Source organism: Flavobacterium cerinum (genome assembly GCF_004028155.1).
Taxonomy (GTDB): Bacteria; Bacteroidota; Bacteroidia; order Flavobacteriales; family Flavobacteriaceae; genus Flavobacterium; species Flavobacterium cerinum.
The window spans coordinates 172,089-229,568 of the sequence record NZ_SBII01000005.1; the positions used below are offsets into that span (position 1 = coordinate 172,089).

Below are 57,480 nucleotides of genomic sequence, written 5' to 3' on the forward strand. Positions count from 1 at the left end.
AGGGAGGGAATTATTGTTAAAATCAAAAAATCCATTATTTCTTATAATTAGAAACAATGGATTTTTATTTTTTCAGCTGTTAAAGCTTATTTTACTTCTTTTACACCTTTTGTAAAAAGCCATTTCATGTATATTTTTTCTTCTCCATGAAGTTTAACGGCTTGAAATTTAGGGGCTAATAAAGTTGTAGAAACTGCAGCAATAAGCGGTATCCAAACACCTGTAACGCCTGTAAATTCTTTCACAAGGAAATAAGTTAGTACATAAAAAGGTAAAAAACCTAATAAGTTGTACAAAAATGATTTAGTTTTCTTGTTCATCTCTTTAAATATCAGTTGTCTGTTCGTTATTTTCTATATCGCCTTCTGTTTCTTCATTACGTTGAAACTTGGTTCTTTTGCTGCCTTCATACATTTCGTATTTCACAAAACGTGTTTCCAGCTTACCGTTAAAAAGTTTGATCTTACGGGAAGGTTTAAGTCCCACATATTTAAGAGCTTCAAGATTTGCCGTAATAAACCAGGCGTGTGTACCCGGGTATGATTGCTTAAGCGTGTCGCCAATATCCTGATAGAAATTCTCCATATCAATATCAAGCCTTTCTCCGTAAGGTGGGTTGAATACCATATGTAACGGACCTCTTGTTTCTTTTTCGGTAGTAAAGAAATCTTCCTGCCTTATGGTAACATACTCATCAAGGTTGGCATTTTTGATATTGTCTTTAGCCTTCATAACTGCCGAAGGTGCTTTGTCATATCCTTTTATGGTATAATGAAACTCACGCGTTCTCTTCATCAGCGAATCTACGATCATATCAAAAAGGTCGTTGTCCCAGTCACTCCATTTTTCGAAAGCAAATTCCTTACGGTTAATGTTTGCAGGGATATTACAAGCGATCATAGCTGCTTCAGCCAGTATTGTTCCACTTCCACACATCGGATCAAGGAAATCACCCTGACCATCCCATCCTGAAAGTAATAGCATACCTGCTGCTAATACTTCGTTTATAGGTGCAATGTTTGTAGCTGTTTTATATCCCCTTTGGTGGAGTGAATTACCCGAAGTGTCTAGTGCTACAGAGCATTGGTCATCGTGTATATGTATGTTTATGCGTAGATCCGGATAATCTTTATCGATGCTTGGTCTTTTACCGTAACGATCCCTGAATTGGTCTACAATTGCATCTTTAACTTTTAATCCAACAAACTGTGAGTGATTAAAACTATCTGAATGCAGGGTTACATCTACAACAAAAGACTGGTTTGCGTTTAGATATTTTGACCAATCAATACCCTGGATACCTTTATAAAGGCTCTGCTCGTTGAATGCCCTGAAGTAATAAATTGGCTTAAGTACCTTAAGGGCAGTACGTAACGAAAGATTGGCTTTATACATAAAGCCTTTATCTCCCTTAAAACTAACCATCCTTACGCCCTGCTCTACTTCCTGCGCACCTAAAACCTGCAGTTCTCTGGCAAGTATCTCTTCAAAACCAAAAAAGGTTTTGGCAATCATTTTAAAATTATTTTCCATGTGTGGGTCTCAAATTCTTGGCAAAAATAAACTAATTTTGCGGGTACATTCAATGAATATGCAAAAAGAAACAAACAACTGGTTTGCCTCTTGGTTTGATACACCTTATTACCACATACTATACAAGGACCGGGACTATGAAGAAGCGCAGCTTTTCATGGACAATATTACCCAATATTTAAACCTGCCTGATGATGCCAAAATTTTGGATCTGGCTTGTGGTAAAGGCAGGCACTCTATATATCTTAACCAATTAGGTTATGATGTTACCGGTGCCGATCTATCTGAGAACAGTATAACCGAAGCTGCTAAGAACAGCAATGAAAAACTGCACTTTGAAGTGCACGACATGCGCGAACCTTTCGATCAGAAGTTTGACGCTATTTTTAACCTCTTTACGAGCTTTGGATACTTTGAAGATGATAATGATAACATCAAGACGCTAAAAGCGATTACAGAGAGCCTTGTTGAATATGGTTTTGCTGTTATCGATTTTATGAATGTGCCACAGGTTCTTAAAAATCTGGTGCCCGAAGAAGTAAAAACCGTAGATGGGATCGATTTTCATATAAAACGTTATCTAAAAGACAATCACATCTATAAAGAAATTGATTTTGAAGATAAAGGTGAAAAATATCATTTCACCGAAAAAGTACAGGCACTGACACTTGAAGATTTTGAGAGAATGATGGAAGAAGCCGGTATTTATTTACTTGATACCTTTGGTGATTATAAATTAAAGAAATTTTTCAAAAACGAGTCTGAGCGTTTAATCATGATCTTTAAATAGTATGATATATATTCTCCCTTTATTATCGGTTATTCTTGGTTATGGTATAGCACTTATATTAAAGCCAACGAATAAAAAAAATCTTAAACTATTACTTGCATTTAGTGGAGCTTTCCTTCTGTCTCTTACGGTAATGCATCTTTTGCCTGAAGTGTATGAGAATAGCCTTCATGCGCATGAAGGGCATGATCACGGCCACAATAATTCCATTGGGATTTTTATTATGGCGGGTATCGTGTTCCAGATAATATTAGAGTATTTTTCTAAAGGTGCTGAGCACGGACATGTTCATGCTCATGGAAACGAACACCTTACTAAGATGCCATGGTTACTTTTTTTAAGCCTTTGTATTCATGCATTATTAGAAGGTATGCCGGTAAGCCATCATCATGATATGGCGTGGGGAATTGCAATTCACCACTTCCCTATTGCGATAATATTAACCGCATTCTTTGTTAATTCAGGACTTAAGAAACCCGTAATAATGTTGTTTATGCTGGCTTTTGCCATCATGACACCCTTAGGTACACTTATATCGGATCAGTTGGAATTTATAAGCCATTATTATACAGAGATATCTGCTATTGTAATTGGTATACTATTCCATATATCATCTACAATAATTTTTGAAAGCAATGAAGGTCATAAATTTAATCTTGCAAAGCTTATTGTTATTATCTTAGGGGTTATTCTCGCCTATTTTCTTTGAATATATTTAAAAGTTTATTAGAATGTCTTTTACAAGAATCACCGAACAAAGTTCTAAATATGAGCATCTTGAAAAGATGTCGATAACAGATTTGCTTCAGAATATAAATAACGAAGATAAAACTGTACCCTTAGCTATTGAGAAAGCGCTTCCGCAGATTGAAAGCCTTGTAAAAAGAGTTGTTGACCGTTTAAAAGATGGTGGACGCTTATTTTATATTGGAGCAGGAACCAGCGGACGCCTTGGCATTGTGGATGCTTCGGAATGCCCTCCTACTTTTGGAGTACCTTTTGACCTTGTTATCGGACTTATTGCCGGTGGTGACACTGCTATAAGAAGAGCTGTAGAATTTGCTGAAGATGATAGCGAACAAGCCTGGAAGGATTTATCGGAGTATAATGTGAACAGTAAAGATGTTGTTGTAGGCATTGCAGCATCAGGTACAACTCCTTATGTTATTGGCGGACTCGAAAAATGTAATCAAAACAGTATTCTTACCGGGTGCATTACATGTAATGAGGGTAGTCCATTAGCTGCTGTTGCGCAATTCCCGATTGAGGTTGTTGTGGGGCCGGAATTTGTTACCGGAAGTTCGAGAATGAAAGCCGGTACTGCTCAAAAACTGGTATTGAACATGATCTCTACCGCGACGATGATACAGTTAGGTCGTGTAAAGGGTAATAAAATGGTTGATATGCAGCTAAGTAACCACAAACTGGTTGACCGTGGCGTAAGAATGATAATGGATGAAATAAATGTTTCCCAAGAAGTAGCATCTGCCCTTTTAGAGGAACATAAAAACGTTAGGAAAGCAATAGAAGCATATGGCAACAGATAAAAAAATACTGGCAAAAGGTATACGTTACCTTAGCGGAGCATTGCCTTTGTTCTTTATAGGTCCTGTTGTAATACACAGTTCTTTTAAAAATGAAAAACACTTTTTGTTTATACCTGTACTAGGAATTGGTATTGTATTGTGCATACTTGCTATGTTATTAATGTTTAAAGGCCTGAAAACCATTATGAACAGCCTTTTTGATAAAGAAAAATAAAGTTATGAGTGTTAGCGAAAATTATCTTGCAAGTATAAAAAAGCAATTTCTTTACTACAAGGGTATTGCAGAAAAAGCAATGGACCAGCTTAATGAAGAACAATTTTTCATCTCTACAAATGAAGATACGAATAGTATTGCGAATATTGTAAAACACCTACATGGTAATATGCTATCCCGATTTACCGACTTTTTAACTACCGACGGGGAAAAAGAATCGCGTAACCGTGATGGTGAATTTGCAAATCCCGAGGCTTATACAGATAAAGACACTTTACTAAGTGAATGGAAAAAAGGTTGGGATTGTCTTTTCAATACGTTAGACAGTCTTACTGTTGAAAACCTTAGCGATACAATTTATATTAGAGGTGAAGGTCAGACGGTAATTGAAGCAATAAACAGGCAGCTGGCACATTACCCTTATCATATTGGTCAGATCGTTTTTTATGCCAAACAATTAAAGCAATCGCCTTGGCAAAGCCTTTCTGTACCTAAAAACCAGTCGGAAGAGTATAATAAAATTAAGTTTGCCGAAGAAAAAGCAAAACGTGATCCTAGTGATCTGCATAAATAAAACCAAATGATGAAAAAGTTACTACTTATACCTGTTGTGCTTTTATTAGCTTCCTGTTATCAACAGGAACGCAATTGTAAAGATTTTAAAACCGGAAAATTCAGTTTTGAATTTGAAATTGATGGTGTGAAGAAAACCACCGTTTTTGAGCGTACAAAAGATCTTGAAATTGAAACATTTGAAGGTAAAACAGATACTTCAACAATACGTTGGGTTAATGACTGTGAATATATTTTAGAGAAGATCCATCCTAAAAATATGCAGGAAAAAAAGGCTGTACAAATGAAAATTTTGACTACTAAAGAAAATTCATATACCTTTGAGTTCTCCATTGTAGGAGATACACATAAACAAAAAGGAACTGTAACCAAACTCAACTAAAAAATAAACTCAATGTTTGACGTTTTTTTAAATCCCGATGCCTGGGTTGCCCTTGTAACCCTAACGTTTCTTGAAATAGTATTAGGTATAGATAATATTATCTTTATCTCTATTGTAACAGGTAAATTACCTCCCGAAGAACGCAAAAAAGCGACAAGAATAGGTTTATTCCTTGCCATGTTTATGCGTATTGGCCTTTTATTTGGTATCACATTGCTGATTGCAATGAAAGAACCTTTGTTCAGCTTTGATTTTGGCTGGTTCAGTGGGCATTTTACAGGTCAGGCATTGATATTATTACTTGGAGGATTGTTTCTTATTTATAAGAGTACAAAAGAAATTCACGAAAAAGTTGATCATAAAGGTGAAGAAGAACATACGCTTGGCAGTGTTGCTAAAAAATCATTTTCAAGTGTTATCATTCAGATATTGTTAATTGACATTATTTTCTCTGTAGATTCTATTCTAACGGCTGTAGGTATGACAAATGGTATTGAAGGTGCTTTGATAATTATGATTACTGCGGTAGTGATCTCTGTGGGGGTTATGATGTTGTTTGCCGTACCGGTAGGTAACTTTGTTAATGCTAACCCATCAATACAAATCTTAGGACTTGCTTTCCTTATTCTGATAGGCTTTATGCTTATTACAGAAAGCATGCACCTTTCAGAAGCTCAGCTTGCGGGTCAGCATGTAGGCGCAGTACCTAAAGGGTATCTTTATTTTGCTATTGCATTCTCATTGGCAGTAGAGTTTATTAACATGAAAATGAGAAAGAAGAAATAAAAAGAATTCTTATAGCCGTAAAACTTTTTTTGATGAATGAATCGGATAAAAATATAGCTACTGAATATCTTAAAAAATATACCAAATTATGGAAGCTATCCCCAGACGGGGATAGCTTTTTTACTTATTGCAGTTTGTTGCAGCCGGTAATTTATAAAGATACACCTGCCATGATAAAAATACCAATGGAAGCCGAAGAACGAAAAAGTTCGCTTTTGATGGTTTGGTGGGATGGAAATGGTGCTGCAAAAGTGTTGGAGTACGATGATAATGCATTATTATTAGAAAGAATATCAGGTGATCATATCTCTTTAGTAGATATGGTTAAGCAAAACAGGGATAACGAAGCAACATGTATTATATGTTCTGTAGCAAAAAAGCTGTATACCATTAAAAAAGAACATCCATTAGGAATTACAACACTTGAAACGTGGTTTAAGGATTTATGGCCAGCTGCTGTTAAATATAGAGGTATTATACAGGAATGTGCTGTTATTGCCAGGGACATTCTGGATAATCAAAATGATACTGCTGTTTTGCATGGTGACCTGCATCATCAAAATGTACTTTATTCTAATACTTCGGGATGGGTCGTAATAGATCCTAAGTGCCTTATTGGCGAGCGTGCGTTTGATTATGCAAATATCTTTTGCAACCCCGACAAAGAAACAGCTTTAGCTCCCGGTAGATTTATGGAACGTTTACAGATTGTAAGTAAAGAAGCTGATCTGGATACTAAACATCTTTTGAGATGGATAATAGCCTGGTGCGGACTTTCAGCTGCCTGGATATTAAATGAACCTCAAGAAGGTGAAACTCCGGATATTGATCTTGGTGTTGCGGAAATTGCATTAAGAATTTTAAATGAAAAGCAATAAAAAACTCCCGGTTTAACCGGGAGTTTTTTATTTTAATCTAAGGATAATGTTATTTGTCCATCATCATCCAGGGTCATGTTTTCATCAGAGACATCAGTATCGCCTGTTACTTCCATTTCTTCCGGAATTTCTTCTACTGGTGGTTCAAACGGCAATGACTCAAGAAGATTTATTTGTTTTATCTTATCAGCTGTAAGTTGGTTTCCTAAAGCCTTTATACCTTTTACAGCTATAAAGTTTTCAAGGTCTATTTCCTGGTTCTCTTTCTGAACTCCCTTTACTTTAGCATATACTACTTCAGCTACAGGGCGATAATCGGTAGATACTATTTCCAACTGTGATTTTGGGTGTTCCGTAATAAACGTTTCTTCTTTGTTCTCGCTTTCTACAAGGAATCGTTTTATAAAGTAACGTTCTTTTTCACCATCAAAGTAAATTGCTGAGATTGGCTTATTAGGTACCCATTTCTCCAATACGATCATACCTTCTTCAAAATGCGTAGTGAGTTCCGGAACTATAGTTTTTAGTTTCCCGGACTGGTTTATAATAAGTAGTCTGTCATTAGGGCGGAATTCACCTAACAGTTCTCCCCTGCCATCTACATTGAGGCGGTGAACGGTATCATCAAACCATACCCTTCTTGGTTTAAGTGTAGAGATTCCTTTTTCTTTAAGCTCAATTTTCTTGATCGGATATTTGGTTACCAGGTTTCCTTTTGATGCACGGCCTTTAATAGCCATAGCAGCAAAATCAAGGTCGAATTTCAGTTTTTTAACGCTGCCTACCTGACGCAGTAGTATTGTAATGACCTCGGCCTCTCCGTTAGGATTGTGTGAGAAATACAATACCATCGAGTCTTTCGTGCCCGCAGTAAGGTCATACGGTTTATCACGGGTAACCCCGGATACGTTAAACCTTTTAATATATGATGGTCCTGATTTACCGTCACGGTAGATCATGTTATAAATGGTGCGTTTGTCGTTTTTATCGAATACGGCAACATGAATGATATCTTTGCCCACAAAGGTTTTTACATCTACCTTAGTAATCATCATGGTACCATTACGCAGGAATACAATAACATCATCGATATCAGAACAATCGGCAACATATTCGTCCTTCTTTAAACCTGTACCAACGAAGCCTTCCTCACGGTTAACGTATAGTTTGGTATTACGTAATACTACTTTTGTTGCTTCAATATTATCAAAGCTTCTAAGTTCAGTTTTACGTTCGCGTCCTTTACCGTATTTGTCTTTTAGGTTCTGGAAATAAGCAATAGCAAATTCAATAATATTGTCTAAATGATGTTTTACCTGTGCAATTTCACCTTCTAAAGCTTCTATCTTTTCTTCGGCTTTGTCAATATCAAATTTAGAGATACGCTTAATTCGGATTTCCGTTAAACGGATAATATCTTCTTCAGTTACATCACGTCTAAGATGGGTTATAAAAGGTTTTAGGCCTTCATCAATTGCTTTTATAACACCTTCCCATGTTTCTTCTTCCTCAATAGCACGGTAAATCCTGTTTTCTATGAATATACGCTCTAACGACTGGAAATGCCATTGTTCTTCAAGCTCGTCAAGCTGTATTTCTAATTCTCTCTTTAAAAGATCTACAGTTCTTTGGGTAGATATTTTAAGCATATGGGTAACTCCCACAAATAAAGGTTTATTATCTTCAATAACACATCCTAGAGGTGCAACCGAGGTTTCGCATGCTGTAAAAGCAAACAAGGCATCAATTGTTTTATCAGGTGAAACACCTGCCGGAAGATGGATTAAAATCTCTACATCTGCTGCGGTATTGTCTTCGATCTTACGAATCTTAATTTTACCCTTTTCGTTGGCTTTCAGTATACTGTCAATCAACGTAGTTGTATTGGTGCTGAAAGGAATTTGTGTAATTACAAGTGTACTTTTGTCCAGTTGTCCAATTTTTGCACGGACACGAACACGCCCGCCCCTCATACCGTCATTATATGCCGAAACATCAGCAATACCTGCGGTAGGAAAATCAGGGTATATTGTAAAAGGTTTGTTCTTTAATATTTTAATAGACGCATCAATAAGCTCTATAAAGTTATGTGGCAGTACTTTAGTAGAAAGTCCAACAGCAATACCCTCTGCTCCCTGTGCTAATAGCAATGGGAATTTTACAGGAAGGTTAATAGGTTCATTACGCCTGCCGTCATAAGATGACTGCCAAGGTGTAATCTTTGGACTGTATAAAACTTCTAAAGCAAATTTAGACAGACGTGCCTCAATATAACGAGAAGCTGCAGCACCGTCTCCTGTAAGGATATTACCCCAGTTACCCTGAGTGTCGATAAGAAGTTCTTTCTGGCCAATTTGTACCATCGCATCACCAATACTCGCATCACCGTGCGGGTGGTACTGCATGGTGTGTCCTACAACGTTGGCTACCTTGTTGTAACGGCCATCGTCAAGTTCTTTAAGCGAGTGCATGATCCTTCGCTGAACGGGTTTAAAACCATCCTCAATGGCGGGAACAGCACGTTCCAGGATAACATAAGACGCGTAATCCAGAAACCAGTCTTTGTACATACCGGTTACCTTGGTAATCGTATCGCCTCCTTCTGAATTTTCGTTCTTATCGTAAAAATGTCCGCCTTCTATAGGCTCTAAGTTTTCTTCGTCCATGTATCTCCTTTCAAATTGTATTTGAAATTATTCTTTTTTAATATCTGTAATAGCCTGATAGTTAACTATTCTTCTTTGACAACATCAAGTTCTACTTTAAGGTTGTTGATAATGAATTCCTGTCTGTCCGGTGTGTTTTTACCCATATAGAATTCCAATAATGTTTCTACTGGTGTAGCCTTGTCCATCAATACAGGATCTAAACGAATGTCCTGACCGATAAAGTGTTTGAACTCGTCAGGTGATATCTCTCCTAATCCCTTGAATCGGGTTAGCTCAGGTTTACCTTTCAGTTTTTCTATGGCGTCACGGCGTTCCTGGTCAGAGTAGCAATATATTGTTTCCTTTTTATTACGTACCCTGAACAACGGTGTCTGTAAAATATACAGGTGGTTTTCTTTTATAAGTTCAGGGAAGAACTGAAGGAAGAACGTGATAAGCAGCAAACGGATGTGCATACCATCAACGTCGGCATCGGTAGCGATCACAATGTTATTGTAGCGCAGGTTCTCCATTTCATCTTCGATATCCAAGGCTGCCTGCAGCAGGTTGAATTCTTCATTTTCATAAACGATCTTTTTGCTCATACCGTACGAGTTTAAAGGCTTACCCCTAAGACTGAAAACGGCTTGGGTGTTAACATCTCTCGATTTGGTAATTGATCCTGAAGCCGAATCCCCCTCAGTAATAAAAAGGGTACTTTCTAAGCTTCTCGGATTTTTAGCATCGGTAAGGTGAACACGGCAGTCACGCAGTTTTTTGTTGTGAAGGCTGGATTTTTTTGCCCTGTCTCTTGCCAGTTTACGGATACCGGAAAGTTCTTTACGTTCACGTTCTGCCTGTAGTATTTTTCGAAGCAAAGCTTCAGCTACATCAGGATTACGGTGTAAAAAGTTATCAAGTTTATTCTTAACAAAGTCATTTACAAATGTTCTTACGCTTGGCCCTTCCGGTCCCATATCGGTAGAACCTAATTTGGTTTTGGTCTGTGACTCAAATACAGGTTCCTCTACTTTAACGCTAATTGCACTAACAATAGATTTACGGATATCTGAAGCTTCAAAGTTTTTATTGTAAAATTCTTTGATCGTTCTTACAATTGCCTCACGGAAAGCTCCTAAGTGTGTACCACCCTGTGTAGTGTTCTGCCCGTTCACGAAGGAGTAGTATTCCTCGCTGTATTGGGTTTTACTGTGTGTCATGGCAATCTCGATGTCCTCATCCTTTAAATGGATAATCGGATAGATCCTGTCGTCTTCAGTAATTGTTTCGCCAAGAAGATCTTTAAGTCCATCTTCGCTAAAATATTTTTCACCGTTAAAAATTATTGTCAGCCCTGTGTTCAGGTAACAATAGTTTTTAAGCATTTTAATTATATACTCAGTCCTGTACTTGTAGTTCTTAAAAATAGCTTCATCTGCAATAAAGGTTACCTTCGTTCCTTTACGCTTTGTGGTTTCTATCTGGTCTTCTTCAAGGGTAAGCTCACCGGCAGAAAATTCAGCTGCTTTAATCATATTATCCCTTACCGATTCTACACGGAAATAATTGGATAGGGCATTAACTGCCTTTGTACCCACACCATTCAAACCTACAGATTTCTTGAACGCTTTGGAGTCGTATTTACCACCGGTATTCATTTTAGAAACTACATCAACTACTTTACCCAGTGGAATACCACGGCCAAAGTCTCGAACGCTAACAGTTTTATCTTTTAGGGTAACTTCAATTGTTTTGCCGGTACCCATCACAAATTCGTCAATACAGTTGTCAATAACCTCTTTTATAAGGATATAGATACCGTCATCGGGAGACGATCCATCACCCAGCTTACCGATGTACATACCCGGACGCATACGGATGTGCTCCTTCCAGTCAAGTGAACGGATGTTGTCTTCAGTGTACTGATTCTGCTCCAGCATAAAATTTAAGGATTTTCTGCTAATGTACCATTTCTACTTAAAAAATGAAAGCCGGATTGCAGAAATTTATCAATACTCGATCAATAATCAGGCTCTTTTTTGAGGCCGTTAATTTATGTCGTATTTATCTTATAAGTTACTACTGATCTTTGATTGATGTAAATGGTAAGTGTCCCGTTCGATTTGCCATCTACCGGCACAATAAACTCAGTTGTATCTCCATTTTGTTTCAGTTCAGCTTCTTTAAATACCTTGTCTTTGCTAAAAGCGTAATGTACTTTATCACCTGGTTTAATATTCCTGACATTAAATGCTACACTAACTGGTTTTGAGACTTGTATTGTTCCTTTTTTCGGACTTAAAAACTCATAACCATCCATTAAATAAGTACCGTAATACAAAGGTAAATTTGCAAAATCCTGTTCTGTTTTTTGTGTTAACAGCCACTTTTTATCATCCGGAAAATGGTTGAGGAAAAATACATCCGGATCGGTGAAAAAGTACTTGTCGTTGAATTTAAAGACAAACTCAGGTTTGGCTCCGGTTACTGTTCCTGCACCCCATGTGGCATCAACAAGTTTCCACTCGTTGTTAATTTTTACTAGATTCCAGGCGTGATCGTTAGCTCCCGGACCTTTACCAATATGCATAGGGTGTGATTTAGATGTTCCCGGAACAATTTCGGACTCTAACCCTACCTTCTCTGCCACAACAGCAAATAAGGTTGCATAGCCCTGGCAAACCCCTTTTTTAGATTTCAGGGTTTTAGCGGCAAGGTCTTCTTTGAATTTTTTCTGTTTGGCTTCTTTTTCTTCCTGCGTCCTGAATGAAAAGGCAGCTGGCCTTTCATTTACACCATAAGCAGGAAGATCGTATTTTATATTAACAGCAATCCAGGTGAATATGGCGCGTGCTTTTTCATCATCGCGCTTAAAGTCTTTACCCACCTGTTCGGCAAACTTATCGGGTGACGAAAATGTTTTTGGATAATTTTTAACCATGGCATCTACTTTTGTATAATCCTGAGCATTTACCGAAATGGTAAATGACATGAATAAAAGTAATATACTGATTGTATGGGAGATATTTTTCATGCAGAAGAATATCCAATAATCTTGCCATTTTTTAATTTCTTAATGACTGAGTTACTTAGTCGTTTAGACGCTAAGTGGCTAAATCATCGGTAATGATAAAATATCCCCTTGTCATAAGGTGTCCATAACGAAGCTTTTTGGTTGGCTGCCTTGAGTGCGTTGTTAGCCCAGGTATTACAGGTATAAAACAAGCTGTATTTTCTATTGGCTTCATAGAAAGCATCATACTGTCCATAACTTTGGTTAGGTATCCATTGCAATTTGTTGTTAGTGTCAAGTGCAAAGCTGTCTTCTATGTATTTAACGAGGTTTTTATAATCTTTTTTACTGATCGTGACTTTTACGCATTCATTGTCTTCTTTTACTTTGTAGTAAAACCTTGTATGCATAGCCGATGTACCCAGATGAAAAGCTGCTTTTAAAGCCGTACTGGCTTTAAGATCGCTCCACTGTGGGGTTTCAAGATAAAAACCTTTATCGCCCCATCCAAAGGCTACAAACTTCATAATACTGTCTTTGGATTTTGTATGGCTGAATAATATGTCTCTGGTCCAGTCTTTTGTATCGTTTTTTATTGGAACTAAAATATCGGTATGTACCCCGTTAGAGTTTATGTAAATAGTTACATCATTGCTCTTTTCGGGATTGGAGTTTACAGGGATATGCGCCAGTATAAACGCTGCAAGCAGGTATAAAACGATAAATGCACCAATGCTAAGGATAAATCTTCCTGTAAATTTTAAAAACTGCTTAAGCTTTTTGTTCATAGTCGAAATTTCTTATAATTTCTCTTAACGCAGTATCGTATTCTATATTTGAAATTTTACTGTTTTCTTTATCAAAATTTTCTTCAAAACTTGGTAATGAGAAAGTTGCTTTAATATTTCCACCATACCATTGAAGGCTTATTTTTGCAGCTTCAAGTGAGCTTGCACCACCACGCTTACCTGGCGATGTGGAAAGTAATAGTAATGGTGTGTTGTTGAATACTAGTTTTTTCTGGCGTGAAGCCCAGTCGTATATGTTTTTAAAAGCAACCGTTAATCCGGCATTGTGTTCGGCTACAGAGATTACAAGTATGTTTGCGGCTTCTATTTTATCAAGAAATAAACGCGCTACAGGAGGTGCGCCAATAAGCTTTTCTTTGTCTACACTGAATAAAGGCAGCTCGTAGTCATTAAGGTCGATAATCTCTATTTCGACATCTTCAAATAATCCTGCGGCATAAGCAACCAGTTTTTTATTGATTGAATGTTTACTGCTGCTTCCTGCAAAGGCTAATAATTTCATGGTGTGTTTTTTGGTTACCAAGCTAAAATACAAATAAACTATTTTACTTTTTTATATTTCATATCATAACCTAAATCTTTCGTTTTAAGTATTTTTCGAAACTCTCTACGCGTTGGATTTATATTAACAATTGTGGTGTCTGAATTTATTTTGATATTCGTTACTAATGGTTTTAATTTAGTATAATCATTACGCGACATTAAAAATTTAATTTTCAGGCTGTCCTTTTCTAAAGAGAGAATTTTAATATACCATGAAATTGAATCTTTATAGCTTAGTACTATTTGTCCATTAATGTGTTTTGCTTTCTGTCTTGGTGAAAAAGAAAAAAGTGTATCTCTAAACATTTTTAAATAAACGGAATCTCCTTTTTGTTCAGCAGTGAATGTTTCACTATTATCATTAGTGGTAAACTTTCCATTTTTTAAAGTTCCAATCGAATCAATTCCGGATTTATGATATGCCATAGTTGACTCTTTAAAAATAATATAATCGGTTATGTAAAGAGTTGTTTGATTTTCCTGATTGTATTGTCCTCTATATTTAGTAGGTATGGTGGAAAGTTCTGAATCGTTTATGGGTTGAGGGTTATCAAAAAAAAAATCAGTTTCTCCTTTTGCAGTTTCTTTGCATGATGCAAAAAGGAATCCTGTAAGTATAAAAAGCAAACATTTTTTCATAAGATAATATTTACGCAAATATACCAGAAAAGCCTGCTGGATATTGTCCAGCAGGCTTTATTTTCTAATTTTTCAGTACTAAATATAAATACTGATTATACGTTAAATCTAAAGTGCATTACATCACCATCTTTAACGATATATTCTTTTCCTTCTACACGAAGTTTACCAGCTTCTTTTACTTTAGCTTCCGATCCGAAAGCTACATAATCATCATAAGCGATAACCTCTGCACGGATAAATCCTTTTTCAAAATCAGTGTGTATAACTCCTGCAGCTTGTGGTGCAGTATCTCCAACATTAATAGTCCATGCTCTAACTTCTTTAACACCTGCTGTAAAATACGTTTGCAGTTTAAGTAGTTTGTAAGCCGAACGGATCAATAAAGAAGCTCCCGGTTCTTTAAGACCAAGGTCTTCAAGAAACATTTGGCGCTCCTCGTAGGTTTCAAGTTCTGTGATATCCGCTTCAGTACCTACAGCAAGTACAATTACTTCTGCATTTTCATCTTTAACCAGTTCACGAACCTGTTCTACATAAGCATTACCTGTTGCAGCAGCACCTTCGTCTACGTTACAAACATAAAGTACAGGTTTTGTAGTGATCAATTGGAAACTTTCCATTAATTCTACTTCATCATTGTTTTTAGGTTCTACAGTTCTTGCAGATTTTGCCTGAAGCAATGTTTCTCTTATCCTGTCAAGCAAAGCTTCTTCAGTCTGTGCTTCTTTATTTCCTGTTTTTGCAGCTCTTCTAACTTTTTCAAGACGTTTTTCAACAGTCTCAAGGTCTTTTAGCTGAAGTTCTATATCAATAGTTTCTTTGTCACGGATAGGATTTACATTTCCGTCAACGTGAATGATATTATCATTATCAAAGCAGCGAAGTACATGGATGATAGCATTACACTCCCTGATGTTACCCAGGAACTGGTTGCCTAATCCTTCACCTTTACTTGCACCTTTTACAAGACCGGCGATATCAACGATATCTACAGTTGCAGGCATTACACGCTCAGGATTAACAAGTTCCTCCAGTTTTTCAAGCCTTGGATCAGGAACATTTACAACCCCGATATTGGGCTCAATAGTACAAAATGGAAAGTTTGCACTCTGCGCTTTGGCGTTGGACAAACAATTAAAAAGTGTTGATTTTCCCACATTGGGTAATCCTACTATACCTGCTTTCATTTAATTAACTGTTTTTTTAAGGGTGCAAATATAGGGTTTTCGATTGGAGTTACAAAGTCGCATTGCTGGAGAATGTTAAAGATAATGGAGAACTATAAAGAGTTTATATAATTATTGCTTTTAAAATTGCAAATCGATATTTATCAATACTTTATGTTTTCTTACAGATTCATTTAACATTATGCAAGTAACTTTATATGTTTAAACCTAAAACAACTAAATTATGAAAAAGGCCTTACTAACAACTGCACTACTGGTTTTTACATTTAGCCTTAGTGCGCAGATCAAAAACGTAACGAAAGAAACAAAGACAACTACTGTTACTGTAAATAATGGTCAGAAAGTAGATAAAATTGTAAAAACAACAAAAACCGATGCCGAGCAGCAATTAGAATTTAAAGATGCCGATTCAAAAAAACTGAATAAAGATGTAATGCCTACACCGGTTCAGGTAAACTCACAAACTACGATTACAGCAAATGGTACAACTGTTGCAGAAATTGACAGATCAAGTTTTTACATGATGAATGGACAGAATTACCAATTTGTAACCGACAGAGCCGGAGGATATAGAGTTGCTTCTCCTGATAATGTGAATTACGGGACAATGAGAAAAGCGTCAAACAATAATTATATATTTAAATATAATGGTAAGACGTCTTTAGCTCACTTTGATGCTGATGGAAATCTGGTTGTTGAAACGTATGATGATAACGGAAGCGGTTTGATTGTTGAAACTTATTCGTTAGTTAAAAAATAAAAATGGAATTGCCATGAAAAAGAAAAAGCCTGAAGATATCTTCAGGCTTTTTTCATTAATCGTCTCCGTGTAAGAAGGCTTGTCTGTTTAGCAGTGTTTCTTCACTTTCCACGTGGTTGTCGTCAGGAATACAGCAGTCTACCGGACAAACGGCAGCGCATTGCGGCTCATCGTGAAAACCTTTACATTCTGTACATTTATCGGGCACTATATAGTATATATCGTCAGATATTGGAGTATTTGGGTCATCGGAATCAACCTCTTCACCGTTTGGTAGTACAATTCTTCCACGAAGTTTTGTACCGTCTTTATACCTCCAGTCATCGGCCCCTTCATAGATAGCAGTATTAGGACACTCGGGCTCGCAAGCCCCGCAGTTAATACATTCGTCTGTTATAATGATCGCCATAGCTTATTTTAGTATTAATAACGTAAATTTGCAACAAAATTACACCCAAATCTATTCATAAGCAAATTCAGAATGACTTTAGCCGAAAGAAAATCAGCCTTCATAGCCCTTGGCAAATTTTTAAGCCAGTTTAAATTAGACAACAGCCAGCAACAGGAAAACGTTCCGCTCAACGATTCGTTTTATAATGATATGCTTGCTCTTATAGAGCTTTCCAGATCGCATAATGGCTGGTATACAGACGAACAGGTGTTTTTTGCTCTACAATCATGGGCAGATGCACTAACGCGTGAAAACCTTGACAAGTGGCTTGAGAATTACAACCTGAATGAAATTGAATCTAAAAAAGTAGGGTTAATCCTCGCGGGGAATATCCCGTTAGTTGGTTTTCATGATTTTCTGTCGGTACTTATTACAGGGCACAAAGCATTGGTTAAAACATCATCTAATGATCAGCACCTCCTACCCTTTTTAGCCAAATACTTAATTGCTGTTGAACCAAAATTCAATAACAACATTATTTTCACTGAAGGTAAATTGGAAGGTTTTGATGCTGTTATAGCTACAGGAAGTAATAATACAGCGCGTTATTTTGAATATTATTTTAAAGACAAGCCGTCTATTATTCGAAAAAACAGGAATTCTGTTGCTATACTTACCGGTAAAGAAACAAAAGAAGACCTTATAGCTCTGGGTGAAGATATCTTCCGATACTTTGGTTTGGGATGCCGTAATGTATCTAAACTTTTTGTACCAAAAGGTTATGATTTCAAAGTGTTTTTTGAAGCCATATTCGAATATAAAGATGTTATCTTTTATGAGAAATATGCTAACAATTATGACTACAACAAGGCTGTTTTCCTGATGAGCAATTTTAAGCTGCTGGACAACGAATTCCTGACTTTAAAAGAAGATACCAGCCATGCTTCTCCAATATCGAGCGTGTTTTATGAATTCTATGACGATCTGGAACAATTAAAGGAACGTTTAAGAACAGAACATGAACAAATTCAGTGTATTGTGAGTAATCAACTTACGGATGACAGTATCGCTTTTGGACAAACGCAAAAACCAGGACTGTTAGATTATGCAGATAATGTGGATACAATTGCATTTTTATCAAAAATATAGCAGAATTATTTATAATATTTTAGCTGTTTATCGGTACATAATTAGGAAATTTGCAGTACCAAAATTCATCTCATTCAATGAAAAAACACAATTTCAGCGCAGGCCCATCTATCCTGCCACAGGAAGTATTCGAGAAAGCAGCACAGGCTGTATTAGATTTTAATAATTCCGGCCTATCCATACTTGAAATATCCCACCGCAGTAAAGATTTTGTTGCTGTTATGGAAGAAGCAAGAGCTTTAGTATTAGAGCTTATGGGGCTTGAAGGTAAAGGCTACCAGGCATTGTTCCTATCGGGTGGAGCGAGCCTTGAATTTTTAAGAGTACCTTATAACCTTATGAAGATGCATGGTAAAGCCGCTTACCTGGATACAGGAACATGGGCCGCCGGAGCTATTAAAGAAGCAAGGCAATTTGGTGATACTAATGTAATAGGATCGTCTAAAGCTGATAATTACAGTTATATTCCTAAAGACTATACTGTTCCTGCAGATGCTGACTATTTTCACTGCACGAGCAACAACACGATCTTTGGCACCCAGATGCATTCGTTCCCGGAAACCACTATACCGGTAGTATGTGATATGAGCTCTGATATATTTTCCCGCAATTTAGATTTCTCAAAGTTTGATCTTATCTATGCAGGAGCACAAAAAAATATGGGTCCGGCAGGTACAACTCTTATTGTTGTAAAAGAAAGCATACTTGGCCATACAGGCAGAGTAATTCCATCTATACTGGATTACAAACAGCATATTGATAAAGAGAGTATGTACAATACACCTTCTGTATTTGCGGTGTATACCTCTTATCTTACTCTGCAATGGCTTAAGAACAATGGTGGTATCGATGCCATGGAGAAAAGAAATAATGATAAAGCAGCTTTGCTTTATGCTGAAATAGATCGTAATCCTTTATTTTCAGGTACGGCAAAAACTAAAGATCGTTCCCGCATGAACGTTACCTTCCTTCTTAAAGACGAAGCACACACTGAGCAGTTTGACAAACTTTGGAAAGCAGCAGGAATCAGTGGCCTTCCGGGACACCGTTCTGTAGGTGGTTACCGCGCTTCTATTTACAATGCTATGCCTATAGAAAGTGTACAGGTTTTAGTAGATGTAATGAAAGAACTTGAAAGAAGTAGTCAGTAAACAGTAGCAGTTGACATTAGCTTCACTCTTTTTTAAAAGGAGTATCTTAAATAATTACGATTGAATCTTTCAATCATTAAATTTTTAAATCAAAAAAATGAAAGTATTAGCAAATGATGGTATTTCTAAAAGTGGTATAAAAGCACTTGAAGAAGGCGGATTTGAAGTAATTACAACAAAAGTTGCCCAGGAACAGGTGGCTAATTATATAAATGCAAATCATATAAGTGTTTTATTAGTGCGCAGTGCTACTAAAGTGCGCGAAGATATTATTGACAGCTGCCCAAGCCTTAAGATTATTGGTCGTGGTGGTGTGGGTATGGATAACATTGATGTAGAGTATGCTCGTGAAAAAGGTATTCACGTAATCAATACACCGGCTTCATCATCAGATTCTGTGGCAGAATTGGTATTTGCGCACTTGTTTAGCGGTGTACGTTTTCTTTATGATTCGAACAGGAATATGCCTCTTGAAGGCGATACTAATTTTGAAGGACTTAAAAAGGCTTATGCTAACGGTATTGAACTTCGTGGTAAAACATTAGGTATCATCGGGTTTGGAAAGATAGGAAAATCAGTAGCACGAATAGCGCTTGGATTAGGTATGCGTGTTATTGCTTCAGATAAGTTTGTAGGTCACGGTGAAATAAGAGTTGATTTTTATAACGGACAGTTTATTAATGTTGAAATAGCTACTGAGCCTATGGAAGACATTTTTAAACATGCCGATTTTATCACGCTTCACGTACCTGCTCAGGATGGTGGTTATGTTATTGGTGCTGAAGAATTGGCAGCCATGAAAGACGGAGTAGGCATTATTAATGCATCACGTGGTGGTGTTATTGATGAAGTTGCTTTAGTAGATGCTTTAGATTCGAATAAAGTTGCCTTTGCAGGTCTTGATGTATTTGAAGAAGAACCTAAGCCGGCAATACAGGTATTAATGAATCCTAAAGTTTCACTTACCCCCCATATTGGTGCTGCTACATTAGAAGCACAGGATCGTATTGGTACTGAACTCGCAGAACAAATTATCAGTTTATTAAAGACTGAGAACGCATAGTTAGTTTATTCTAAATAAGAAAGGCTTCCAAAATTGGAAGCCTTTCTTACATATTATTTGTGGTTTCAATAAAAGTGTAACTTAATCGAATCTTAATCTTCTTAAGATTTCTCCTATTGTCGAAATGAGATGACGTTGCATCAAAAAACATCAGGGTCACCTTTACCTTCTCTGATCACTACAGGTTCCGGACCTGAAAGATCTATAATGGTAGAAGCATAATTATCACCATATCCTCCATCTATAACTACATCAACAAGGTTCTGCCATTTTTCAAATATAAGTTCCGGATCGGTAGAGTATTCCAATACCGCATCTTCATCGTATATTGAGGTAGACACAATTGGGTTGCCCAATTGTCTAACAATTTCTAAGGCGATATTGTTATCGGGTACACGGATACCTACAGTAGTTTTCTTCTTAAACTCTTTTGGAAGGTTGTTATTTCCCGGTAAGATAAAAGTATAAGGTCCCGGTAACGATCGTTTTAATATTTTAAAGGTACTGGTGTCTATCTGCTTCACATAATCGGATATGTTACTCAAATCACTACACACAAAAGAAAAATTAGCTTTTTCAAGTTTAATCCCCTTTATTTTGGCAATACGTTCCAGTGCTTTGGTATTGGTAATATCGCAGCCCAAACCATATACCGTATCGGTTGGGTAGATGATAATTCCGCCATCACGAAGGATCTTTACCACTTTGGCAATTTCCTTTTCGTTAGGGTTTTCAGGGTATATTTTTATGAATTGGGACATGATTGGGTAGTTTGCATTTGAATTGTTAAAGTTACAAATAGTGTATGAATAGTAATGTTAAAGCATACTTAAACATTAAGTGGTTTAAAATCAATTGAAATATACCTATTAATGGGTATATTTTGAGTTATACTACTCTATTACCTTTACTTAAATTCAAATACAGGACAATGAAAATTAAACAAGTACTCACAGTAATAGTATGTGCAGTTTCATTTCTAACAGCATCTGCTCAAAAAGTTGAACAATTTACAATTGACGGGAATACCTACTATGGTACCAAGGCATTTCCTGAAGAAATTTTAGGATACTATAAATACGAAAAAACCAAAGAGCCTGTCGTAGAGATAAATAAAGATGGTTCGGGTTTGTTTCAGGTACATGGAGTTAAGGCTTATCCTGTTGAGTATTGGATACAAACGGATGCAAAGGGCGTTATCCAAAAACGAACCAGTGAAACCAATAAAAACTATCAGGTAGTTCTCATCTTGAAATATGGCAGCAATGGCGAATCCGGATGGAAAGGCGATATGGTTGGTAAATATGATCGTATAGAAGTAACATTGGCTTTTGATCAGGGTTATGCTATTGCTCTTGGTGAACGCTTTAAGAAATTATAATTTAAAGTAATAAAGTAAATAACCCGCAATAAGTTTTATACTTGTTGCGGGTTATTTTTATATTGAAAAGTATAATTTATTCCAGTATATCCAGCTTTGCAAAGCGTAGCAAAAGCTTTTTAAGTCCGCCTACATCAAAGCGTATTTCGGCTTTTTTATCGGCTCCTACTCCTTCAAGGCTTACCACCTGCCCTTTACCAAAACGTTCATGCATAACCACATTACCTGGTACTAACTTACTTTCGGGCATGGATGAACTGCTTACAGGTGCTCTGCCTTCTATTGGTTTTAACCTGCGTACGCTTGACTCCGGTTTTGGATCGTTATCAGTTACCCATTTTGGCGGTGTAGTACTTACTGGTTTTGCCTGTCTTAGTTTAGATTTGTCTACATCACCAAAAACATCGGTATCAATCATCGGTTTATAACGATAATTGGTTTCAGTTGGTGTAAGGTATTCCAGATATTTATCGGTAATTTCTTCAATAAAACGGGAAGGTTCGCTATCTACGAGCTTGCCCCAGCGGTATCGGGATTGGGCATAAGTAAGATACGCCTGATGCTCAGCACGGGTTAGTGCTACATAGAATAATCTTCGCTCCTCTTCCAGTTCGCTGCGGGTGTTTAAACTCATGGCACTTGGGAACAGGTCTTCTTCCATACCTACGATAAATACATGTGGAAACTCCAATCCTTTTGCAAGGTGGATGGTCATCAATGCCACGCGATCGTCATCTCCTGTATCTTTATCAAGATCGGTAGCCAGGGCAACATCTTCCATAAATTCGGATAATGCGCCACGTGCTCCATCTACTTCCTTTTGCCCTTCGATAAAGTCCCTGATACCGTTTAGTAATTCTTCTATATTTTCGATACGTGCTATACCTTCGGGTGTAGCATCTTTCTTTAGTTCCTGTATAAGCCCTGTTTTCTTGGTAACATGTTCGGCAAGGTAAAATGCATCCTGGCTTTCATTGATCACCTGAAAACTTTTTATCATGCTTACAAAATCATGAAGCTTGTTTTTGGTTCCGGAATTTAGCTTCAGGTCAATCCTGTCAATGTTTTCCATTACCTCAAAGATTGAACGCTTATAGTGATTTGCTGCGACCGTAAGTTTTTCTACAGTACTGTCACCAATACCACGTGCAGGATAATTGATAACCCTTATCAGGGCTTCTTCATCTTTCGGGTTTATAATGAGCCTTAAATAGTATAGCACATCTTTGATCTCTTTTCTTTGGTAGAAAGAGAGTCCGCCATAAATACGGTACGGAATATCACGTTTACGAAGGGCATCCTCCATAGCACGTGATTGTGCATTCGTTCGGTATAAAATTGCAAACTGTCCGTTTGTTAGCTGGTTTTGCATTTTTTCTTCAAAAATGGTACTCGCTACAAAACGGCCTTCTTCACCATCAGTAAGACTTCTGTGTACTTTTATTTTGGCTCCATCATGATTGGCAGTCCAAACAACTTTATCAAGCTTTGTCTTGTTATTATCTATAATAGCATTTGCTGCCTCAACTATGTTTTTTGACGAACGGTAGTTTTGTTCAAGGCGATACATTTGTACATTGTCGTAATCTTTCTGGAAATTCAGGATGTTATTGATGTTTGCGCCCCTAAAAGCATAGATACTCTGAGCATCATCCCCTACCACGCAGATATTTTGGAACCTGTCTGATAATGCTCTAACGATAAGATACTGGGAGTGGTTAGTATCCTGGTACTCATCTACCAATATATAACGGAAACGATCCTGATACTTCATTAATACATCAGGGAAACGATTTAAAAGTTCGTTAGTTCGCAGTAAAAGATCATCAAAGTCCATTGCTCCGGCTTTAAAGCAACGGTCTACATATGCTTCATATATTTCACCCAGACGCGGTTTTTTAGACATTGCATCGGCTTCCTGAAGCTCAGCGTTATTGTAGTAGGCCTTTACTGTAATAAGGCTGTTTTTATAAGATGATATCCTACTTAATACCTGTTTGGGTTTATAAACGTCTTTATCGAGCTGTTTTTCTTTTATAATAGAGCCTATAAGGCGCGCACTATCCTGGCTATCGTAGATAGAAAAATTTGACGGATATCCAAGCTTATCGGCCTCAACACGCAGGATCTTAGCAAAAACCGAGTGAAATGTTCCCATCCATAGGTTTTTAGCCTCAGAATTACCCACAATATCGGAGATACGTTTTTTCATTTCCTTAGCAGCCTTATTGGTAAAGGTTAGCGAAAGAATGTTAAAAGCATCGACACCCTGGCTCATAAGGTAAGCAATACGTATGGTAAGTACCCTGGTTTTACCAGAGCCTGCACCTGCAATAACAATCATTGGGCCGTCTTTTTGCAGCGTTGGAGCCTGCTGTGCCTCGTTTAACTGGCTTATATATTTGTGGATATCCATTGTAGTAATTAAGTATGCAAAAGTAACGATTTTAAGCGAGATTTACTCTTAGATTTTATGTCTTGAAAACCATAAATTATCGACCAATACTACTGCCAGTATGCCTAAAAAACAGGCAAGTAGATCACTCCACAAAAAACCGGAACCTAATATAAGCTTCCCGGGGATAGTCTGCCTGATCTCATTTATCCAGCCTGCCTGATACAATTGGCTTATTTCGATACAATAACAAAATAATAGTGCTATCATACTTCGTAAGATCAGGTTTTTATTGATGGCGATACAACTAACAATGTAATATACCATAAAAGCGTAAAGCATATCACCCAGATACAAATTTACTATATTAGGAAACCATGCCTGTTTGATCCGTACAAAAAGACCAGTGGCTATAGTTATAACAATCACTACTGAATATAATACCCTTTTGAAATGCACTTTGTTTTCTTTGATGTATATCAAATATAATTGTAAAATTATTTTTAGATGCTGTGTGATAAAAAACTTATTTCCTTATTTTCGCTTTTTACAATTTGTGATGCCTCAACAACGTTACAGCTAACATCTATCAACTATTATATATGGATACTAATAAACTAATCGAACTTGCTTTTTATACCCTTCCTGCCCTTATAACCGGTGGAGTTGCCTATTATTTTTTTAACATGCATACTAAAAATGAGGAAGGACGCCGCCGTTACCTGATACATAAAGAAGCGCAGAAAAATGCATTACCATTGCGCCTTCAGGCTTATGAACGCCTTACTCTTTTCCTGGAAAGGATAAACCCTGCCAAATTACTTATACGTATTACTCCGCAATCATCCAATAAGTTTGATTATGAAGAGTATTTGGTTTCGCAGATCGAGGTAGAATATGAGCATAACCTTGCACAGCAAATCTATGTTTCATCGGAGAGCTGGGATATTATTACTACAGCTAAAAACGCAACGATACAAATGATCCGTAAAACGAATCTGGATCCGAAAGTTACTACAGCACAGGAACTTCGTGAAACAGTATTGAGTGGTCTTTTTGACAGGCAGACTCCAAGCAGCGTTGCTATTGCCCATCTAAAAAATGAAGTGTCAGGTCTTTGGAAAGAAGATTAATACAGGTTATAAAATATTGAAAAGCATCTCTTTTGAGGTGCTTTTTTGTATTATGATTAAAGTTTTTTTTGGTTTTATATAAACTTTAAAATAATATGAAGACATTTCTATATGTCTTTACGTATTATGCAAACTCCCTAGTTATATTTAATTATAACTAATGGTAAATATGTATGATTGCTTATGATGAAACTATTAGAGGTACCGGAGAACCTTTAAAGATAAAATTGGTTTACCGATAGTTTTATTGAAGTGTCTGTATTCAAATAAAAGCGGTATTTCCTTAAGTTTGCAATTCAATATTGATTACTGATGCAAACCCAACCCATAAAAGCGTATTTCAACTGGAGTACAGGTAAAGACAGTGCTTTAGCGCTATACTATCTTTTACAGAATACCAATTACAGTGTTGACTGCCTGTTTACTTCGGTAAATGCTCATTACAACAGGGTGAGTATGCACGGATTAAGAAAGGAACTGCTCGAACAACAGATAAATTTCATTGGAATTCCATCAAAAACCATTGAACTCCCAGAACAGCCTACAAATACGGAGTATGAGACGTTAATGACGGATAAAGTAAATGAGCTATTATCTGAAGGCTATAAATGTGCTGCTTTTGGAGATATTTTTCTCGAAGATCTTAAAGCGTATCGTGAAAAACAGCTTGCCCCTTTTGGGATTAAAACGGTATTTCCATTATGGAAAAAAGATACCAAAGAATTGCTGACAGAATTTATTAACCTTGGATTTAAAGCTATTACGGTTTGTGTAGACGGCAGTAAACTGGACAGCTCGTTTGTTGGACGTATAATTGATCATCAATTTATAGCTGATCTTCCCGGAAATGTTGACATTTGTGGTGAGAATGGAGAGTTCCATACCTTTTGCTATGATGGTCCCTATTTTAAACAGCCTGTTGTCTTTAGCAAAGGGGAAATAGTCCTTAGGGAATATGATACCAACGGATATAAATCTAAATTTTGGTTTTGTGACCTGATACCTGTTTAGTCAATATCTATTTTTCAGCGAGTAAGGCTTCCAGTTTTTTCTTTTCGGCTTCTGTTAATGTTGGCAATAAATTTTCAAACTGCTGGCGGTATCCCTCTTTCTTTAAAAGTTTCCTGATATTGTCTTTTCCGAATTTTACAAACTGCCATTTGTGGTGAAGGGTTGCGTTAACAAGATTTCGCAAAATCACAGGATCGGGTTTGCCTAAATATAACAGGTTTGCCAATGCATTTGTGCGTACACTGCTTTCATATTCAGGTGCTGCATAACCTTGCAGTTCTTCATAAAACTTCTCTTTATCAGCCGGACGGTAGTTTTTTGCAACATAGGCTAGCGTAAGCAAAAGTATCTTCAAGTTTTTATCGTTAAAGCCAACCCAGTCTTTACCAATATCGAGGAATTCACCCTGCCTTTCAGGAAAGTTTCGGCATAGGATATTTATAGCAACTTCACGGGTAATATAAGAGTCATCAAATAATAGGGTTTTGTATTCTTCTATAAAATCTACAGGAAATTTAGTAACTGTTCTTGCAACTGCCTGTCGAAGACGAAGGTCTTTACTTTTCAAGGCTAAACGTACAAAATCTGCTTTTTCGGTGAAGGGAACTTCGGCAGTTTGGAAAATAGCTTCTTCTTTAATGGCATAAAAAGCATCTGACTCCATCAGCTTCATGAACATTTCTTTTTTCTCTTTAAAAGGATTGTCCTGCAACTCGCCCATTTCAAGATATAGCGTCATAGAAGTGTTCTTTTTAATTAGTTCTATGGCTTCCTGAACTTCAAAACCTCCTTTTTCCAGCCATCTTTTCTTAAAAGAATTGGTATCGTAATCAGATACTTTATTGATCTCCGCTAAGAACTGGTCGGTATTTACATTTTTGAATGCGTATTTTTCTAAATAGTTTTTTACAGCAGTACGGAATTTATCATGTCCAACACCCTCACGAAGTACATGTAGTGCCCATGCTCCTTTTTGGTAGAATGATAGCGAACTTGCTTTTTCGTTCATTATAGGAATAGTATCAGTTTTAGAGGCCTGCTGTAAACGTTCGGCTATGTCATATAATTCATGGTAAAAATGATCGTCGCCATAGATTTTCTGTTCAGCCAATAAGGCGTAATAGGTTGCAAATCCTTCCTGCAGCCAATGGTGCGTACCTGATTCTGCCGTAACAATATCGCCAAACCACTGGTGGGCAAGTTCGTGTGCATTAACATTAATGTACGTACGGTCGTTAAACCCGATAGGATCGACTACGAAATCCTGCGAAAAAATAGTAGAAGTAGTATTCTCCATGCCGGCATATAAAAAGTCCAGTACCGGAACCTGTCGGTATATTTTCCATGGGTACTTCACGCCTATTTCCTGCTCGAAAAAATTAAAGATCTCCCTACTGTAACGATAAGTCGGTTCGAATTTATCAGAACTCTCATCTTTTCGCAGGTAAAATTCCAAAGGTGTGCCCGAAGCAGCCGTTTCTTCTCTTTTACTAAACCTGCCAATGGCAAGCATAACAAGATAACTGCTCATGGGGTCATCCATTTCATATTCCCATTTTTTCTGTCCGTTTTCGTTAGACATCCTTTTAAGCGTTCCATTAGAAAGTACAGTATATCCGCCATCAAAAACAGCCGACAGATTAAAGATCACCTTCTCGTTTACGTCATCAAAACTAGGGAGCCAGTGACTGGTATATTTACCCTGTCCTTGCGTCCATATCTGGACTGCATTATCCTCATTTACAAAATACATGGTTTGTTTGGGCTGTGCTTCATAAGCGAATTCCAGCGTGTTATTTCCTTTTTTAAAACCATTGTAGAGTTTCAAAGCTTTAGTCGTGACAATGTATTTTGCTTTTTTACCATTAATCCTAATATCTTTAAACTGCATATTGCGGGCATCTATGGTAATAGTATCTGTTTTTTTGTCCAGTACTTCAAAGTCGTATACCACCTTACCCATTACTTTTTTATGAGGCACATCGAATGTAAGATAGGCATTAGCAGTTTTAAAGTCGACCTTTTTAGTTTGCTGTGCTGCAGCAAGTATAGGTATAAGAAGGAAAAAAAGATATTTCATTTTTTGATTTGGACGTTTATACAAAACTACACAATTGCTAAAGCACTGGCAATGGTTTATTTTTAGAACATAACGTTAAAGAAAAAACCATAGCGCCCGGATTTTGTTTAAATTTATAACTAAATGCCTAAAAACAACATCTATGCTGTCTTCATTACAACATAAATTATACACTTTCATCTTTTTCATAGTGCTTATTGGATTGCCTCTAACAGTGAAAGCACAACTACTGGGTACAGGAAAAAGTACTACAGAAGAAGCTCCTAAAGTTCCGGCTGATTCCCTAGGCAGGAATACGCCCCAAGGTACTGTAAACGGTTTTATAAAAGCCATTGCTGAGCAAAACTATATACGTGCCAGCCAGTATCTTGTATTGAGCAAACGTTCGTATCGTAGTGTAAAAGAACGGATTCGTATTGCCCAGGCATTCCAGCGATTGTTGGATCAAAATGGGGATATCCTGCCCCCTTCTATGATAAACAATAAGGAAACAGGGCGTACAGATGATGAACTGGCGGCAGGGATCGATCTTGTAGGAACCATTACGACCAATAATACACTTATAAACCTGTATGTAGAGAACCAGACGGAAGATGATAACAAACCGGCACTATGGCAATTCTCTGACGAAACGGTAAACGCCATTGCAAATGCAACTATTGGCGATGAAACGATACTGGACAGGATATTGCCTGATGTACTGAAAGAACGTAAAATGGCTGGCGTACCAATTGGGCATTGGTTTGTTGTCGTTGTAATGATACTTGTTGCCTACATGCTTTCTTGGGCTATAATTTCTTTAATTGGTTTCCTTATACAGCGCTTCTGGCGGAAAGCAAATACAGAGAAAATTTCAGCCATTATAGATGCTTTTACACTTCCTGCACGACTGTATATGGGGGTGTTGGTATTTGTGGCACTTACCCAGCGTTTAGGGATATCTATAATTGTTAGGCAGCGTTTTAGTGTAATAATTGTTACTATAGCCATTGTTGCTTTTCTAATACTGCTATGGAGGCTGACTGACTTTATAAGCAGCTATAGTAGGGATAGGATGACCCTGCGAGGAAGGATTTCGGCTATATCGGTTATATTGTTCTTAAGGCGTACTACTAAAGTAGCTATAGTGATCATCGGTATTATTGCAATACTGGGAGCTGTGGGTGTAGATGTTACTGCTGGTATAGCTGCACTGGGAATTGGAGGTATTGCACTGGCATTGGGAGCGCAAAAAACTATGGAAAACTTTGTGGGTAGTGTTTCATTGATCGTGGATCAGCCGATACGGGTGGGCGATTACTGCCGTATAGGCGACATTAAAGGTACAGTTGAATCTATCGGCATGCGTTCTACCACATTGCGTACAGCTGCACGAACCATTGTTACGATTCCGAATGCCGAATTTGCCGCGAGTAAGATCGAGAACTACACACACCGTGACCGCTTTCTTTTCAACCCGATACTTACGTTTAGAATGGAGACTACGCCTGACCAGCTACGGTATTTACTGGTAGAGCTCCGGGCACTGCTGTATTCGCACCCGAGTGTTGTTAACTCCTCGCCTATTGTCCGTTTTAAGGGGATTACTGCCGATGCTCTTAAGGTTGAAATGACAGCTTATATTGAAGCTGCTAATGTTGATGATTCACACGAAGTACAGGAAGACTTATTACTGCGAATACTTGATATTATAGATAATAGCGGAACCGGGCTCGCTTATCCTTCACAAACCATATATTTTGCAAGGGATGGCGGTAACTCTGAGGAAAAAACTGCTCAGGCTGAGGAAACCGTTAAAAAATGGAAAGAAAATGGTGAGCTCCAACTGCCCAAATTCGATCAGAAACGGGTGGATGAGCTTAGAGGAATGATTCAGTATCCTGAAGAAGGCAGTGTTGTGAAACCTGAACCAAATAATGAATAATTACAACTTATTTTCTCCTCACAAAATAACCTTCTACATCTTGATTAGGATCAAAAGGTATATTGATGAGTTGTCCCTGCTTGTTGTGGACTGCTCCGAAAAGGATAAAGGTTTTGGAAATTTCGGCAAGATTATGAGAGAGCATGATGCGGTATAACCTGATTTTTGCTTTATCACTGCTTCCAAAGAGAATCAGGGCTTTAGGGTAACGTTCGGTGAAAGCATAGGCAGAATAAGCCACTGTGGTTAAAATCTGCTGTAAATCGCCATTATTGCTTATTCCGATGTCGTCAATCTCTACCTCGCCTGTTGTTTCATTACTGGAAATGATATCGCCAAAGCCAAGGTTATACACGTCTTTATTTAGAGTCTGAGTATATTTAATTGCTTTTTGAATGGGTCCGTTCTTACCAGTACTTGTAAATTCGAACACAGTAAAATCAGGATTGGCAGACAGTTCGTATTTGGCATGTGTCATGCATACAATGTACGTTTATTATTTACAATTAAAACTACAAAAAAAGGTCTTTAAAATTTTAAAGACCTTTTTAGAAATCATAGAACTCTTAGTGATTTGCCAGGTAATCATCAAGATTGGTAAGACCGGCGGTAAAGCCTTCCTGGAATCCAAGTTTAAGGAACATATCCATATCTTCAGGTTTGTCAAAAGTGATATCCATAGTTACAGTTGTGCTATCTCCAGTCTGACTGAATGCCTGATTCCAGTACATTCTTGGGAAATCGAGATTTTCGATACCGTCTTCATCGCAAAACATAACAGCACTAAGAATATTCTTGTTCGGTTCAATGATGCCGTAGTCTACCCTGCACCACGATTTGTCGCCTTCAGGACTTACCATAGCATAAAGCCACTGACCTCCATTACTAAAATCCATTGATTTTGTTTCTGCCCTGTATGGTTTTGGTGCCCACCACAGGTCCAGTATTTCGCTGGTAGTCCAGGCTTTCCATACCTGCTCTACCGAAGCGTCAAAAGCTCTTACAACCGTAAGCCTTTTGTTTTCTGTGTCTTTTGTAAAGACTGCTTCTTTGTTGATCATAATTGTTTATTGTTTTGTTGTTTTAATATTTCGTCCAGTTGGTCAAAGCGGCTTTCCCACTGTACGCGGAACTGCTCCATCCACATGTCTACTTCTTTCATCTTTTCCGGATTAAAATGATAGTATATTTCACGTCCGTTTTGTTTCTGACTTACCAATTGGCATTCAGAAAGTATTTTAATATGTTTTGATATGGCCTGCCTGCTGCTGTCGAAATGTTCGGCAATAGCATTTGGGGTCATAGCATTTAGGGCCAGTAAACTCAGGATAGCCCTGCGTGTTGGGTCGGCAATTGCCTGAAATACATCTCTTCTCATAATTAAACTAGCAATCATTCAGTTGCAAATATATAGGCAACCGTTTGATTGCGCAAATAAATTAACAGTTTTTTAGTTTCATAGCCCCGATAGAGCCGATATCCTCGCAGCGAAGCGCAGAGATAAAGGCGATAGCGGGAACAGCTTCAAATTTTGGATAGTTACTTCTGCTTTCTTACCTTCGTAGTCCTAACGTAAAAGCCTGAATGAATAACCTACTCGAAACTCCTATTGAATACCTTAAAGGTGTTGGACCTGCGCGCGGCGAACTGCTGCGTAAGGAGTTAGGCATTCATAAATACGGCAACCTCATTAACCTCTTCCCTAACCGTTATATTGACCGTACCCGTTATTACCGCATTAACGAACTGATGAACAGCAGTTCTGAGGTTCAGGTAGTGGGAAAAGTAATCAATATTAAGACCGTGGGCGACAAACGAACCCGCATGGTGGCTACGTTTACCGATGGTACGGGCGAAATGGAACTGGTTTGGTTCCAGGGGCAGAAATGGATACGTGAGAATTTAAAGCTCAATACCCCTTATGTGATCTTTGGTAAATGCACGTCGTTTAATGGTGTGTTCAATATGGCGCATCCTGAGATGGAACTCCTTGCTGAACATGAGCAGAGCCTCCGCAGTGCGATGCAGCCTATTTACCCAAGTACCGAAAAGCTAACACAGCGCGGTATTACCAATAAGGTGGTTAACAAGATCATGCAGCAGTTATTTTTAGAGACGCAGGCGTTGTTTACCGAAACCCTGCCGGGGTATTTGATAAAAGACCTGAACCTGATCCCTAAAAATGCGGCCCTGTTCAATGTACATTTCCCGAAAAGCCAGGAATTGCTGGCACGGGCGCAGTTCAGGCTAAAGTTTGAAGAGCTGTTCTTTATCCAGCTGCAGTTAATTACCAAGAACCTTATCCGTAAGCATAAGATAAAAGGCCACCCGTTTGATAAGGTAGGCGATTACTTTACCAATTTCTACCAGAACCACCTTCCGTTTGAATTGACGGGTGCCCAAAAAAGGGTGCTGAAAGAGATCCGGAATGATATGGGTCAGCCCGCGCAAATGAACCGTTTGTTACAGGGAGACGTAGGTTCGGGGAAAACGATAGTGGCATTAATGAGTATGCTGTTAGCACTCGATAACGGCTTTCAGGCGTGTTTGATGGCGCCTACCGAGATCCTGGCGAATCAGCATTTTATAGGACTTTCGGAATTAGCTAAACCGTTAAATATCAATATAAAGATACTTACGGGTTCAACTAAGACTTCAGAACGAAAAATTATACATGAGGCACTGGAAAGCGGTGAACTTCATATTATTATAGGAACGCACGCACTACTGGAAGACAAGGTGCAGTTCAAGAATTTAGGGCTTGCCATTATTGACGAGCAGCACCGTTTTGGTGTGGAACAGCGCAGTAAGCTGTGGCGTAAAAATGATATTCCGCCGCACGTACTGGTAATGACCGCTACCCCTATTCCGCGGACGCTTGCCATGAGCTTGTATGGCGATCTGGATATCTCTGTTATAGACGAGCTTCCGCCGGGGCGTAAACCGATACAGACGGTACACTGTTATGACAGCAACCGCCTAAAGGTTTGGAAATTCCTTAAGGATGAGATTGCCAAAGGACGCCAGATCTATATTGTGTACCCGCTGATACAGGAAAGCGAAAAGATGGACTATAAAGACCTGATGGATGGCTACGAGAGTATCTCTCGCGATTTCCCGTTGCCCGAATATAGTGTGAGCATTGTACACGGTAAGATGAAACCAAGCGAAAAGGACAGCGAAATGACCCGTTTTGCTGCCGGAAAGACCAACCTGATGGTGGCCACTACTGTAATTGAGGTAGGTGTTAACGTACCTAATGCCAGTGTGATGGTAATAGAAAGTGCCGAACGCTTTGGGCTTTCGCAGCTACACCAGTTACGCGGACGTGTGGGCCGTGGTGCCGACCAGAGCTACTGTATTATGATGACAAGCCACAAGCTGAGCAGCGATAGCAAAACACGACTGGAAACGATGGTGCGAACCAATGATGGTTTTGAGATTGCCGAAGTTGACCTTAAACTGCGCGGCCCGGGCGATATTATGGGTACGCAGCAAAGCGGTGTACTAAACCTGCAGATTGCCGACCTGGTGCGTGACCGCGATATACTTATGCTGGCACGCGAACATGCGGTACAGCTTCTTAAAGATGATGCTCCAATGGAAAAACCGGAGCACGCTGCCTTACGCCATGCTTTTATTGAAATGAGTAAGAAGAAGAATATTTGGAATTATATTTCTTAGAGTATATCAATTATGAAGTTTTAAAATGATAAAGACTGTACGTAAGTATGGTCTTATTGTTATTTGTACTAAATGTATTTATACTTGTTGCTTAAAATCAGGTAATTATACGTGATTTAAATTCAAATTAATTTTGAATACTTGTTATTCCTTATAATGAGAAATATTAATTTGAAATAATAATTTAATAATGGCAAAAAAAGATAGTTCAATAAAAATTTCATTAACAGATTTTCTTGATTTTATTAATAGATCTGGAGGCACTAAAATGACAAAAGTTAAACAGGTAAAAAACAGAGCTAAATATCATCCAGCATCAGATTTTTATAAGCCATAACAGCTGCTAGAGTAAAAATTCTTTTCATAAGTAAAGTGTAGGTTATTATTGATTATTAATACAATAATAAAGAATATTTCTTAGAAGACGAATAATTTTTACTTTTTAAAAAAAAACTGCAACCTATATTTTAAATATAGATTGCAGCCTGCCCCCACAGCATAATTTCTACTCTCTAGAAATATAATGTCAATATTAGGGAATTTGAATTTGATGTTGTCACAAAACAATGCCAAATGAGTTATAAAATTCTACAATTTTAAGTCTTATGGATTTAAAAGCTTAAAAAAGGGGATTATTTTGAGTATTTAGAAAGGCGCCTAATTAAAAGAGTTAGTATTCTTAGTTTTTGTGAACTACCCAGCTGATTAACGAATAGTATAGCGCCAACGTTTAGAAAATCTCCATTATAATTCTTGAGATTGAATTAGAATATCTTTTCTTTATTTTCAAATCGTATACATTTTCGTATACAATAAAAAAAGCCTCTCATTACTGAGAGGCTTTAAAATCAGGGTGAATGAGGGGTCTCGAACCCCCGACCTTCAGAACCACAATCCGACGCTCTTGTTCTTAAAGCTATGATCAATTTTTTTTTAATTTTACTACTTAAAAGTTGCTGTAATATTCGTTATCATTTGTGATATATGTTTGATTCTTAGATCAAAATATTGAATATTTTGTTAATGATTATACTTCTCAGAATTAGTTTAGTTTGAAATCCCTTTTAGTTTTAGGTATATAATCTGGGTTAACATTTTCATTTTTCATTAAATAATGATAAACATTTTGGTTCCCTACTGTAATAACATATGCATTAACAAATTCCCAACCAATGCTGCTCATATAGTTTAAAGCATCAATAACAGAGTTAAAAAGTATTTTTTTCCCATTTCTATCTCTTATCTTTTTATCTTCAAAATATGTAGCATCCTGCCCATAATCAATTTCTAAATCCACATCCGGACTCAAAAATTTAGACGTTGCCATTAATAAACAATATTTTACTGGATAATTTAGGCTATCTCTTGGACTATATGTAGCCATAGCTTTTTTCTTATCTAATATTTTCTGCCTCTCTTCTTTTGTTTGTGAATAAGAAAAGGCTGAGATAGCAAGCATAATAAGTAATAGTTTTTTCATTCTTTATCCTTTAATATTTAAGCTTAGTCCTATGCAAGTATAATCTCTATTCTTAGATATTTAGAATTTATAACACTTCTTTCTATCCTAATTAATTTAAAAATTATTATTCCTAAATTATTAAAAATCTTTATAGATAATAACTTTTAAAGAGATCCAAACAAATCTTTAATTGAGACATTAAGAAGACTTGCTATCTTTTTGAGATTGAGTACTGAAGTATTTACAACACCTCTTTCTATCCTACTGATTTGAGAAATTTCCATACCTAAATCAGCAGAAAGTTGGGCTTGGGTATAGCCTTTTTCGGTTCTGATTTTTTTAATCTTTTGACCTAAGGCTTTTAAAAATAATATGTCTTCGTTATTTTTCACACTCAAAATTGCGAATTGATATAGGATATTATGTAGGCAAATTTGCCTATATAATATTTTAATTCTACTTTTAGCATATGATTGCAAGACATTTTAAGGTTGTAAGAAGAAGATTAGATAATCTCATTTACTCATTAGTAGTATCTGTGGGAGTTTTCTATGTATTTCCTTACTTTTTTATAATGCTGCAACATCAATGGGGCATTCCTGTTTTTAAGCACGATGCATTGCCTGTTCTGGATATTATCATAGCAGATGTTGGGCTTATGCTCGCCATTTGGTGCATTGCTATTATGGTGGTATATAAAAAAGGTGCGCTGTTATCGTTTGAGGGTTCGCAAAACTTTATGTGTAAAGGTCCGTACCGGTTTGTCCTCCACCCTATGCTGCTTTCTATGCATATTATTCTGTTTGGTGAGATCGTGTTCTTACAGTCGCCTTTCCTATTGATCTGGCTTGTGGTTTGGGCGCGGTTCTCGCACCTGTATGTGGTTCATTTTAAGGAGCCGTTCCTTATGGGTATTTACGGTAAAGCCTATACCGATCATTGGAAGAAAACAGCGCGGTGGCTGCCGGGAGTTTGGTGGTTGTAGTTCTTCGACAGGCTCAGGGTGACACAAAATAAACAGTCATGCTGAGCTTGTCGAAGTAGGGTGTTTATTTTATTGGGAGTACCCTTCGACAAGCTCAGGGTGACAGGACGGTTTTTCATCGCAAATAGGAATATCTGAAATAAATAGTCATACTGAGCCTGTCGAAGTGGGCTGTTTATCTTGTTGTGAAGCCCTTCGGCAAGCTCAGGGTGACAGGACGGTGTGTGATGGTGTTTACGGATATATGAAAATAAACAGTCATACTGAGCTTGTCGAAGTAGGCTGTTTATTTTGTTGTGATTAGCTCAGGGTGACAATGGGAATGCGCTTCGACAGGCTCAGCGTGACAGAACGGTGCATAATGATGTTTACGTATATGAGAATAAACAGTCATGCTGAGCCTGTCGAAGTGGGCTGTTTATTTTGTTGTGAGTACCCTACAACAGGCTCAGCGTGACAGGACAGTTTTTCATCGCAAATAGGAATATCTGAAATAAATAGTCATACCGAGCTTGTCGAAGTAGACGTTTATTTTGTTGTGAAGCCCTTCGACAAGCTCAGGGTGACAGGACGGTGCATAATGATATTTACGTATATGAGAATAAACAGTCATACTGAGCCTGTCGAAGTGGGCTGTTTATTTTTGTTGGGAGTACCCTTCAGCAAGCTCAGCATGACAATTGGAATGCGCTTCGACAGGCTCAGCGTGACAGGACAGTTTTTCATCGCAAATAGGAATATCTGAAATAAACAGTCATGCTGAGCCTGTCGAAATAGGCTGTTTATTTCCCGAATTGTGTGTGGTTTTTTGAGAAGGCTATTAGCTTATCCCAATCCTCATTAATCAGGGCTTCTTTTTTGCGTCTGCTCCATCCCTTAATCTTCTTTTCTATTGCTATTGCTTCATTTGGATCGGTAAACATTTCGACCCACATTAGCTCTACCGGACGTCTCGTATATGTATATGCCGAATGGGAAAGTCCTTCATTGTGCTGCATTACACGTTGGTCAATGTTATTTGTTATCCCTGTGTAATAGCTGCCATCCGAGCATTTTAGTATGTATACGTAGAAAAGTTTCACTATTGTTGTTTTTTCAAATATAGTAAATGAGTTTTAATTTAGAATGCGCTTCGACAGACTCAGCGCGACACAAAATAAACAGTCATACTGAGCTTGTCGAAGTGGGCTGTTTATTTTGTTGTGAGTGCCCTTCGACAAGCTCAGGGTGACGAAATGCGCTTCGACAGGCTCAGCGTGACAGGACGGTGCATGATGTGTTTACGGATATATGAAAATAAATAGTCATACTGAGCCTGTCGAAGTAGGCTGTTTATTTTGTTGTGAAGCCCTTTGACAAGCTCAGGGTGACAGGACGGTGTGTGATGGTGTTTACGGATTATGAGAATAAACTGTCCACTTCGACAGGCTTAGGGTTACGTGAAAATCATAAAAAAAGCCACTCAATAAGTGGCTTTTCGTGCTTATGTTATTAACTAATTTATTTTCCGACACCTATGCTTTTAAGATAAGCAAACACACGGGCAAAACTGGTTTCGACAGTTGATATCTTTTTGCAGTCGCCACTACAAGAGCTGCAAACACAGCCATTGGTTGCACTCGCCTGGCAGCCCGTGTCACTGGCACATGATACAGATGTGCATGTGCACGTGCTCCCCTGCATTAAATACATTCCGCTTCCGGCTCCACCAAAGGGTTTAAGAACAGATGTGGCGCTTACGACTCCATTATCACTCCTGCCAGTCACTACATATATTGCTGTCCCGTTTTCGGAAGTGCCACCTAAAATCTGAACATTACTGAAAGTTGTATCTTCAGGAAGGTTATGTTTATATTTCCAATAACCCACCAGCAATGCCTGATTTATAGGCGTGAAATTTCCGTCATTTCCTAAATAGCCGATAGTAGCGTTATCTATTACAGGTGACGGAGTCATGTCTGATTTTAGCTTTATCGTTTCTTTTTCGTCACTGTTTTCAGAGCAGGCATAGAAAATACCTGCAAAAAGCACTAAGCTTAATACTGCTTTAATAATATTTTTTTTCATATCGAATTGATTTAATTTAATATTTTTATGAAATCCTAATTTATTTTATATAGAAGTCAGGAACCGCTTATTTGAGTGGTTCCTGATATTTTTATAGTAATCATTTGCCGACTCCTATACTTTTAAGATATGCGAATGCACGGGCAAAATTGGTTTCGACGGTTGATGTTTTTTTGCAATCGCCCGAACAAGAGGTGCAATAACAGCTACTACCGCTTGCCTGAGCATCGCAGCCGGACCAGGAGCATGCCGTTGTTTCACACGAACACGTACCTCCTGCCATCATATACATGGCGTTTGCCGGTTCGCCAACGGGCTTAAGAACAGAAGTAACACTTACTGTTCCGTTTTCACTCCTGCCGCTTACGGTATACGATAACTGTCCTGTTTCTGAGGTTCCACCAATGACATGAATGTTGGTAAAATTCGTGTCAGCCGGAAGGTTGAGTTTATATTTCCAATATCCCACCAGTAATGCCTGGCTTATGGGTACATAGGTACCATTGTTCATATAACCAATAGTAGCGTTATCTATTACGGGAGACGGAGTCATGTCTGACTTTAGCTTTATCGTTTCTTTTTCATCACTATTTTCTGAACAGGCATATAAGATCCCTGCAAAAAGGACTAAGCCCAGTAATGCTTTAATAAAATTTTTCATGTTGGATTAATTTAAAAGTTGGTTGCCCTACTCTTTCGATTTTCAGATCCTCGACTACTCTTTTATTTCATGTCGTTTTTCATTTACACATACCCCGACGTTGGGTCGTTGGCCCCTGATAACGATATTAAATCATTTAGAGGTGTAAATGTATAGAAAGAATTTATCTGTAAGGCATTGTTAGTCAGGTTTATAAAGATTAAAAGATACCGTTAATCGATAATCAAAATTCTATTTACCAGGGATTTATGTTAAGAAAACCCCAGTGATATAGTGGAGAAATCTCGGGGTTTGTTACACTACGCTGTGAATGACAAAACAGTGCGATATTTTGTTTTGAATGCCCTTCGACATGCTCAGGGTGACACAAAATAAACAGTCATGCTGAGCTTGTCGAAGTAGGCTGTTTATTTTGTTGTGATTAGCTCAGGGTGACAATGGGAATGCGCTTCTACAGGCTCACCGTTACAGAACGGTGCATGATGATGTTTACATATATGAGAATAAACAGTCATGCTGAGCTTGCCGAAATGGGCTGTTTATTTTGTTGTGAAGCCCTTCGACAGGCTCAGGGTGACAGAACGGTTTTTAATCGTATAATAGGAATATCTGAAATAAGCAGTCATGCTGAGCTTGTCGAAGTAAGCTGTTTATTATTACTCTGATTCTTTTTTGATGTTTCCTTTTTTGTCGCGGAGCTGGAGTTTATTTGCACTGCTTATGGTAAGATGGAACATATTGAAGCCTGACGGATACTGGAATTTTTTTAGGGTTTTATCTGTACTCCTGAGGCGTTGATACATAGGAGATCGTCCTTCCAGTTGGGTTTTAAGATACCATTCGTTATCGTCGCGTTTCACGATCGTGAATGCTCTTTTGACACCGTGCTCCAGAAATTTCCAAGTACCTAATGTGTTTTTATCTTTGTAGTTAAGTGTTTTTATATGTTGTTTTACTAGAGATAAAACTTTGTTTGGATCTACTGTATGATTTGCTTTTTCAAACAACGTTTGACATTCCAAAATGATGCTATTGTCACCGCTGTTAAAGTCAGGATCGAATTCCATGTCAAAACCATAATTCCTAAACAGAAATCCGCCTACAAAATAGTTTGGGTAACGATCCGGAGGTAATTGGTTTAACTCTTTTCCTTTAAGGATAATTGGGAAAGTATATTCTTCAAGTTCGGGTATTCCGGTATGTGTCCAAACCAACCAGGGAGTTACATATGCAGGGTATTCGTATTCTGAACTGGTCGGATAACCAAATTTTTCAATCAGCAGGCTTGCGGCATAGAGGTTATAAAGCGGTAAAGTAACATCGGGAGTATCACTAGCCGATGGATCCTGATCCAATTGGTTAATTGTTATCCAGAATTCTTTTATTTGTTCCGGTGTTTTAAGATTGCTTATTTGTATCCTGAGCTTTTCGAATCGATCCTGACCAAAGGCGGTATTTAAAAAAACTAAGAACAAGATCGTGGCGATGGTTTTCTGCATGTGTTTTGGTTTGACTTAAATGTACATAAACTGGCTTTGCAAAGTTACTATCGTTTTAACTTTTTTTACTGCAATGGTTTTTGCAGTAAAATTTTAGAAAAAATATGCGGGAGATTTTTTTACATTTGTTTGAGTAATTACCCATTGATCGATCCAAAATATACTAAAAGTGGAAGATTACTTCTTTACAGTATGTAAGGTATTGATTTACATTTGTTTGAAAAATTGAATTATTCCACACAAAAAGTGCATGTCGGAGACAAAAAGTGGACAATTAGCGACTAAAAAATAATCAGATAAAATCTTAAAAAGATAAACAAAATACAATATGACTTCATACGATCCTAAAGAATGGTTTTCGTTTATATTTAAATTCCACCGTGGGGATACTTTTAAGAAACTTATCCCTTTAATGTTAGCAATCGCGGCTTATTCAGGTGGTGTTGCTTACCTTGAAATGGAGTACTGGATGCTTTCGGATAAAAGTCATATAAAGAACATTACCGTAATGCATACTATGCTTGGATTTGTGATCTCTTTGTTACTGGTTTTTAGAACTAATACAGCTTATGACCGCTGGTGGGAAGGCCGTAAAATGTGGGGCGCATTGGTCAATAATAGTAGAAACCTATCCATGAAACTGGCGGTGATGCTGGATGATAAGGAGGATAAAGAAGCGTTCAGGAAACTTATTCCTGCCTATGCTTCGGTGCTTAACCTGCACCTAAAAAATGAAGACATCAGTCACGAACTTTTTGATGATGCAACCCTTTCTGCCGATCACTACAAACACAAGCCAAACCAGATCGCTAAAACGATCATGGCAAAGCTAAATGAAATCTACCGTCAGGGTAAGATCAGCGGTGAACAGCTTATTACACTTAATAGTGAAGTGAATTCCTTTACCGATATCTGTGGGGCTTGTGAGCGTATCAAAAACACTCCTATCCCCTATTCTTATAGTGCTTTTATTAAAAAATTCATTTTCTTCTATGTGATGACACTTCCTTTTGGATATGTGTTCCAACTGGGTTATTATGTGATTCCGGTTGTTGTATTTATATTCTACGTGCTTGCCAGTTTAGAGCTTATTGCAGAAGAGATTGAAGATCCGTTTGGTAACGATCCTAATGATCTTCCTTTGGACAAAATCTCCGAAAATATCAAGAAAAATGTCGAAGAACTCCTGTATTAAGTTTTACCATCAAATTAACTAATCCGTAAAATATAGTTTATAATTTTAAGATTCAAAAAAGCTGAAATTATGAGCAATAATAAAAAATCTCCAAAAGGGACCCTCAATTCTGACGATGATGTAAGTAATAATGCACATTATTCTGAGTCGGGAGAAATCACCCATGAAGATGATCGTGACAGCAAAAAAAGTACCGATGACTGGGATGCTGAAAAGAATCGCTCCGGTCGTCATAAGTAGTATTTACTGAGATTGTGCTGTTAAAAATAAAATAAAAGGTTTTATAAGACGTTCTATTTGTACCGAACCGTCCTGTTTTGTATAAACTGGCAAAATTTTTGTTACTTTGCTATATATGATGAATGCAATGCATAGAATTAAATATATTTTTATAGTACTTTTTATACTGTCCGGTACAGGCTTATATGCTCAGGTTGATAATCCTACCGGTGGTATTGCTATACCTAAAAGTAAGACTCCCATTGCCCCCACAGCTCCGGCAAAAGCAGAGGCTCCATCTAAAGTAGCTCAACCAAAAAAGACTTTTATGTCCTATGATCTTGGTGGGAAAGGTTTAAGTATGGAGAAGAAAAATGATTTTGTTAGCCGTGGTGCTGAGTTTGAAGATAAAGCAAATGCAAGTGTTCGTTCTAAAGGAGAATCAAATGTGGCTTTTCGCGGTCACCAATTTTTTGGAGAACTTACAACAAAATCACAATACCTTAATGTGCTTGCCAGTGATTATGGTTTTCAGGATGGTGACAGGATAAAGGTTCTTATAAACGATCGTGTAGTGATTGAGGAATTCACGCTTACCAATAATAGTAAGGCTTTACAACTCATGCTTAGTCCCGGTTTTAATAAAATTGATTTTGAAGCTATGAATCAGGGAACCTCGGGTCCTAATACGGCCGAGTTTGCTATCTATGATGATAAAGAGAAACTTTTAATGTCTAATCAATGGAATCTTGCCACCGGATTTAAAGCATCTGTAATGGTGATTAAAGAATAAAACTATATTTGTTTTAAGCCAAACTAAATATGAAGCAATTATTACTACTTGTACTATCATTTCTGTTTTCACTACCTATAGTTGCACAGGAAGAACATGATGCAACTCTTTATTTTCTTGATGGAACCGATATTTCAGGATATGCTACATTGAAATTAGATAAAGCTTCATTTTATGGAGCTCCTCAGGACAAAATAGTTTTTAGAGTTACTAAAGATGAAAAGGCAGATGTATGGGATCAAAAAACTGTAACTAAAGTAGTTTTTCATGATTTTGATACTCCTCGAACTTTTGAATATATTGAGATAAAATATAGTAACGGCACAGAAATTACTCTTTTAGAACTTATAATAAAAGGTGAGGTTAGTCTATATGCTGATGCGCTTGCGGCATGGAATAGCAAACCTAAAGATCCAGATGAAGCGTCTCATATTACACCAGAACCAAAATATTTAAAAGTAAAACGGGATAAAGAAACAAAACTGACTACGCTTACAGGCAACAAGAAAAAAATAGCTGCTTATTTTAATGAATGTCCTGGTATAGTAGAAAGGCTTGAAAATAATACTTTTAATATTGCAACACTTGAGGATATAGTTGAGTATTACAATGATTTATGCTCTGATAATTTTCTTGAAGCTCCACCAAGAGCTGTGAAAAAACAAGCAGATCGTGATGAGGAAGAAGGAGAATAAAATAAAAAGTCCCGCAATAGCGGGACTTTTCCATATAAAAAACATTTCGTTTTAGTCATTCATTGAGGTAAGAAACTCTTCATTGTTTCTTGTCTTTTTAAAGCGTTCATTGATGAAATCCATAGCTTCAACCGGATTCATATCAGCGAGGTATTTCCTCATGATCCACATACGCTGTATTGTTTTTTCATCAAGCAATAGATCATCTCTTCTTGTACTTGAGGATGTAAGATCGATAGCAGGGAATATACGTTTGTTAGCGATTTTTCTATCAAGCTGTAATTCCATGTTACCTGTTCCTTTGAATTCTTCAAAGATAACTTCATCCATTTTAGAACCGGTGTCAGTAAGTGCAGTAGCAATAATACTTAATGAACCTCCACCTTCAATATTACGGGCAGCACCAAAGAAACGTTTTGGTTTTTGTAATGCATTGGCATCTACACCACCACTTAATACTTTACCTGATGCTGGCTGAACTGTATTGTAAGCCCTTGCTAAACGGGTAATCGAGTCTAATAAGATAACTACATCATGGCCACATTCTACAAGACGTTTTGCCTTTTCAAGTACTATATTAGCCACTTTTACGTGACGCTCTGCAGGTTCATCAAAAGTAGAAGCAATAACTTCTCCCCTTACACTACGCTGCATGTCAGTAACCTCTTCAGGGCGTTCGTCAATTAATAATACAATTAGATATACTTCAGGATGATTTGCCGCAATAGAATTAGCAATATCTTTTAGAAGCATTGTTTTACCCGTTTTTGGCTGTGCTACGATCATACCTCTTTGTCCTTTTCCTATTGGAGAAAACAAATCGATAATCCTTGTAGATATAGTACTCTGCCTGTCGGCAAGATTAAATTTTTCTTCAGGGAATAATGGCGTAAGGTGTTCAAATGAAACCCTGTCACGAACCACTTGTGGGTCATGTCCATTAATCTTATTCACTTTTACCAGAGGGAAATATTTTTCACCTTCTTTTGGAGGGCGAACAACACCTTTAACTGTATCTCCGGTTTTTAACCCGAAAAGACGTATTTGAGAGTTTGATAAATAAATATCATCCGGTGATGCCAGATAATTATAATCTGATGAACGAAGGAAACCATATCCGTCCGGCATCATTTCAAGGACACCTTCACTTTCAATTATACCATCAAACTCATAATCCGGTTCGCGGTAATTTTGTTTTTTGCTGTGAGTCGGATTTTGATTTCCAACAGGAGGTGCAACCGGAGCCGGGTTATTTTGGATATTCTCTTTGTTTTGATTGTTCTTATTATAGCTTGGGTGATTAGGATTGTTTGCATTTGCTCTTTCAATCTGTGCTAATCTTTCTTCTTCGCTAATTTGAGCCTTTTGCTGCCTGTTGTTTGGTTTAATTTCAGACCCGGCTGGTTGTGGCTTGGATTGAGTAGTATCCTTAAGCGGTATATTTTTTCTCCTGCTATCTTCTTTTGCTTGGTCAGCTTCTTTAGGTTGAGGAGTAATCTTGTTTGTTGCAGTTTCAACTGTTGGAGTTTTTATATTTTCCTTAGTTGTATCTTCTTTACTTATAACAGGCTTCGTGAATTCAGGTTTTATCTTGGTAAAAGTTTTTTCCTTTTCTTCAGTAGCTTTTTCTGTAGGAGTATCTTCGATTAAAGTAATTTCCGGCAGTGGTGCAAAAAGCTCTTTTTTAGGTACTTTTTTTACAATTGGTGCTTTTTTAAAAGTATCCGGCGCAATTCTTATTCTTTTAGCTTTTTCTGCGGGTAGTTCAGACTCTTCTTTGTTAGCTACTGGCGCAGCATCTTCAAAAAGGGGTTTTATTATCGCAGGATTTGCTGCCTGATGATCTAGTATTTGGTACACTAGCTCGTCTTTTTTAAGCCCTCTGTATTTATTGATTTTTGCTTTTTTTGCAATTTCCTGAAGCTCAGGAAGCTTCATTTCTTTTAATTCGGAAATATCAAACATGAATAATTTTTAGTTAAATTAAATAGTGTATTCAAAATGGATCGAAGGGTAAGTTTTTTTTGGGAATACTATACTTCAGAATGAAGTACTTATGATTTTGTATTGCAATATTACAAATTTATTTTTAGTGTACAATAGTATTTTTTAAAAAGAAAACATATTTTTGTACTGCAAATAAAGCAGCAATGTTACAAAGAATACAAACTATATACTTATTAATAGCCTTTATAGCAACCGGAATATTACCGTTTGCATTTCCATTATGGGTTACTAAAACAGGTGAAAACTATTATTTCATAAGAGATCTTTCTTTTGTTATGTTGTTTGCCTTTAGTACAACACTTAGTGTAATAAGTATACTTACTTATAAGAAAAGAAAAAACCAGTTTGTCATGGGCAGGCTGAACATAATATTAAATTTAATTTTATTAGGGTTATTTGTATTCAGGCTATTTAATTTATCCGGAGAGACCGATCCAGAAAAGATCGTTTCAGAGAAGGGTATTGGGGTAATCCTCCCGATTGTTTCTATCGTTTTCCTTGGCTTAGCCAATAAAGCCATCAAGAAGGATGAGGACCTCGTAAAATCTGTAGACCGCTTACGATAAACCTCTAAACTTAGTTTATTAGTGCGTAGAAAATCCGGGTCCATATAGCCCGGATTTTTTTTGTTTATATCTGAAATTATTGTCTAAATCAAGTTTAAACCCTCTTCCCTATTTCTACAACTTCAAGATTTTGTATTTTATCTCCTTCAATCTCAAAACGAAGCATAGTACGCACCTGATGAAAACCGCTTACTCCTGCCGCTCCCGGATTCATATGTAATAAACCAAGTTTTTGGTCGAATTGCACTTTCAGGATATGTGAATGTCCACAGATGAATAACTTTGGAGGATTAAGAGTTATTTCTTCACGAATAGCCTGATTGTATTTGCCGGGGTAACCGCCAATATGTGTAATCCATACATCAACACCTTCGCACATAAAACGATTGTTTAACGGAAATTCCATACGTGCTTCATTATTATCGATATTGCCATATACAGCTCTTAGCAGTTTTTCTTTTTTAAGGGCATCGGTTACAGAAAGATCACCTATATCTCCTGCATGCCATACTTCGTCGGCAAGACGCACGTATTTAAGTATTGTGTCATCAATGTGGCTGTGGGTATCTGATAACAGAAGGATTTTTTTCATTTAGTAAAGTAGATGGGTTTCTAAAACACAAAGTTGCTAAGTTTTTTACCTCCATCCTAATAATTTCATCATCAGTATCTGTATATACTGCAACTTTTACAGCAATGGACTTTATAACTTTGTTACTTAAGTAGTATCTTTGTATTCTTAATTTTGAACTTACGTTTTGAGGTATTTTATAGAATTTGCTTATAATGGAAAAGAATATTGCGGATGGCAGTTCCAGCCGCATAGCCCGTCTGTACAGGAAACACTCAATAAAGCCCTCTCAACTCTGCTAAAAAAAGAAATAAATGTCGTTGGCGCCGGACGTACCGATACCGGTGTACATGCACGACAGATGTTTGCCCATTTTGATCACGACCAAATTACCGATGTAAAGAAGCTGGTGCAGCGTCTCAATTCTTATTTACCTAAGGATATTGTTATTTACAATTTCATTCCGTTACAGGATGATGCGCATGCCCGTTTTGATGCTGTGAGTCGTACTTACGAGTATCATGTTCATACCTATAAAGATGCTTTTGATAACGAAGGCAGTTGGTATAATTTCTTCCCGCTCGATGTGGAAAAAATGAATGAAGCTGCCCAATTGCTTTTTAATTATACCGATTTTCAATGCTTCTCGAAAGTGCATACCGATGTAAAAACCTTTAATTGTGACATTAAAGAAGCGCATTGGGAACAAAATGGTACAAAACTGGTTTTTACCATTACGGCCGATCGTTTTTTGCGCAATATGGTAAGAGCAATTGTAGGTACTCTGGTTGGTGTTGGACTTGGGAAAATAAGTATTGATGATTTTAAATTAATCATTGAAAGCCGTGACAGAAACAAAGCAGGATTTTCGGTTCCTGCGCATGGATTATACCTCACCAAGGTAATTTATCCGTACCTTTAAGCCATTAAATTTGTTATGAAAGCCAAAAAAACTTCATCATTTAAAAAGGTAATGCAATTTGCAAAACCTTATAAAAATCGTTTCGCCTGGGTTATTATTTTCGCAATAAGCCTCTCTATATTTGCTGCAGCACGTCCTTACCTTTTAGAAAAAACGGTAGATGAATACCTGATCCCTAAAAACAATACCGGGCTTTTGTATTATATAATGCTAATGGTCATTATGCTTGTTATGGAGGTTATATCGCAGTTCTATTTTGTGTTCTGGGCAAATGTTTTAGGTCAGGATATTGTCAAAGATATCAGGGAAAAACTCTTTAACCATATTAGCAGTTTCCGAATGAAATTCTTCGATAACGAAGCTGTAGGAAGATTAGTTACCCGAACTGTATTTGATATTGAGTCGATATCAAAGATCTTCAGCCAGGGATTGTTCATGATCATTAGCGACCTGCTAAAAATGTTCGTGATACTTATCGTAATGTTCTATATGAACTGGAAGCTTGCATTTGCCGTAATGCTGGCAATGCCAATATTAGTATATGCAACCCGTATTTTCCAAAAGAAAATGAAAGGTGCTTTTGAAGAAGTTCGTGCTCAGGTGGCCAACTTAAATACTTTTGTACAGGAGCGTCTTACAGGAATGAAAATAGTACAACTATTCAATCGTGAAGACATTGAGTACGAAAAATTTAAGGAGATCAACAAAAAGCACAACGACGCATGGCAGAAGAATATTCTTTATAACTCCATCTTCTTCCCTATCGCTGACATCATTTCTTCATTAACCTTAGGTTTTGTTATATGGTATGCAAGTATTAGTATACTTAACGGCGATGCATTAGCTGAACCTGGACAGATGTTTGCTTTTATTATGTTTATTGGTATGCTCTTCAATCCGCTTAGACAAATAGCCGATAAATTCAATGAGATGCAGCAGGGTATTGTAGCTTCAGACAGGGTTTTTGAATTATTGGAAATGGAAGAACTTATACAGCAATCAGGACATATAAAAGCCGGACATTTTAAAGGAGAACTTGAGTTTCAAAATGTTCGTTTTAGTTATATTGATGATGAAGAGATTATAAAAGGTATTAATTTAAAAATTGAAGCCGGACAAACCATAGCTATTGTAGGCTCTACCGGAGCAGGTAAATCGACGATCATAAACCTGCTGAATCGTTTTTATGAAATAAACAGCGGTAAAATTACTGTAGATGGTGTAGATATTAACGACTTTACACTGGACAGCCTCCGCAGGCAGATTGGTGTCGTATTACAGGATGTTTTCCTTTTTGCCGACACCATCCTTAATAACATAACATTAAACGATCCTCAAATTAGTCGTGAACAGGTAATCAATGCTGCAAAAAGTATTGGTGTTCATGATTTTATCATGAGCTTACCCGGAGGATATGATTATAATGTAAAAGAGCGCGGAGTTATGCTTTCTTCAGGTCAGCGACAGCTTATTGCTTTTTTAAGAGCATTTGTAAGTAATCCAAGTATCCTTATTCTGGATGAAGCGACATCTTCTATCGATACGCATTCTGAAGATCTTATACGTACAGCCACTGAGACTATTACAAAAGGAAGAACCTCTATTATCATTGCGCACAGACTGGCTACAATTATAAATGCTGATAAGATAATAGTAATGGATAAAGGACAGATTGTAGAATCAGGAACACATTATGAACTGATTAATAGAATTGAAGGTTATTATAAAAATCTTTACTATTCGCAGTTTGCAGTAGAAACTGAAAGTGAGGAATAATTTTAAGTTGGCTTTATGATCATACAGATTACCAACAGACAGAAGAAACATTTTAGAATAAGCAAATAAATACTTATTTTCGTAGACGCAAATTAAATCGCAAATTATACACTGATGAAATACGATATTATTGTTTTAGGCAGCGGCCCGGGCGGTTATGTAACTGCTATAAGGGCATCACAGTTAGGCTTTAAAGTAGCCATTGTAGAGAAAGAAAACCTCGGAGGTATTTGCCTTAACTGGGGTTGTATCCCTACAAAAGCACTTCTTAAAAGTGCTCAGGTTTTTGATTACCTGAAACATGCTGCCGATTACGGACTTACCGTTAATGAATTTGATAAAGATTTTGGTGCTGTTATTGCACGTAGCCGTGGCGTTGCCGATGGTATGAGCAAAGGAATACAGTTCCTTATGAAAAAAAATAAAATTGACGTTATAGAAGGTACTGGTAAAGTTAAGCCAGGCAAAAAGATGGACGTTACCGATAAAGACGGTAAAGTGACTGAATATAGCGCAGATCATATCATTATTGCTACGGGTGCCCGTTCACGTGAATTGCCAAACCTGCCTCAGGATGGTAAAAAAGTTATCGGTTACCGTCAGGCAATGACACTTCCGGAACAGCCAAAATCGATGATCGTTGTAGGGTCTGGAGCTATCGGTGTTGAGTTCGCTCATTTCTATAACTCGATGGGTACTCAGGTTACTATCGTAGAATTTATGCCAAACATCGTTCCTGTAGAAGATGAGGATATTTCTAAACAATTTGAGCGTTCGCTTAAAAAGTCAGGTATCAACATTATGACTAACTCATCTGTAGAGAAAGTAGATACTTCAGGAAAAGGCGTTAAAGCTACTGTAAAAACAGCTAAAGGAGAAGAGATTCTTGAAGCTGATATCTTATTATCTGCAGTAGGTATCAAATCTAACATTGAAAATATCGGTCTTGAAGAAGTTGGTATTGCTACAGACAGGGATAAAATCTTGGTTAACCCATTCTACCAAACTAACATTCCTGGCTACTATGCTATTGGCGATGTTGTTCCTGGACAGGCTTTAGCACACGTAGCTTCTGCTGAGGGTATTCTTTGTGTAGAAAAAATAGCAGGTCTTCATACTGAACCGCTTGACTATGGTAATATACCGGGCTGTACTTATGCTACACCTGAAATTGCTTCTGTAGGCTTAACAGAGAAACAGGCTAAAGAAAAAGGATACGAACTTAAAATCGGTAAATTCCCATTCTCTGCTTCAGGTAAAGCTAAAGCTGCAGGTACTCCTGACGGTTTTGTAAAAGTGATATTTGATGCTAAATATGGCGAATGGTTAGGTTGCCATATGATTGGTGCTGGTGTTACAGATATGATCGCTGAAGCTGTTGTAGCAAGAAAACTTGAAACTACTGCTCACGAAATCATTAAATCGGTTCACCCCCACCCTACAATGAGTGAAGCTATCATGGAAGCAGCTGCAGCTGCTTATGATGAAGTAATTCACCTTTAATTGATTCTTTACAGTTTATAACTGTTTATTATATAAAATCTGCTTTGAGCTTTTCAAAGCAGATTTTTTTTTATTTACTTTACCATCAATCAAAAAAAATATGAAAATTAGATTTTTATTCCTGTTTATAATTTGTCAGAGTGCATTTGCACAGATTACTCCCACCGAAGTTGATAATTTGATGGAAGATGCTATTTCAAAATTTCACGTAGCAGGAGCAGCGATAGCTATTGTTAAAGACGGTAAAATAGTACATAGTAAAGGATATGGCGTAAAATCGATCAACACTGGAGAGAAAGTTAACGAACATACTCAATTTGCTATAGCTTCAAACAGTAAAGCCTTTACTGCTGCTGCACTTGCTATATTGGTTGAAGAAGGTAAACTTTCCTGGAATGATAAGGTAATAGACCATGTTCCTGAGTTTAAAATGTACAATGATTACGTTACTCAGAATTTTAATATTCAGGATCTCCTTACCCACCGTAGCGGATTGGGTCTTGGAGCTGGTGATTTAATGTTTTTTCCTGATGGAAGCGATTTTAAAATGAAAGATATACTTACTGTTTTTCAATATTTTGAACCACAGTCGGCTTTTAGAACAAAATTTGACTATGATAACATTCTTTATGTTATTGCTGGTGAGATTATTGCAAGAACAAGTGGTATGACATGGGAGCAATTTATACAGCAACGCATATTTGTTCCTTTAGAAATGGATAATTCATATGCTAGTTTAGGAATGATTAAAAACACCGCTAATCTTGCTTTGCCACATGATGAGGCAAAAGGAAAGCTGAAACAGTTGAATAGTTTTAACGATATGGTAAATGGCGCAGCCGGAGGTATTTATTCTAATGTTGATGATATTAGTCAATGGATGCTTATGCATCTTAACAAGGGAAAATATGGTTCTGATTTAAAAAAGCATCTTTTTACAGAAGAAAGCCAACGTGAAATGTGGAGAATACATACTGTACTCGAAGTAAGTCCCAGTCCTAGATATAATTCTCATTTCGCAGGTTATGGTTTAGGATGGGGAGTCGAAGACATTAAAGGAACATTGTGTGTGTCTCATACAGGAGGATTACCTGGTATGCTTTCTAAAACAACGATGATACCTGATCTTAATCTTGGTGTTGTAATACTTACAAATACTGCAGAAGGCGGAGCAGGTCTTTTTGAAGCAGTTACTCAAACTGTTCTTGATAGTTATTTAGGTCTTGATAAATTAAACTGGGTTGAAAGGTACTCTACAATGTTGCAGGGTATGCAGAATCAGAGCGATGATGTAACTAATAAAGTTTGGGAAACCGTAAAAAAATCGTCTAAACAAAAAGTAAGTACTCAGGATTATGTTGGAGTTTACGAAGACAGATGGTTTGGAAAAGTAGAGATTTTCATGAAAGACAAACAGCTTTGGTTTAAGTCATACCGTTCTCCAAAATTAAACGGACCTATGTATTTTTACAAGGCTAATTCATTTGCTATTAAATGGGAATATCAAAACATGAATGCCGACGCTTTTGCATTATTCACTCTTGATGAAGAAGGAAAAGCTCAGGGTATAAAAATGAAAGGTATATCCCCTGGTATCGATTTTAGTTTTGATTTCCAGGATCTGAATTTCAAAAGAATAGACAAGTAAATCTAAAGTAAAAATATAACCTTTTAAATATTAAAATAACCGCTAATAATAAGCGGTTATTTTAATAAAAAGAAGCAATATTGACAAATTATCACTAACCTATTTTTAAAAATGATTACATTAGTCAACACAATTAACAACCTTTATTTACTTATGAAGAGAACTCTTACCTTACTTGCTTTAGTACTATCGTTATCAACTTTGGTAAGCTGTAATGATAAAAACAAGACGACTACCAATACAGATGGAACAACAGTAACTGTGGATACAGATAGTATACGCATTGAAACAGCAGCATTTATGGATAAATTCCATGAAACAATAAAAAATAAGAAAATAGAAGACGTAAAAAGTTTTATTGATATAAACGGGCTTTATTGTGGTACAGATCCAACAGAGATATTCAGTCAGCCTAGTTTTATTAACTACCTGAATTTAAAATTGAACAATCCGGCAATTGGAACAATTGATTATAAAGTTGATAGGCGGGAGATGATGTTTGATGAAAACAATCAAAGCGCTGTTATTGTAGACCAGTTTAATATGGATGTCTTTACTCAGAATATCCCATGGAGAATGGTAAGTCGTGTTGTAAAGAAAGATAATAAATGGATAATCGATTTTATAAGTTTTTCAATTACTCCTGATAATGACGTAGTTCAGGCTATTAATATAGCAGCAGAAAAAAAAGAATAAACCTGGATAATTATAAACAAATCCTCCGTTTTGAATATTTCAGAACGGAGGATTTTAATTTTATTATAGTTAGAGATTAAAACAATCTTATACAGTCTTAAGAGCTTCAATCAACATATCAATATCTTCTTTCGTGTTTAAATGACTTAAAGAGATTCGTAATGATGGTTTTTTAATGTCTTCATCCGATAGTATTTCTTTTAGAACATGTGAAGGTTTTATACTTCCGGACTGACATGCACTTCCTCTGGATACTGCTATTCCTTTCATATCGAGATGAAATAATATCATTGATGTTTTCTCTGTTGATAACGGCAACATGATGTTTGCAAGATTATAAAAAAGTCCATCAGTACCTCCATTTATTTTAAATCCGGGAAAATAAATTTCCAGCTCATTTAACAGATATTCTTTTAGTGAAGTAATATGTTCTTTATCTGATTCAAGATTAGTATAAGATAACTCTAAAGCTTTAGCCATTCCGCCAATTTGATGCAATGCTTCAGTTCCTGCACGAAGACCTCTCTCCTGCTCTCCGCCATAAATCATTGGCTTTAAAGCTGTATTTTTACGTATAAAAGCAAAACCTACACCTTTTGGGCCGTGAAATTTATGAGCGCTTGCTACTAAAAAGTCAACAGGAAGATTTTGCATATCAAATTTGGTTTTACCCATAGATTGCACCGTATCAGTATGAAAAAGTGCATTATACTGTTTGCATATCCTCCCCGTTTTTTCTATATCAAGCACGGTACCAGTTTCATTATTTACATGTATAAGACTAACAAGCGTTGGAATATTATCAGATAATAATTGTACAAGATGTGTGATATCTACGCTGCCATCTTTAAGGAGGTTAACATAATCAACTTTTACTTTATTTTCTCTGGCTAACTCTTCTACTGTTGTAAGAACAGAATGATGTTCAATTCTACTGCTTATAATACGCGTTATTCCTTTATCATTAACTACACTTCTTAATATCCAGTTATTGGCTTCTGTTCCGCAAGAAGTAAATAATATTTCTCTTGCCTCTGCATTTATAAGAGAAGCTATAGTTTTTCGGGAAGTCTCTACTAATACTTTAGCGCTTCTGCCAAAACTATGTGTAGAAGATGGGTTGCCATAATTTTCGGCAAGTATATTCGTTATTTCATGTATAACTTCGGGACGTAATGCCGTAGTCGAGGCATTATCTAGATATGCTTTTTTCATCCCTGCAAAATTACTCAAAAACTCTTTGTAATCATATTTTAATGGAAAGCACTTAGAAAACGTTTCACTAACTGATTAAAAAGATTATTTTTGTTCAAAATATATCTCTATGAAAAAGATTTTAGGACTTATTGCTACTTTAATTTTAGTATTAGGATGTGATGATGGCGACATGACTTTCAAAACCTTCGATTTCAGATCAGCCACATCAGAAAGCTGTCCTGATAGTAATATACTATTCAAAATTAAAGATACTGAAGTTTTGATACTTGAACTTAGTCCGTCAGCATTAGTAAATGTTTCAACGCTGGATCCTGTAACAGGAAAAGATATTGAACGTTTCGTTACTATAACTGGTACTGGTAATAGTATTACCTATAGAAACTACACAGGTAAAGTGAGTAATGAAACACTATGTAATGAAATACCACCTGCTACACCTAGCGTAATTGACGAATGGAAAGGTCAGGGTCAATTGTCTATAATAACAAGGGAAACAAAATTGCCCAATGGGAAGCTTACGGGTTTTACACATCAAATTACCCTTAAAAACGTAACTTTTACAAAAGGCGGGGAAACAATAACTATAAATGATAATCTTTTTGGCACAGTAGATAGTAAACTTAATATTGTTTTTAACTTTGTACCACAGGGAGCTGATAAACCTGTTGTAAAGCAGTGTAGTGGAGCTAATGGATTGATCTATACCAATCAGCTTAACGAAGCATTAATATTATCTTTACCGGCAGGGACCTTTCCTACTGAGCCAACTATAAAGCCAATAGACTTAAAAGGTATAGCAAATCCTAATCTTGTTATTTTTAAAGTTTTTGAGAGTACTGTAACAAACGATTATATTTGTAATACAATAACAACACCAGTCGTAAAACAACACTGGCAGGCAAGTTCAGGACAGCTTATTATAACTACTACAGCTGGGGTTGGAGGAACATTAGTTCACGAGATTCGTTTGAAAGACGTTATTTTTTCTAATGTGAAAAATCTAAATGAAACATTTAAATTGTCAGATGTCATTCCTGCTTCAACAGAAAATTATTTATTTGGTATTTACTAAACATAAAAAAAAGCCTGCTTAAAGCAGGCCTTTTTTTATACTTTAATTTAGGTTGAATTACCTGTTTGGATTTTGTTTTATATATACTTCAGTAGCGCCTAAACCATATTTTTGATAATCGGCATCCCTAAAACTGATTCCTTCATATCTTCCCAAAAGGAAATCGAGTTCAGCTTTTAGTATCCCCTCACCTATACCATGAATAAAAACTACTTTAGGCATTCTGTTCTTTATTGCAAATTCGAGCTGGCGTTTTGCCGTATCAGATTGTAAAGTAAGTATATCATAGTTTGACATACCCCTCTTATTGGGTACTAATTTTTCTATATGAAGATCTACTTCCAATACAAAATCATCCTTTTTTGATTTCTTTTCTTTTACAAAACTACGTTTCTTAGGTTCTTCTTTTTCTTTAAGTACGGTACCTAAACTTTGAGAAGATATAAAAGATTTTAACTCGTTTGCATTGTGTATTTTAATTAGTTCTTTTTCGTCAAAAGAAAGCTCAAATCCTTCGTGGGTTTCAATAACAATCTGTGCCCCTTTAAAGCCTTTTACACGACCTCCGAAAGAATCGTCGAGAACCGTGACTTCATCTCCTATATTAAATCCCATCCTCTTCATTATTATTTTGCCCCTTGCCGGGAACTTTAGACATCAAACGCATAAGACCGAACATAAAAACCACAATGCATAAAATCATTATAATTTTATTAGGCTGTGTTTTAGACTGTTCAAATAAGGCTACAAAAGCAGCTGCAAAAAATAAAATTATATATATGGTTTTCATAAACTCTTATTATTGTTTTCAAATTTAGTAATAATCTTCACAATAAAAAATCCTCATGCCTTTTGCAGGCATGAGGATTCAATAAAAAAATGTTTTTTAATTACATTGCAGCTCCAACGCCTGCAACTATAGCAATTATAAATATTAATGCATATACAATAAGCATTATAGCCATTAATATACCTATAAACTTATAATGTGATTTAAGATTTTCAAGTGAAGAAGTTAACTCTTCAGTATTATTACTATTTAGTGCATTAGTGGCTTTAGTTGCAAATTTGTAAAGATAAAGTACCGGGAAAAAATAAAGAAGAGCAATAAGAAGATATATAAATCCGGCAGCTGCTCCTAAAGCCCCCATCATTCCCATACTACCGCCCATAGCCCCCATTTGACTGCTGCTACCGCCTATGGCAAACATTGCCAATGCACCTAAAACCATTAAGCCAATAACTACAAAGCCAACAATAGATAGGAATTTTGCCCATTTAGCTGTTTCTCTTAAAAAGCCCTGCGCAACAGAATTAAATTGTAATTCAAAAGATTCAAAAGAAGATTTTTCTTCCATAATAAGTGATTTAATTAGTTAATAAAATTATTTGTTTGGTTTATTTTTCAAACGCAGACAGCGTTTTTGTTATAATATTCACACAGTCTAAAAGCTGCTCTTCATTCATTACTAATGGCGGTGCAAAACGAATAATATTACCGTGTGTAGGTTTTGCTAAAAGTCCGTTTTCTTTTAAGCTCATACATATATCCCAGGCAGTAGAACTGTCTTCGGTATCATTGATCACTACAGCATTAAGTAATCCTTTTCCACGCACTAAAGTAGCTATCGTACTATTAGCTATATATTCATTCATTTTTTTTCGGAAAAGTTGTCCCATTGCTTCTGCATTTTCAGCAAGTTTTTCATCTTCAACAACTTCTAAAGCTGCAATAGCAACTGCTGCTGCTATTGGATTACCTCCAAAAGTTGATCCATGCTGGCCTGGTTTAATAACATTCATTATGTCATCATTAGCCAATACTGCAGATACGGGATATGCTCCTCCTGAAAGTGCTTTACCTAATATAAGTACATCAGGTTGTACATTTTCATGGTTTACTGCAAGCAGCTTTCCTGTTCTTGCAATACCTGTCTGTACTTCATCTGCAATAAAAAGAACATTATGATCTTTACACAGTTGCTTAGTTTTTGCTAAATAACCTTCAGCCGGTACATATACACCTGCTTCTCCCTGAATAGGTTCTACAAGAAATCCAGCTATATTTTTTTCAGATTTCAAGACATTTTCCAATGCTTCAATATCGTCATAGGGTATTTTAATGAATCCTTCCGTGTAAGGTCCAAAATTCTTTCTTGCATTCTCATCGTTTGAGAATGAAATAATTGTAGTAGTTCTACCATGGAAATTGTTTTCACAAACTACTATTTTAGCTTCATGCTCTGCTATTCCTTTTC

At 37.0% G+C, this 57,480-nt stretch carries 61 protein-coding genes (1 of these 61 cut by a window edge); 31 read left to right on the plus strand and 30 right to left on the minus strand.

Annotation, left to right across the window (positions count from 1 at the left end; all coding sequences use genetic code 11):
• Positions 1-86: 86 nt before the first annotated feature.
• Both EPI11_RS09410 and EPI11_RS09415 read right to left on the minus strand, forming a co-directional pair.
• Positions 87-245, minus strand: a complete 159-nt coding sequence (locus tag EPI11_RS09410; protein ID WP_241657602.1) for a hypothetical protein — start codon at positions 243-245, stop codon at positions 87-89.
• A gap of 79 nt (positions 246-324) precedes the next feature.
• The gene (locus tag EPI11_RS09415; protein WP_128389712.1) at positions 325-1,533 is read right to left on the minus strand and encodes a THUMP domain-containing class I SAM-dependent RNA methyltransferase; all 1,209 of its coding nucleotides are present in this window, start codon (positions 1,531-1,533) and stop codon (positions 325-327) included.
• Between the two features lie 58 nt (positions 1,534-1,591).
• Here EPI11_RS09415 and EPI11_RS09420 point away from each other — a divergent pair, with 58 nt between their 5' ends.
• Genes EPI11_RS09420 through EPI11_RS09455 form a run of 8 tightly spaced genes read left to right on the plus strand, consistent with a single transcriptional unit; the run spans position 1,592 to position 6,703 of the window.
• The gene (locus EPI11_RS09420; RefSeq protein ID WP_128389713.1) at positions 1,592-2,323 is read left to right on the plus strand and encodes a class I SAM-dependent DNA methyltransferase; all 732 of its coding nucleotides are present in this window, start codon (positions 1,592-1,594) and stop codon (positions 2,321-2,323) included.
• Between the two features lies 1 nt (position 2,324).
• A complete protein-coding gene (locus EPI11_RS09425) occupies positions 2,325-3,032 on the plus strand; it encodes a ZIP family metal transporter (RefSeq protein ID WP_128389714.1) in 708 nt (235 codons plus the stop codon).
• A gap of 22 nt (positions 3,033-3,054) precedes the next feature.
• Positions 3,055-3,870, plus strand: coding sequence for an N-acetylmuramic acid 6-phosphate etherase (murQ, locus tag EPI11_RS09430; RefSeq protein ID WP_128389715.1), 816 nt, complete (start codon positions 3,055-3,057; stop codon positions 3,868-3,870).
• On the plus strand, positions 3,857-4,084 hold the full coding sequence (locus tag EPI11_RS09435; RefSeq protein WP_128389716.1) for a DUF6095 family protein: 228 nt from the start codon (positions 3,857-3,859) through the stop codon (positions 4,082-4,084). Before murQ ends, EPI11_RS09435 begins: the two co-directional genes overlap by 14 nt.
• 4 nt (positions 4,085-4,088) lie before the next feature.
• Positions 4,089-4,658 carry a DUF1572 family protein gene (locus EPI11_RS09440; protein WP_128389717.1) on the plus strand — a complete coding sequence of 190 codons (570 nt, stop codon included), beginning with the start codon at positions 4,089-4,091 and terminating at the stop codon, positions 4,656-4,658.
• Positions 4,659-4,667: 9 nt separating this feature from the next.
• On the plus strand, positions 4,668-5,039 hold the full coding sequence (locus EPI11_RS09445; protein ID WP_128389718.1) for a DNA topoisomerase IV: 372 nt from the start codon (positions 4,668-4,670) through the stop codon (positions 5,037-5,039).
• 12 nt (positions 5,040-5,051) lie between these two features.
• A complete protein-coding gene (locus EPI11_RS09450) occupies positions 5,052-5,825 on the plus strand; it encodes a TerC family protein (RefSeq protein ID WP_128389719.1) in 774 nt (257 codons plus the stop codon).
• Between the two features lie 32 nt (positions 5,826-5,857).
• Complete coding sequence (locus EPI11_RS09455) at positions 5,858-6,703, plus strand: aminoglycoside phosphotransferase family protein (RefSeq protein ID WP_128389720.1); 846 nt, start codon at positions 5,858-5,860, stop codon at positions 6,701-6,703.
• A gap of 32 nt (positions 6,704-6,735) precedes the next feature.
• Here the strand turns inward: EPI11_RS09455 and EPI11_RS09460 are convergent, their stop codons facing one another.
• The 7 genes from EPI11_RS09460 to ychF form a co-directional block, all read right to left on the minus strand.
• On the minus strand, positions 6,736-9,369 hold the full coding sequence (locus EPI11_RS09460; protein WP_128389721.1) for a DNA gyrase/topoisomerase IV subunit A: 2,634 nt from the start codon (positions 9,367-9,369) through the stop codon (positions 6,736-6,738).
• 65 nt (positions 9,370-9,434) lie between these two features.
• Positions 9,435-11,291, minus strand: a complete 1,857-nt coding sequence (locus tag EPI11_RS09465) for a DNA topoisomerase IV subunit B (protein WP_128389722.1) — start codon at positions 11,289-11,291, stop codon at positions 9,435-9,437.
• A gap of 113 nt (positions 11,292-11,404) precedes the next feature.
• Positions 11,405-12,385, minus strand: coding sequence for a transglutaminase domain-containing protein (locus EPI11_RS09470; protein ID WP_128389723.1), 981 nt, complete (start codon positions 12,383-12,385; stop codon positions 11,405-11,407).
• A gap of 83 nt (positions 12,386-12,468) precedes the next feature.
• Entirely contained in the window at positions 12,469-13,152 is a 684-nt protein-coding gene (locus tag EPI11_RS09475) for a TIGR02117 family protein (RefSeq protein ID WP_128389724.1), read from the minus strand.
• On the minus strand, positions 13,136-13,675 hold the full coding sequence (locus EPI11_RS09480) for an NADPH-dependent FMN reductase (protein ID WP_128389725.1): 540 nt from the start codon (positions 13,673-13,675) through the stop codon (positions 13,136-13,138). The genes EPI11_RS09475 and EPI11_RS09480 overlap by 17 nt, the downstream gene beginning before the upstream one ends.
• Positions 13,676-13,713: 38 nt before the next feature.
• Positions 13,714-14,355, minus strand: coding sequence for a hypothetical protein (locus tag EPI11_RS09485; RefSeq protein ID WP_128389726.1), 642 nt, complete (start codon positions 14,353-14,355; stop codon positions 13,714-13,716).
• Between the two features lie 95 nt (positions 14,356-14,450).
• Positions 14,451-15,545: a redox-regulated ATPase YchF gene (ychF, locus tag EPI11_RS09490; RefSeq protein WP_128389727.1), complete on the minus strand. Its 1,095-nt coding sequence runs from the start codon at positions 15,543-15,545 to the stop codon at positions 14,451-14,453.
• A gap of 223 nt (positions 15,546-15,768) precedes the next feature.
• Between ychF and EPI11_RS09495 the strand changes: the two genes are divergently transcribed.
• Positions 15,769-16,305: a hypothetical protein gene (locus EPI11_RS09495; RefSeq protein ID WP_128389728.1), complete on the plus strand. Its 537-nt coding sequence runs from the start codon at positions 15,769-15,771 to the stop codon at positions 16,303-16,305.
• 55 nt (positions 16,306-16,360) lie between these two features.
• Here EPI11_RS09495 and EPI11_RS09500 read toward each other — a convergent pair whose 3' ends face one another.
• Complete coding sequence (locus EPI11_RS09500; RefSeq protein ID WP_128389729.1) at positions 16,361-16,714, minus strand: 4Fe-4S dicluster domain-containing protein; 354 nt, start codon at positions 16,712-16,714, stop codon at positions 16,361-16,363.
• A gap of 72 nt (positions 16,715-16,786) precedes the next feature.
• Between EPI11_RS09500 and EPI11_RS09505 the strand changes: the two genes are divergently transcribed.
• From EPI11_RS09505 to EPI11_RS09515, 3 genes are all read left to right on the plus strand, one after another.
• Entirely contained in the window at positions 16,787-17,845 is a 1,059-nt protein-coding gene (locus tag EPI11_RS09505; protein WP_128389730.1) for an acyl-CoA reductase, read from the plus strand.
• Positions 17,846-17,922: 77 nt separating this feature from the next.
• On the plus strand, positions 17,923-18,996 hold the full coding sequence (serC, locus tag EPI11_RS09510) for a 3-phosphoserine/phosphohydroxythreonine transaminase (RefSeq protein WP_128389731.1): 1,074 nt from the start codon (positions 17,923-17,925) through the stop codon (positions 18,994-18,996).
• A 97-nt stretch (positions 18,997-19,093) separates the two neighbouring features.
• A complete protein-coding gene (locus EPI11_RS09515; RefSeq protein WP_128389732.1) occupies positions 19,094-20,059 on the plus strand; it encodes a D-2-hydroxyacid dehydrogenase in 966 nt (321 codons plus the stop codon).
• Positions 20,060-20,199: 140 nt separating this feature from the next.
• On the opposite strand, the gene EPI11_RS09520 is transcribed toward EPI11_RS09515, so the two are convergent.
• Entirely contained in the window at positions 20,200-20,820 is a 621-nt protein-coding gene (locus EPI11_RS09520) for an L-threonylcarbamoyladenylate synthase (protein ID WP_128389733.1), read from the minus strand.
• Between the two features lie 170 nt (positions 20,821-20,990).
• On the opposite strand from EPI11_RS09520, the gene EPI11_RS09525 reads away from it, so the two are divergent.
• A complete protein-coding gene (locus EPI11_RS09525; RefSeq protein ID WP_128389734.1) occupies positions 20,991-21,440 on the plus strand; it encodes a hypothetical protein in 450 nt (149 codons plus the stop codon).
• A 76-nt stretch (positions 21,441-21,516) separates the two neighbouring features.
• On the opposite strand, the gene EPI11_RS09530 is transcribed toward EPI11_RS09525, so the two are convergent.
• Positions 21,517-23,850 carry an ATP-dependent helicase gene (locus EPI11_RS09530; RefSeq protein WP_128389831.1) on the minus strand — a complete coding sequence of 778 codons (2,334 nt, stop codon included), beginning with the start codon at positions 23,848-23,850 and terminating at the stop codon, positions 21,517-21,519.
• A gap of 54 nt (positions 23,851-23,904) precedes the next feature.
• Positions 23,905-24,294: a ribosomal maturation YjgA family protein gene (locus EPI11_RS09535; RefSeq protein WP_206619106.1), complete on the minus strand. Its 390-nt coding sequence runs from the start codon at positions 24,292-24,294 to the stop codon at positions 23,905-23,907.
• Positions 24,295-24,437: 143 nt separating this feature from the next.
• Here EPI11_RS09535 and EPI11_RS09540 point away from each other — a divergent pair, with 143 nt between their 5' ends.
• Both EPI11_RS09540 and EPI11_RS09545 read left to right on the plus strand, forming a co-directional pair.
• Positions 24,438-24,968, plus strand: a complete 531-nt coding sequence (locus EPI11_RS09540) for a DUF7935 family protein (protein ID WP_128389736.1) — start codon at positions 24,438-24,440, stop codon at positions 24,966-24,968.
• A gap of 312 nt (positions 24,969-25,280) precedes the next feature.
• A complete protein-coding gene (locus EPI11_RS09545; protein WP_128389737.1) occupies positions 25,281-25,979 on the plus strand; it encodes an adenine nucleotide alpha hydrolase in 699 nt (232 codons plus the stop codon).
• A 7-nt stretch (positions 25,980-25,986) separates the two neighbouring features.
• Here EPI11_RS09545 and EPI11_RS09550 read toward each other — a convergent pair whose 3' ends face one another.
• On the minus strand, positions 25,987-28,059 hold the full coding sequence (locus EPI11_RS09550) for a M1 family metallopeptidase (RefSeq protein WP_128389738.1): 2,073 nt from the start codon (positions 28,057-28,059) through the stop codon (positions 25,987-25,989).
• Positions 28,060-28,201: 142 nt separating this feature from the next.
• On the opposite strand from EPI11_RS09550, the gene EPI11_RS09555 reads away from it, so the two are divergent.
• Positions 28,202-29,983, plus strand: coding sequence for a mechanosensitive ion channel family protein (locus EPI11_RS09555; protein WP_128389739.1), 1,782 nt, complete (start codon positions 28,202-28,204; stop codon positions 29,981-29,983).
• Between the two features lie 7 nt (positions 29,984-29,990).
• Here EPI11_RS09555 and EPI11_RS09560 read toward each other — a convergent pair whose 3' ends face one another.
• The 3 genes from EPI11_RS09560 to EPI11_RS09570 all read right to left on the minus strand — a co-directional run bounded on the left by EPI11_RS09560 (position 29,991) and on the right by EPI11_RS09570 (position 31,361).
• Complete coding sequence (locus EPI11_RS09560) at positions 29,991-30,461, minus strand: DUF6934 family protein (protein ID WP_128389740.1); 471 nt, start codon at positions 30,459-30,461, stop codon at positions 29,991-29,993.
• Between the two features lie 88 nt (positions 30,462-30,549).
• Positions 30,550-31,044: an SRPBCC family protein gene (locus tag EPI11_RS09565; protein ID WP_128389741.1), complete on the minus strand. Its 495-nt coding sequence runs from the start codon at positions 31,042-31,044 to the stop codon at positions 30,550-30,552.
• On the minus strand, positions 31,041-31,361 hold the full coding sequence (locus EPI11_RS09570; RefSeq protein ID WP_128389742.1) for an ArsR/SmtB family transcription factor: 321 nt from the start codon (positions 31,359-31,361) through the stop codon (positions 31,041-31,043). The genes EPI11_RS09565 and EPI11_RS09570 overlap by 4 nt, the downstream gene beginning before the upstream one ends.
• Positions 31,362-31,567: 206 nt before the next feature.
• On the opposite strand from EPI11_RS09570, the gene recG reads away from it, so the two are divergent.
• Positions 31,568-33,667, plus strand: coding sequence for an ATP-dependent DNA helicase RecG (gene recG, locus EPI11_RS09575; RefSeq protein ID WP_128389743.1), 2,100 nt, complete (start codon positions 31,568-31,570; stop codon positions 33,665-33,667).
• A gap of 190 nt (positions 33,668-33,857) precedes the next feature.
• Positions 33,858-34,004, plus strand: coding sequence for a hypothetical protein (locus tag EPI11_RS18970; protein WP_164879142.1), 147 nt, complete (start codon positions 33,858-33,860; stop codon positions 34,002-34,004).
• A gap of 705 nt (positions 34,005-34,709) precedes the next feature.
• Here EPI11_RS18970 and EPI11_RS09580 read toward each other — a convergent pair.
• Together EPI11_RS09580 and EPI11_RS09585 are read right to left on the minus strand one after the other, a co-directional pair.
• Entirely contained in the window at positions 34,710-35,147 is a 438-nt protein-coding gene (locus EPI11_RS09580; protein ID WP_128389744.1) for a hypothetical protein, read from the minus strand.
• Between the two features lie 146 nt (positions 35,148-35,293).
• Positions 35,294-35,521 carry a helix-turn-helix domain-containing protein gene (locus EPI11_RS09585; protein WP_164879143.1) on the minus strand — a complete coding sequence of 76 codons (228 nt, stop codon included), beginning with the start codon at positions 35,519-35,521 and terminating at the stop codon, positions 35,294-35,296.
• A 77-nt stretch (positions 35,522-35,598) separates the two neighbouring features.
• On the opposite strand from EPI11_RS09585, the gene EPI11_RS09590 reads away from it, so the two are divergent.
• Entirely contained in the window at positions 35,599-36,114 is a 516-nt protein-coding gene (locus EPI11_RS09590) for a methyltransferase family protein (RefSeq protein WP_128389746.1), read from the plus strand.
• A 782-nt stretch (positions 36,115-36,896) separates the two neighbouring features.
• Here the strand turns inward: EPI11_RS09590 and EPI11_RS09595 are convergent.
• From EPI11_RS09595 to EPI11_RS09605, 3 genes are all read right to left on the minus strand, one after another.
• Positions 36,897-37,196 (minus strand): GIY-YIG nuclease family protein, encoded by a 300-nt coding sequence (locus EPI11_RS09595; RefSeq protein WP_128389747.1) that lies wholly within the window; start codon positions 37,194-37,196, stop codon positions 36,897-36,899.
• Positions 37,197-37,614: 418 nt separating this feature from the next.
• On the minus strand, positions 37,615-38,181 hold the full coding sequence (locus tag EPI11_RS09600) for a hypothetical protein (RefSeq protein ID WP_128389748.1): 567 nt from the start codon (positions 38,179-38,181) through the stop codon (positions 37,615-37,617).
• 100 nt (positions 38,182-38,281) lie between these two features.
• Positions 38,282-38,842, minus strand: a complete 561-nt coding sequence (locus EPI11_RS09605) for a hypothetical protein (RefSeq protein ID WP_128389749.1) — start codon at positions 38,840-38,842, stop codon at positions 38,282-38,284.
• 479 nt (positions 38,843-39,321) lie between these two features.
• On the opposite strand from EPI11_RS09605, the gene EPI11_RS19090 reads away from it, so the two are divergent.
• On the plus strand, positions 39,322-39,507 hold the full coding sequence (locus EPI11_RS19090; RefSeq protein ID WP_206619107.1) for a hypothetical protein: 186 nt from the start codon (positions 39,322-39,324) through the stop codon (positions 39,505-39,507).
• Here EPI11_RS19090 and EPI11_RS09610 read toward each other — a convergent pair.
• Positions 39,499-40,341, minus strand: a complete 843-nt coding sequence (locus EPI11_RS09610; RefSeq protein ID WP_128389750.1) for a hypothetical protein — start codon at positions 40,339-40,341, stop codon at positions 39,499-39,501. The two genes, EPI11_RS19090 and EPI11_RS09610, sit on opposite strands and share 9 nt — an antisense overlap.
• Positions 40,342-40,669: 328 nt before the next feature.
• On the opposite strand from EPI11_RS09610, the gene EPI11_RS09615 reads away from it, so the two are divergent.
• From EPI11_RS09615 to EPI11_RS09625, 4 genes are all read left to right on the plus strand, one after another.
• A complete protein-coding gene (locus EPI11_RS09615; protein WP_128389751.1) occupies positions 40,670-41,536 on the plus strand; it encodes a bestrophin family protein in 867 nt (288 codons plus the stop codon).
• A 69-nt stretch (positions 41,537-41,605) separates the two neighbouring features.
• Positions 41,606-41,776 carry a hypothetical protein gene (locus EPI11_RS18975; RefSeq protein ID WP_164879144.1) on the plus strand — a complete coding sequence of 57 codons (171 nt, stop codon included), beginning with the start codon at positions 41,606-41,608 and terminating at the stop codon, positions 41,774-41,776.
• Positions 41,777-41,903: 127 nt separating this feature from the next.
• Positions 41,904-42,548 carry a hypothetical protein gene (locus EPI11_RS09620; RefSeq protein WP_128389752.1) on the plus strand — a complete coding sequence of 215 codons (645 nt, stop codon included), beginning with the start codon at positions 41,904-41,906 and terminating at the stop codon, positions 42,546-42,548.
• A gap of 29 nt (positions 42,549-42,577) precedes the next feature.
• A complete protein-coding gene (locus tag EPI11_RS09625) occupies positions 42,578-43,243 on the plus strand; it encodes a hypothetical protein (RefSeq protein WP_128389753.1) in 666 nt (221 codons plus the stop codon).
• Positions 43,244-43,294: 51 nt separating this feature from the next.
• Here EPI11_RS09625 and rho read toward each other — a convergent pair whose 3' ends face one another.
• Entirely contained in the window at positions 43,295-45,208 is a 1,914-nt protein-coding gene (gene rho, locus EPI11_RS09630; RefSeq protein WP_128389754.1) for a transcription termination factor Rho, read from the minus strand.
• A 185-nt stretch (positions 45,209-45,393) separates the two neighbouring features.
• Between rho and EPI11_RS09635 the strand changes: the two genes are divergently transcribed.
• The gene (locus EPI11_RS09635; protein WP_128389755.1) at positions 45,394-45,816 is read left to right on the plus strand and encodes a DUF4293 domain-containing protein; all 423 of its coding nucleotides are present in this window, start codon (positions 45,394-45,396) and stop codon (positions 45,814-45,816) included.
• A 94-nt stretch (positions 45,817-45,910) separates the two neighbouring features.
• Here EPI11_RS09635 and EPI11_RS09640 read toward each other — a convergent pair whose 3' ends face one another.
• Positions 45,911-46,408, minus strand: a complete 498-nt coding sequence (locus EPI11_RS09640) for a metallophosphoesterase family protein (protein WP_128389756.1) — start codon at positions 46,406-46,408, stop codon at positions 45,911-45,913.
• Between the two features lie 166 nt (positions 46,409-46,574).
• Here EPI11_RS09640 and truA point away from each other — a divergent pair, with 166 nt between their 5' ends.
• The 5 genes from truA (at position 46,575) to EPI11_RS09665 (ending at position 52,932) form a co-directional block, all read left to right on the plus strand.
• Entirely contained in the window at positions 46,575-47,309 is a 735-nt protein-coding gene (gene truA / locus EPI11_RS09645; RefSeq protein WP_128389757.1) for a tRNA pseudouridine(38-40) synthase TruA, read from the plus strand.
• 15 nt (positions 47,310-47,324) lie between these two features.
• A complete protein-coding gene (locus EPI11_RS09650) occupies positions 47,325-49,085 on the plus strand; it encodes an ABC transporter ATP-binding protein (RefSeq protein WP_128389758.1) in 1,761 nt (586 codons plus the stop codon).
• Positions 49,086-49,199: 114 nt separating this feature from the next.
• Entirely contained in the window at positions 49,200-50,588 is a 1,389-nt protein-coding gene (gene lpdA / locus EPI11_RS09655) for a dihydrolipoyl dehydrogenase (RefSeq protein ID WP_128389759.1), read from the plus strand.
• Positions 50,589-50,688: 100 nt separating this feature from the next.
• A complete protein-coding gene (locus tag EPI11_RS09660) occupies positions 50,689-52,236 on the plus strand; it encodes a serine hydrolase (RefSeq protein WP_241657604.1) in 1,548 nt (515 codons plus the stop codon).
• A 153-nt stretch (positions 52,237-52,389) separates the two neighbouring features.
• Complete coding sequence (locus EPI11_RS09665) at positions 52,390-52,932, plus strand: nuclear transport factor 2 family protein (protein ID WP_128389760.1); 543 nt, start codon at positions 52,390-52,392, stop codon at positions 52,930-52,932.
• An 87-nt stretch (positions 52,933-53,019) separates the two neighbouring features.
• Here EPI11_RS09665 and EPI11_RS09670 read toward each other — a convergent pair whose 3' ends face one another.
• Positions 53,020-54,147 carry a cysteine desulfurase family protein gene (locus EPI11_RS09670; RefSeq protein ID WP_128389761.1) on the minus strand — a complete coding sequence of 376 codons (1,128 nt, stop codon included), beginning with the start codon at positions 54,145-54,147 and terminating at the stop codon, positions 53,020-53,022.
• A 109-nt stretch (positions 54,148-54,256) separates the two neighbouring features.
• On the opposite strand from EPI11_RS09670, the gene EPI11_RS09675 reads away from it, so the two are divergent.
• Entirely contained in the window at positions 54,257-55,222 is a 966-nt protein-coding gene (locus EPI11_RS09675; protein WP_128389762.1) for a hypothetical protein, read from the plus strand.
• A 57-nt stretch (positions 55,223-55,279) separates the two neighbouring features.
• Here the strand turns inward: EPI11_RS09675 and EPI11_RS09680 are convergent, their stop codons facing one another.
• The 4 genes from EPI11_RS09680 to rocD form a co-directional block, all read right to left on the minus strand.
• The gene (locus EPI11_RS09680; RefSeq protein ID WP_128389763.1) at positions 55,280-55,837 is read right to left on the minus strand and encodes a Smr/MutS family protein; all 558 of its coding nucleotides are present in this window, start codon (positions 55,835-55,837) and stop codon (positions 55,280-55,282) included.
• Positions 55,827-56,012, minus strand: a complete 186-nt coding sequence (locus EPI11_RS09685; protein WP_128389764.1) for a hypothetical protein — start codon at positions 56,010-56,012, stop codon at positions 55,827-55,829. Before EPI11_RS09685 ends, EPI11_RS09680 begins: the two co-directional genes overlap by 11 nt.
• 100 nt (positions 56,013-56,112) lie before the next feature.
• Positions 56,113-56,580, minus strand: a complete 468-nt coding sequence (locus tag EPI11_RS09690) for a DUF5362 family protein (RefSeq protein ID WP_128389765.1) — start codon at positions 56,578-56,580, stop codon at positions 56,113-56,115.
• Positions 56,581-56,620: 40 nt separating this feature from the next.
• Positions 56,621-57,480, minus strand: partial view of an ornithine--oxo-acid transaminase gene (gene rocD / locus EPI11_RS09695; RefSeq protein ID WP_128389766.1) — the 3' portion only. 385 nt of this gene lie beyond the right edge of the window; only the last 860 of its 1,245 coding nucleotides appear in the window; its start codon lies beyond the right edge, outside the window; it ends in the stop codon at positions 56,621-56,623.

Excerpts from the sequence above, each read along its gene's own strand:
- EPI11_RS09555 (WP_128389739.1), top strand. The coding sequence starts at position 28,202 with ATGCTGTCTTCATTACAACATAAATTATACACTTTCATCTTTTTCATA.
- EPI11_RS09455 (WP_128389720.1), top strand. The coding sequence starts at position 5,858 with ATGAATGAATCGGATAAAAATATAGCTACTGAATATCTTAAAAAATAT.
- EPI11_RS09440 (WP_128389717.1), top strand. The coding sequence starts at position 4,089 with ATGAGTGTTAGCGAAAATTATCTTGCAAGTATAAAAAAGCAATTTCTT.
- EPI11_RS09660 (WP_241657604.1), top strand. The coding sequence starts at position 50,689 with ATGAAAATTAGATTTTTATTCCTGTTTATAATTTGTCAGAGTGCATTT.
- EPI11_RS09480 (WP_128389725.1), bottom strand. The coding sequence starts at position 13,675 with ATGAAATTATTAGCCTTTGCAGGAAGCAGCAGTAAACATTCAATCAAT.
- EPI11_RS09615 (WP_128389751.1), top strand. The coding sequence starts at position 40,670 with ATGACTTCATACGATCCTAAAGAATGGTTTTCGTTTATATTTAAATTC.
- serC (WP_128389731.1), top strand. The coding sequence starts at position 17,923 with ATGAAAAAACACAATTTCAGCGCAGGCCCATCTATCCTGCCACAGGAA.
- EPI11_RS09525 (WP_128389734.1), top strand. The coding sequence starts at position 20,991 with ATGAAAATTAAACAAGTACTCACAGTAATAGTATGTGCAGTTTCATTT.
- EPI11_RS09545 (WP_128389737.1), top strand. The coding sequence starts at position 25,281 with ATGCAAACCCAACCCATAAAAGCGTATTTCAACTGGAGTACAGGTAAA.
- EPI11_RS09590 (WP_128389746.1), top strand. The coding sequence starts at position 35,599 with ATGATTGCAAGACATTTTAAGGTTGTAAGAAGAAGATTAGATAATCTC.
- EPI11_RS09605 (WP_128389749.1), bottom strand. The coding sequence starts at position 38,842 with ATGAAAAATTTTATTAAAGCATTACTGGGCTTAGTCCTTTTTGCAGGG.
- EPI11_RS09515 (WP_128389732.1), top strand. The coding sequence starts at position 19,094 with ATGAAAGTATTAGCAAATGATGGTATTTCTAAAAGTGGTATAAAAGCA.
- EPI11_RS09560 (WP_128389740.1), bottom strand. The coding sequence starts at position 30,461 with ATGACACATGCCAAATACGAACTGTCTGCCAATCCTGATTTTACTGTG.
- EPI11_RS09625 (WP_128389753.1), top strand. The coding sequence starts at position 42,578 with ATGAAGCAATTATTACTACTTGTACTATCATTTCTGTTTTCACTACCT.
- EPI11_RS09670 (WP_128389761.1), bottom strand. The coding sequence starts at position 54,147 with ATGAAAAAAGCATATCTAGATAATGCCTCGACTACGGCATTACGTCCC.
- EPI11_RS09460 (WP_128389721.1), bottom strand. The coding sequence starts at position 9,369 with ATGGACGAAGAAAACTTAGAGCCTATAGAAGGCGGACATTTTTACGAT.
- EPI11_RS09445 (WP_128389718.1), top strand. The coding sequence starts at position 4,668 with ATGAAAAAGTTACTACTTATACCTGTTGTGCTTTTATTAGCTTCCTGT.
- EPI11_RS09505 (WP_128389730.1), top strand. The coding sequence starts at position 16,787 with ATGACTTTAGCCGAAAGAAAATCAGCCTTCATAGCCCTTGGCAAATTT.
- EPI11_RS09550 (WP_128389738.1), bottom strand. The coding sequence starts at position 28,059 with ATGAAATATCTTTTTTTCCTTCTTATACCTATACTTGCTGCAGCACAG.
- EPI11_RS09540 (WP_128389736.1), top strand. The coding sequence starts at position 24,438 with ATGGATACTAATAAACTAATCGAACTTGCTTTTTATACCCTTCCTGCC.
- EPI11_RS09495 (WP_128389728.1), top strand. The coding sequence starts at position 15,769 with ATGAAAAAGGCCTTACTAACAACTGCACTACTGGTTTTTACATTTAGC.
- EPI11_RS09675 (WP_128389762.1), top strand. The coding sequence starts at position 54,257 with ATGAAAAAGATTTTAGGACTTATTGCTACTTTAATTTTAGTATTAGGA.
- EPI11_RS09425 (WP_128389714.1), top strand. The coding sequence starts at position 2,325 with ATGATATATATTCTCCCTTTATTATCGGTTATTCTTGGTTATGGTATA.
- EPI11_RS09420 (WP_128389713.1), top strand. The coding sequence starts at position 1,592 with ATGCAAAAAGAAACAAACAACTGGTTTGCCTCTTGGTTTGATACACCT.
- EPI11_RS09565 (WP_128389741.1), bottom strand. The coding sequence starts at position 31,044 with ATGATCAACAAAGAAGCAGTCTTTACAAAAGACACAGAAAACAAAAGG.
- EPI11_RS18970 (WP_164879142.1), top strand. The coding sequence starts at position 33,858 with ATGGCAAAAAAAGATAGTTCAATAAAAATTTCATTAACAGATTTTCTT.
- EPI11_RS18975 (WP_164879144.1), top strand. The coding sequence starts at position 41,606 with ATGAGCAATAATAAAAAATCTCCAAAAGGGACCCTCAATTCTGACGAT.
- lpdA (WP_128389759.1), top strand. The coding sequence starts at position 49,200 with ATGAAATACGATATTATTGTTTTAGGCAGCGGCCCGGGCGGTTATGTA.
- EPI11_RS09685 (WP_128389764.1), bottom strand. The coding sequence starts at position 56,012 with ATGAAAACCATATATATAATTTTATTTTTTGCAGCTGCTTTTGTAGCC.
- EPI11_RS09680 (WP_128389763.1), bottom strand. The coding sequence starts at position 55,837 with ATGGGATTTAATATAGGAGATGAAGTCACGGTTCTCGACGATTCTTTC.
- EPI11_RS09470 (WP_128389723.1), bottom strand. The coding sequence starts at position 12,385 with ATGAAAAATATCTCCCATACAATCAGTATATTACTTTTATTCATGTCA.
- EPI11_RS09640 (WP_128389756.1), bottom strand. The coding sequence starts at position 46,408 with ATGAAAAAAATCCTTCTGTTATCAGATACCCACAGCCACATTGATGAC.
- EPI11_RS09450 (WP_128389719.1), top strand. The coding sequence starts at position 5,052 with ATGTTTGACGTTTTTTTAAATCCCGATGCCTGGGTTGCCCTTGTAACC.
- ychF (WP_128389727.1), bottom strand. The coding sequence starts at position 15,545 with ATGAAAGCAGGTATAGTAGGATTACCCAATGTGGGAAAATCAACACTT.
- EPI11_RS09485 (WP_128389726.1), bottom strand. The coding sequence starts at position 14,355 with ATGAAAAAATGTTTGCTTTTTATACTTACAGGATTCCTTTTTGCATCA.
- EPI11_RS09580 (WP_128389744.1), bottom strand. The coding sequence starts at position 35,147 with ATGAAAAAACTATTACTTATTATGCTTGCTATCTCAGCCTTTTCTTAT.
- EPI11_RS09520 (WP_128389733.1), bottom strand. The coding sequence starts at position 20,820 with ATGTCCCAATTCATAAAAATATACCCTGAAAACCCTAACGAAAAGGAA.
- rho (WP_128389754.1), bottom strand. The coding sequence starts at position 45,208 with ATGTTTGATATTTCCGAATTAAAAGAAATGAAGCTTCCTGAGCTTCAG.
- EPI11_RS09570 (WP_128389742.1), bottom strand. The coding sequence starts at position 31,361 with ATGAGAAGAGATGTATTTCAGGCAATTGCCGACCCAACACGCAGGGCT.
- EPI11_RS09465 (WP_128389722.1), bottom strand. The coding sequence starts at position 11,291 with ATGCTGGAGCAGAATCAGTACACTGAAGACAACATCCGTTCACTTGAC.
- EPI11_RS09415 (WP_128389712.1), bottom strand. The coding sequence starts at position 1,533 with ATGGAAAATAATTTTAAAATGATTGCCAAAACCTTTTTTGGTTTTGAA.
- EPI11_RS09475 (WP_128389724.1), bottom strand. The coding sequence starts at position 13,152 with ATGAACAAAAAGCTTAAGCAGTTTTTAAAATTTACAGGAAGATTTATC.
- EPI11_RS09610 (WP_128389750.1), bottom strand. The coding sequence starts at position 40,341 with ATGCAGAAAACCATCGCCACGATCTTGTTCTTAGTTTTTTTAAATACC.
- EPI11_RS19090 (WP_206619107.1), top strand. The coding sequence starts at position 39,322 with ATGATGATGTTTACATATATGAGAATAAACAGTCATGCTGAGCTTGCC.
- EPI11_RS09500 (WP_128389729.1), bottom strand. The coding sequence starts at position 16,714 with ATGGCGATCATTATAACAGACGAATGTATTAACTGCGGGGCTTGCGAG.
- EPI11_RS09600 (WP_128389748.1), bottom strand. The coding sequence starts at position 38,181 with ATGAAAAAAAATATTATTAAAGCAGTATTAAGCTTAGTGCTTTTTGCA.
- EPI11_RS09620 (WP_128389752.1), top strand. The coding sequence starts at position 41,904 with ATGCATAGAATTAAATATATTTTTATAGTACTTTTTATACTGTCCGGT.
- murQ (WP_128389715.1), top strand. The coding sequence starts at position 3,055 with ATGTCTTTTACAAGAATCACCGAACAAAGTTCTAAATATGAGCATCTT.
- EPI11_RS09690 (WP_128389765.1), bottom strand. The coding sequence starts at position 56,580 with ATGGAAGAAAAATCTTCTTTTGAATCTTTTGAATTACAATTTAATTCT.
- EPI11_RS09665 (WP_128389760.1), top strand. The coding sequence starts at position 52,390 with ATGAAGAGAACTCTTACCTTACTTGCTTTAGTACTATCGTTATCAACT.
- EPI11_RS09435 (WP_128389716.1), top strand. The coding sequence starts at position 3,857 with ATGGCAACAGATAAAAAAATACTGGCAAAAGGTATACGTTACCTTAGC.
- EPI11_RS09650 (WP_128389758.1), top strand. The coding sequence starts at position 47,325 with ATGAAAGCCAAAAAAACTTCATCATTTAAAAAGGTAATGCAATTTGCA.
- recG (WP_128389743.1), top strand. The coding sequence starts at position 31,568 with ATGAATAACCTACTCGAAACTCCTATTGAATACCTTAAAGGTGTTGGA.
- EPI11_RS09635 (WP_128389755.1), top strand. The coding sequence starts at position 45,394 with ATGTTACAAAGAATACAAACTATATACTTATTAATAGCCTTTATAGCA.